The sequence below is a fragment of the Mycobacterium sp. SMC-14 genome (assembly GCF_046250075.1).
Classification (GTDB): Bacteria; Actinomycetota; Actinomycetes; order Mycobacteriales; family Mycobacteriaceae; genus Mycobacterium.
This window is the reverse complement of the sequence record NZ_CP176429.1, coordinates 3,580,616-3,638,109: the sequence shown is the minus strand read 5'-3', so window position 1 is coordinate 3,638,109 and position 57,494 is coordinate 3,580,616. Positions and strand designations below refer to the sequence as shown.

51 protein-coding genes and 2 pseudogenes (2 of these 53 running past the window's edge) are annotated in these 57,494 nt (G+C 67.7%); 33 read left to right on the top strand and 20 right to left on the bottom strand.

The window, feature by feature from the left end; all coding sequences use genetic code 11:
• The 5 genes from gjpA (ACKY0W_RS17255) to gjpA (ACKY0W_RS17235) all read left to right on the top strand — a co-directional run.
• On the top strand, positions 1-988 hold the 3' portion of the coding sequence (gjpA, locus tag ACKY0W_RS17255) for an outer membrane porin GjpA (RefSeq protein ID WP_409435071.1). Its footprint begins 194 nt before the window's first position; only the last 988 of its 1,182 coding nucleotides appear in the window; its start codon lies beyond the left edge, outside the window; the stop codon is at positions 986-988.
• Positions 989-1,072: 84 nt separating this feature from the next.
• Positions 1,073-4,456, top strand: a complete 3,384-nt coding sequence (locus ACKY0W_RS17250) for a PGRS repeat-containing protein (protein ID WP_409435070.1) — start codon at positions 1,073-1,075, stop codon at positions 4,454-4,456.
• 550 nt (positions 4,457-5,006) lie between these two features.
• Complete coding sequence (gjpA, locus tag ACKY0W_RS17245; RefSeq protein WP_409435069.1) at positions 5,007-6,197, top strand: outer membrane porin GjpA; 1,191 nt, start codon at positions 5,007-5,009, stop codon at positions 6,195-6,197.
• A gap of 66 nt (positions 6,198-6,263) precedes the next feature.
• A complete protein-coding gene (locus tag ACKY0W_RS17240) occupies positions 6,264-9,638 on the top strand; it encodes a PGRS repeat-containing protein (RefSeq protein WP_409435068.1) in 3,375 nt (1,124 codons plus the stop codon).
• A gap of 405 nt (positions 9,639-10,043) precedes the next feature.
• A complete protein-coding gene (gene gjpA / locus ACKY0W_RS17235; protein ID WP_409435067.1) occupies positions 10,044-11,141 on the top strand; it encodes an outer membrane porin GjpA in 1,098 nt (365 codons plus the stop codon).
• Between the two features lie 60 nt (positions 11,142-11,201).
• Here gjpA (ACKY0W_RS17235) and ACKY0W_RS17230 read toward each other — a convergent pair whose 3' ends face one another.
• Together ACKY0W_RS17230 and ACKY0W_RS17225 are read right to left on the bottom strand one after the other, a co-directional pair.
• On the bottom strand, positions 11,202-12,041 hold the full coding sequence (locus tag ACKY0W_RS17230; protein WP_409435066.1) for a dienelactone hydrolase family protein: 840 nt from the start codon (positions 12,039-12,041) through the stop codon (positions 11,202-11,204).
• Between the two features lie 39 nt (positions 12,042-12,080).
• Positions 12,081-13,913: a fatty acyl-AMP ligase gene (locus tag ACKY0W_RS17225; RefSeq protein ID WP_409435065.1), complete on the bottom strand. Its 1,833-nt coding sequence runs from the start codon at positions 13,911-13,913 to the stop codon at positions 12,081-12,083.
• 285 nt (positions 13,914-14,198) lie between these two features.
• Here ACKY0W_RS17225 and gjpA (ACKY0W_RS17220) point away from each other — a divergent pair, with 285 nt between their 5' ends.
• The 7 genes from gjpA (ACKY0W_RS17220) (at position 14,199) to ACKY0W_RS17190 (ending at position 20,650) form a co-directional block, all read left to right on the top strand.
• Positions 14,199-15,311: an outer membrane porin GjpA gene (gene gjpA / locus ACKY0W_RS17220; protein ID WP_409435064.1), complete on the top strand. Its 1,113-nt coding sequence runs from the start codon at positions 14,199-14,201 to the stop codon at positions 15,309-15,311.
• A gap of 112 nt (positions 15,312-15,423) precedes the next feature.
• Positions 15,424-17,292 (top strand): glutamine--fructose-6-phosphate transaminase (isomerizing), encoded by a 1,869-nt coding sequence (gene glmS / locus ACKY0W_RS17215; protein ID WP_409435063.1) that lies wholly within the window; start codon positions 15,424-15,426, stop codon positions 17,290-17,292.
• A gap of 12 nt (positions 17,293-17,304) precedes the next feature.
• The gene (locus ACKY0W_RS17210) at positions 17,305-17,862 is read left to right on the top strand and encodes a hypothetical protein (protein WP_409435062.1); all 558 of its coding nucleotides are present in this window, start codon (positions 17,305-17,307) and stop codon (positions 17,860-17,862) included.
• A 214-nt stretch (positions 17,863-18,076) separates the two neighbouring features.
• Complete coding sequence (locus ACKY0W_RS17205; protein WP_409435061.1) at positions 18,077-18,898, top strand: DUF4436 domain-containing protein; 822 nt, start codon at positions 18,077-18,079, stop codon at positions 18,896-18,898.
• Positions 18,899-18,933: 35 nt separating this feature from the next.
• Positions 18,934-19,560 (top strand): glyoxalase, encoded by a 627-nt coding sequence (locus ACKY0W_RS17200; protein ID WP_409435060.1) that lies wholly within the window; start codon positions 18,934-18,936, stop codon positions 19,558-19,560.
• Positions 19,557-20,066 (top strand): ribonuclease HI, encoded by a 510-nt coding sequence (gene rnhA / locus ACKY0W_RS17195; RefSeq protein WP_409435059.1) that lies wholly within the window; start codon positions 19,557-19,559, stop codon positions 20,064-20,066. The genes ACKY0W_RS17200 and rnhA overlap by 4 nt, the downstream gene beginning before the upstream one ends.
• Positions 20,067-20,101: 35 nt before the next feature.
• On the top strand, positions 20,102-20,650 hold the full coding sequence (locus tag ACKY0W_RS17190) for a hypothetical protein (RefSeq protein ID WP_409435058.1): 549 nt from the start codon (positions 20,102-20,104) through the stop codon (positions 20,648-20,650).
• 3 nt (positions 20,651-20,653) lie between these two features.
• On the opposite strand, the gene ACKY0W_RS17185 is transcribed toward ACKY0W_RS17190, so the two are convergent.
• The 5 genes from ACKY0W_RS17185 to ACKY0W_RS17165 form a co-directional block, all read right to left on the bottom strand.
• The gene (locus tag ACKY0W_RS17185) at positions 20,654-21,391 is read right to left on the bottom strand and encodes an SDR family NAD(P)-dependent oxidoreductase (RefSeq protein ID WP_409435057.1); all 738 of its coding nucleotides are present in this window, start codon (positions 21,389-21,391) and stop codon (positions 20,654-20,656) included.
• A 1-nt stretch (position 21,392) separates the two neighbouring features.
• Positions 21,393-23,318 (bottom strand): flavin-containing monooxygenase, encoded by a 1,926-nt coding sequence (locus ACKY0W_RS17180; protein WP_409435056.1) that lies wholly within the window; start codon positions 23,316-23,318, stop codon positions 21,393-21,395.
• A 101-nt stretch (positions 23,319-23,419) separates the two neighbouring features.
• Positions 23,420-24,295, bottom strand: coding sequence for a sensor domain-containing protein (locus ACKY0W_RS17175; protein WP_409435055.1), 876 nt, complete (start codon positions 24,293-24,295; stop codon positions 23,420-23,422).
• 40 nt (positions 24,296-24,335) lie between these two features.
• On the bottom strand, positions 24,336-25,250 hold the full coding sequence (locus ACKY0W_RS17170; RefSeq protein WP_409435054.1) for a sensor domain-containing protein: 915 nt from the start codon (positions 25,248-25,250) through the stop codon (positions 24,336-24,338).
• Positions 25,251-25,405: 155 nt separating this feature from the next.
• Positions 25,406-26,275 carry a sensor domain-containing protein gene (locus tag ACKY0W_RS17165; RefSeq protein ID WP_409435053.1) on the bottom strand — a complete coding sequence of 290 codons (870 nt, stop codon included), beginning with the start codon at positions 26,273-26,275 and terminating at the stop codon, positions 25,406-25,408.
• A gap of 114 nt (positions 26,276-26,389) precedes the next feature.
• On the opposite strand from ACKY0W_RS17165, the gene ACKY0W_RS17160 reads away from it, so the two are divergent.
• From ACKY0W_RS17160 to groL, 11 genes and pseudogenes are all read left to right on the top strand, one after another.
• The gene (locus ACKY0W_RS17160) at positions 26,390-27,037 is read left to right on the top strand and encodes a rhomboid-like protein (RefSeq protein WP_409435052.1); all 648 of its coding nucleotides are present in this window, start codon (positions 26,390-26,392) and stop codon (positions 27,035-27,037) included.
• Positions 27,038-27,069: 32 nt separating this feature from the next.
• Positions 27,070-28,491, top strand: coding sequence for an NAD(P)H-hydrate dehydratase (locus ACKY0W_RS17155; protein WP_409435051.1), 1,422 nt, complete (start codon positions 27,070-27,072; stop codon positions 28,489-28,491).
• Positions 28,492-28,504: 13 nt separating this feature from the next.
• Positions 28,505-29,893 (top strand): glutamate decarboxylase, encoded by a 1,389-nt coding sequence (locus tag ACKY0W_RS17150; RefSeq protein WP_409435050.1) that lies wholly within the window; start codon positions 28,505-28,507, stop codon positions 29,891-29,893.
• A 122-nt stretch (positions 29,894-30,015) separates the two neighbouring features.
• Complete coding sequence (alr, locus tag ACKY0W_RS17145) at positions 30,016-31,170, top strand: alanine racemase (protein WP_409435049.1); 1,155 nt, start codon at positions 30,016-30,018, stop codon at positions 31,168-31,170.
• The gene (locus tag ACKY0W_RS17140; protein WP_409435048.1) at positions 31,160-32,266 is read left to right on the top strand and encodes an alpha/beta fold hydrolase; all 1,107 of its coding nucleotides are present in this window, start codon (positions 31,160-31,162) and stop codon (positions 32,264-32,266) included. The genes alr and ACKY0W_RS17140 overlap by 11 nt, the downstream gene beginning before the upstream one ends.
• Positions 32,259-32,720 (top strand): tRNA (adenosine(37)-N6)-threonylcarbamoyltransferase complex ATPase subunit type 1 TsaE, encoded by a 462-nt coding sequence (gene tsaE / locus ACKY0W_RS17135; RefSeq protein WP_409435047.1) that lies wholly within the window; start codon positions 32,259-32,261, stop codon positions 32,718-32,720. Before ACKY0W_RS17140 ends, tsaE begins: the two co-directional genes overlap by 8 nt.
• A pseudogene (gene tsaB / locus ACKY0W_RS17130) lies at positions 32,705-33,331 on the top strand (tRNA (adenosine(37)-N6)-threonylcarbamoyltransferase complex dimerization subunit type 1 TsaB); the annotation flags it as partial. The gene tsaE and the pseudogene tsaB, both read left to right, overlap by 16 nt.
• A 15-nt stretch (positions 33,332-33,346) precedes the next feature.
• Positions 33,347-33,793: a ribosomal protein S18-alanine N-acetyltransferase gene (rimI, locus tag ACKY0W_RS17125; RefSeq protein ID WP_409437832.1), complete on the top strand. Its 447-nt coding sequence runs from the start codon at positions 33,347-33,349 to the stop codon at positions 33,791-33,793.
• Complete coding sequence (gene tsaD / locus ACKY0W_RS17120; protein ID WP_409435046.1) at positions 33,790-34,824, top strand: tRNA (adenosine(37)-N6)-threonylcarbamoyltransferase complex transferase subunit TsaD; 1,035 nt, start codon at positions 33,790-33,792, stop codon at positions 34,822-34,824. The genes rimI and tsaD overlap by 4 nt, the downstream gene beginning before the upstream one ends.
• A 196-nt stretch (positions 34,825-35,020) precedes the next feature.
• Positions 35,021-35,323 (top strand): co-chaperone GroES, encoded by a 303-nt coding sequence (gene groES / locus ACKY0W_RS17115; protein ID WP_406757670.1) that lies wholly within the window; start codon positions 35,021-35,023, stop codon positions 35,321-35,323.
• Between the two features lie 91 nt (positions 35,324-35,414).
• Complete coding sequence (groL, locus tag ACKY0W_RS17110; RefSeq protein WP_409435045.1) at positions 35,415-37,031, top strand: chaperonin GroEL; 1,617 nt, start codon at positions 35,415-35,417, stop codon at positions 37,029-37,031.
• Between the two features lie 164 nt (positions 37,032-37,195).
• Here groL and ACKY0W_RS17105 read toward each other — a convergent pair whose 3' ends face one another.
• The 5 genes and pseudogenes from ACKY0W_RS17105 to ACKY0W_RS17085 form a co-directional block, all read right to left on the bottom strand.
• Positions 37,196-37,927: a wax ester/triacylglycerol synthase domain-containing protein gene (locus tag ACKY0W_RS17105; protein WP_409435044.1), complete on the bottom strand. Its 732-nt coding sequence runs from the start codon at positions 37,925-37,927 to the stop codon at positions 37,196-37,198.
• On the bottom strand, positions 37,924-38,286 hold the full coding sequence (locus ACKY0W_RS17100) for a hypothetical protein (protein WP_409437925.1): 363 nt from the start codon (positions 38,284-38,286) through the stop codon (positions 37,924-37,926). The genes ACKY0W_RS17105 and ACKY0W_RS17100 overlap by 4 nt, the downstream gene beginning before the upstream one ends.
• 78 nt (positions 38,287-38,364) lie before the next feature.
• A pseudogene (locus ACKY0W_RS17095) lies at positions 38,365-38,466 on the bottom strand (DUF2510 domain-containing protein); the annotation flags it as partial.
• A 255-nt stretch (positions 38,467-38,721) separates the two neighbouring features.
• Positions 38,722-39,123, bottom strand: a complete 402-nt coding sequence (locus ACKY0W_RS17090) for a hydrogenase (protein WP_409435043.1) — start codon at positions 39,121-39,123, stop codon at positions 38,722-38,724.
• A 22-nt stretch (positions 39,124-39,145) separates the two neighbouring features.
• A complete protein-coding gene (locus ACKY0W_RS17085) occupies positions 39,146-39,676 on the bottom strand; it encodes an HXXEE domain-containing protein (RefSeq protein WP_409435042.1) in 531 nt (176 codons plus the stop codon).
• Positions 39,677-39,832: 156 nt separating this feature from the next.
• On the opposite strand from ACKY0W_RS17085, the gene ACKY0W_RS17080 reads away from it, so the two are divergent.
• From ACKY0W_RS17080 to ACKY0W_RS17070, 3 genes are all read left to right on the top strand, one after another.
• Positions 39,833-40,933 (top strand): ferritin-like domain-containing protein, encoded by a 1,101-nt coding sequence (locus tag ACKY0W_RS17080; RefSeq protein WP_406757661.1) that lies wholly within the window; start codon positions 39,833-39,835, stop codon positions 40,931-40,933.
• A gap of 193 nt (positions 40,934-41,126) precedes the next feature.
• Positions 41,127-41,426, top strand: a complete 300-nt coding sequence (locus ACKY0W_RS17075; protein WP_409435041.1) for a GlsB/YeaQ/YmgE family stress response membrane protein — start codon at positions 41,127-41,129, stop codon at positions 41,424-41,426.
• 10 nt (positions 41,427-41,436) lie between these two features.
• A complete protein-coding gene (locus ACKY0W_RS17070) occupies positions 41,437-41,718 on the top strand; it encodes a hypothetical protein (protein ID WP_409437831.1) in 282 nt (93 codons plus the stop codon).
• 39 nt (positions 41,719-41,757) lie between these two features.
• Here the strand turns inward: ACKY0W_RS17070 and ACKY0W_RS17065 are convergent, their stop codons facing one another.
• The 3 genes from ACKY0W_RS17065 to ACKY0W_RS17055 all read right to left on the bottom strand — a co-directional run bounded on the left by ACKY0W_RS17065 (position 41,758) and on the right by ACKY0W_RS17055 (position 44,300).
• The gene (locus tag ACKY0W_RS17065; protein WP_409435040.1) at positions 41,758-42,699 is read right to left on the bottom strand and encodes a PE-PPE domain-containing protein; all 942 of its coding nucleotides are present in this window, start codon (positions 42,697-42,699) and stop codon (positions 41,758-41,760) included.
• A gap of 274 nt (positions 42,700-42,973) precedes the next feature.
• The gene (locus tag ACKY0W_RS17060) at positions 42,974-43,966 is read right to left on the bottom strand and encodes a PE-PPE domain-containing protein (RefSeq protein WP_409435039.1); all 993 of its coding nucleotides are present in this window, start codon (positions 43,964-43,966) and stop codon (positions 42,974-42,976) included.
• Positions 43,967-43,988: 22 nt separating this feature from the next.
• Complete coding sequence (locus ACKY0W_RS17055) at positions 43,989-44,300, bottom strand: DUF732 domain-containing protein (protein WP_409435038.1); 312 nt, start codon at positions 44,298-44,300, stop codon at positions 43,989-43,991.
• A gap of 267 nt (positions 44,301-44,567) precedes the next feature.
• Here ACKY0W_RS17055 and ACKY0W_RS17050 point away from each other — a divergent pair, with 267 nt between their 5' ends.
• Positions 44,568-44,939 carry a hypothetical protein gene (locus ACKY0W_RS17050; protein WP_409435037.1) on the top strand — a complete coding sequence of 124 codons (372 nt, stop codon included), beginning with the start codon at positions 44,568-44,570 and terminating at the stop codon, positions 44,937-44,939.
• A 110-nt stretch (positions 44,940-45,049) separates the two neighbouring features.
• Here the strand turns inward: ACKY0W_RS17050 and ACKY0W_RS17045 are convergent, their stop codons facing one another.
• On the bottom strand, positions 45,050-45,340 hold the full coding sequence (locus tag ACKY0W_RS17045; RefSeq protein ID WP_406757653.1) for a WhiB family transcriptional regulator: 291 nt from the start codon (positions 45,338-45,340) through the stop codon (positions 45,050-45,052).
• 257 nt (positions 45,341-45,597) lie between these two features.
• On the opposite strand from ACKY0W_RS17045, the gene ACKY0W_RS17040 reads away from it, so the two are divergent.
• The gene (locus ACKY0W_RS17040) at positions 45,598-46,380 is read left to right on the top strand and encodes a hypothetical protein (protein ID WP_409435036.1); all 783 of its coding nucleotides are present in this window, start codon (positions 45,598-45,600) and stop codon (positions 46,378-46,380) included.
• Positions 46,381-46,387: 7 nt separating this feature from the next.
• On the opposite strand, the gene ACKY0W_RS17035 is transcribed toward ACKY0W_RS17040, so the two are convergent.
• Entirely contained in the window at positions 46,388-46,792 is a 405-nt protein-coding gene (locus ACKY0W_RS17035; protein ID WP_024440345.1) for a DUF5319 domain-containing protein, read from the bottom strand.
• 186 nt (positions 46,793-46,978) lie between these two features.
• Here ACKY0W_RS17035 and guaB point away from each other — a divergent pair, with 186 nt between their 5' ends.
• The 3 genes from guaB (at position 46,979) to ACKY0W_RS17020 (ending at position 51,514) form a co-directional block, all read left to right on the top strand.
• Positions 46,979-48,523, top strand: coding sequence for an IMP dehydrogenase (guaB, locus tag ACKY0W_RS17030; protein WP_406757918.1), 1,545 nt, complete (start codon positions 46,979-46,981; stop codon positions 48,521-48,523).
• Positions 48,524-48,589: 66 nt separating this feature from the next.
• Positions 48,590-49,729, top strand: coding sequence for a GuaB3 family IMP dehydrogenase-related protein (locus ACKY0W_RS17025; protein WP_409437830.1), 1,140 nt, complete (start codon positions 48,590-48,592; stop codon positions 49,727-49,729).
• 63 nt (positions 49,730-49,792) lie between these two features.
• The gene (locus ACKY0W_RS17020; protein WP_409435035.1) at positions 49,793-51,514 is read left to right on the top strand and encodes a GMC oxidoreductase; all 1,722 of its coding nucleotides are present in this window, start codon (positions 49,793-49,795) and stop codon (positions 51,512-51,514) included.
• 66 nt (positions 51,515-51,580) lie between these two features.
• Here the strand turns inward: ACKY0W_RS17020 and ACKY0W_RS17015 are convergent, their stop codons facing one another.
• Together ACKY0W_RS17015 and ACKY0W_RS17010 are read right to left on the bottom strand one after the other, a co-directional pair.
• Positions 51,581-53,941, bottom strand: a complete 2,361-nt coding sequence (locus ACKY0W_RS17015) for a glycoside hydrolase family 65 protein (RefSeq protein WP_409435034.1) — start codon at positions 53,939-53,941, stop codon at positions 51,581-51,583.
• A 10-nt stretch (positions 53,942-53,951) separates the two neighbouring features.
• Complete coding sequence (locus tag ACKY0W_RS17010) at positions 53,952-54,728, bottom strand: beta-phosphoglucomutase family hydrolase (protein WP_409435033.1); 777 nt, start codon at positions 54,726-54,728, stop codon at positions 53,952-53,954.
• Positions 54,729-54,774: 46 nt separating this feature from the next.
• Between ACKY0W_RS17010 and guaA the strand changes: the two genes are divergently transcribed.
• Together guaA and ACKY0W_RS17000 are read left to right on the top strand one after the other, a co-directional pair.
• Positions 54,775-56,328 (top strand): glutamine-hydrolyzing GMP synthase, encoded by a 1,554-nt coding sequence (gene guaA, locus ACKY0W_RS17005; RefSeq protein WP_409435032.1) that lies wholly within the window; start codon positions 54,775-54,777, stop codon positions 56,326-56,328.
• Between the two features lie 5 nt (positions 56,329-56,333).
• Positions 56,334-57,245 (top strand): phytanoyl-CoA dioxygenase family protein, encoded by a 912-nt coding sequence (locus ACKY0W_RS17000; RefSeq protein WP_409435031.1) that lies wholly within the window; start codon positions 56,334-56,336, stop codon positions 57,243-57,245.
• A 22-nt stretch (positions 57,246-57,267) separates the two neighbouring features.
• Here the strand turns inward: ACKY0W_RS17000 and ACKY0W_RS16995 are convergent, their stop codons facing one another.
• A protein-coding gene (locus ACKY0W_RS16995) for a TetR/AcrR family transcriptional regulator (protein WP_409435030.1) crosses the window boundary here: on the bottom strand, positions 57,268-57,494 show its 3' end. The gene runs 376 nt beyond the window's last position; only the last 227 of its 603 coding nucleotides appear in the window; its start codon lies beyond the right edge, outside the window; the stop codon is at positions 57,268-57,270.

Here is a 57,494-nt window from a genome sequence, read left to right as displayed (position 1 = left end):
CACGGTGCTCGCCAACAACTTCAGCGTCGCACCGTTCGTGGCGCTCCAGCAGTTCATCGCCAACCAGTACGCGGCCTTCCAAGAGGTCCTCAGCGACCCGTCGAAGATCCCCGACGTGGTCAACGAGATGCAGGAACACCTGCGCGCAGTGAGCAATGGCTACACCCTGCTCAATGTTGCCGGGGATGACCCGATCGCAGCTACCACGATTCTGCACACCCTCAGTGGGGGTGCCGACCTCGGCACCTTCACCCTCGGCCACTCCCTGCTCTTCGGTCTCCTGCCTCAACTGTTGCCGGCCTTCTTGCCCCCCGGTACCGACGTCGAACCGATTAACGCGATCATCAACTTCATCTCCTCACCGATGAGCGGCATGATCATGGGCATGCTGGGGCCCGGGCTGAGCCCCCTGGTTGCGCTGATGAACAGCATCTCCGACGGCGACGGCCTGAACGAGATCCTGGCCAATATGACCGGCGCCTTCTTCAATGGCGCCACCCTCGACCTCGGCTTCATCCTGCCGCTGCTTGACGGTGTGGTGCCGCCGGGCACCATCTCGCATCTGGATTTCGCGTTCGGAGGCCTGCTTTCCCCCGGCTCGGTGGCCAACGCCGATTACACCTACTACGACTCCGCCGGAAACATCGTCGACTCAGTGCCCGCGGTCGGCGGATCGATCTTCAACAGTGTCGGCCTAGCCATCGACGCTTCGGGGTTTCTGGGGACACCGCTCACGCTTACCGTTCTAAGCCAGGGGGTAGGCCCGATCGGCGCCATCATGGGTTGGGAGCAGGCCATCGCGGGATTGCTGGGTGGCGATGCCTGGAACTGGGACGGCAAGAACCCTGGCCAACCGCCAGTGGAGCCGCCGCTGTCCGGATTCTCCTTCCCCGTCGTCCCCTCTGACTTCTTCGATGACGGCGGTACCGGCGGGGCGGAAGCGGGCGATTGGACGTCCATCCTCGACGCCTTGGGCCTGGGCCTTTAATCCCGTACAGCCAGCACGTCGCATGACCCGAACTGAGAAGTCACAACCGCTCAACAGGACTGTTCACACGAGAGGTGTTCGAAAATGAATCGTCGTCACACCAGCAGCCAGCGTGGCCCTCAGCCCGGGACCCGACTGCGGTACCGCAACCGAGCGGCCGGCGCCGGCAGCGCGGTCGCCGCGTTCCTGGCGTTCGGCATGGCCCCGTTGGCGTCCGCGCCCGCGGCGCAGGCCGACTTCGAAGATCTGTTCAACTTCGATTGGCTCAACGACATGTTCCAGTCCGACGCCCAGCCGGCGGACTTCAACTTCAACTTCGAACCCATGCCCGCGGCCGACTTCGGTACGGACCTGCTCACCAACCTCCTCTACAACCCGCTCCACATGGTGATGGAATTCTGGATCAACAACCCGTTGGGCGAGTTCGTCAACGGTGCCATCAACGACATGTCCGGGCTGTATCTGATCGGTGACGGTGCAGATGGGACGGCGCTGAATCCCGATGGTGGCGACGGCGGCCTCTGGTTCGGTGACGGCGGTGCCGGCTGGACCAGCGACGCGGCCGGTGTTGCCGGCGGCAACGGCGGCAGCGCGCTCGGCTGGATCGGTAACGGTGGTGACGGCGGCGCCGGTGGAGCCGGTGCGGCTGGCGGTGATGGTGGCTCCGGTGGCTGGTTCATGGGCCTGGGCGGTGACGGCGGTGCCGGCGGCAGTGCCATCACTGCCGGCTTTGCTGGCGGCGCCGGCGGTGACGGCGGTGCCGCGGTGGCCTGGTTCCTCGGCACAGGCGGAAATGGCGGTGCAGGCGGCGACGGCAGCAATGGCGCGGCCGGCACCTGGGCCAACGGCGGCAGCGGCACTGGCGGCACGGGCGGTAGCGCTGGCGTCGGCGGTACCGGCGGCCGCAGCGGGTACACATTCGGCGCCGGCGGCAACGGCGGCGCGGCCGGCACTGCAGGCAACGGCGGCGCGGCCGCTGACGGTGACGCCACCCACCTAAACGGGGGTACCGGTGGCAACGGTGGCGCCGGCGCCGCCGGTGGCGCCGGCGGTGAGAAGTTCAACGGCTCCCTCGGCGGGCCCGGCCAACTCGGCGCCAGTTCGGCTGGTGGTAACGGTGCCGCTGGCGGTGACGCGGCCAAGGACGGCAGCGGTGCCTTCCTCGGCAACGGCGGTAACGGCGGCTCGGGCGGTCAAGGCGGTGGCCCCAACTACGGGGCGACGGCCGGCGCCGGAGCGGACGGCGGTGATGGCGCGGCCGGCGGTGACGGGATCAACGGCGGCGCCGGCGGTAGTGGCGGTAGTGGCGGTATGGGCTTCGGGACTGACACCGGGGGTAACGGCGGTGCCGGCGGTGCCGGTGGTGCCGCGACCGGTTCCGCACTAACTCCCGGCGTCGGCGGGGCCGGCGGTCAGGGCGGCTTCGGCGGTAGCGGCAACGGCACAGGGGCAGCAGGTAACGGCGGTAACGGCGGTGCCGGTGGTGCCGGTGCCACCAACAATGCCAACGTGCAGACCACCGGTGGAGCAGGCGGCGCCGGCGGCACCGGCGGCTTTGGCAGCAAGGGCCTCGGCGGCGCCGGCGGTAACGGTGGTGGCGGTGGTACAGGTACCTTCGCCGGCGGCAATGGCGGTGGCGGCGGCAACGGTCAGTATGCCGGTTCCGCCGGCGGCAACGGTGGCGCCGGCGGCAACGCCACCGGCTGGAACAACGGCACCGGTGTCTACAGCAAGGGTGGCAACGGCGGTGCCGGTGGCTACGGCAGCGGTGGGTCTGGCCTCACTGGCTTTAACGGCGGTAACGGCGGTGCCGGTGGTGCCGGCGGTGCGGGCGCGGCCACCGGCGTCAGCGTGGGTGGCAACGGCGGTGCGGGTGGTTTCGGTGGCGCCGGCGGGGCCGGACTCACCGGCGGTTCCACGAACGGCGGTAACGGCGGTGCAGGCGGTGCCGGCGGCAGCGGCACGGTCATCGGCGGTAACGGCGGTGCCGGCGGGAATGCCGGTGACCCGGGAGGTACTGCAGGTAACGGCGGTAACGGCGGCGCGAGCAGCGGCAGCGCGGCGGCGCCGGTCGGCAACCCCCTCGGCATCGCGGCGGGCGACGGCCACGGTGGTAACGGCGGTGACGGCGGGGCCGGCGGCGGCCAGGGCGGTAACGGCGGCGCCGCTACCGGCACGGCCGACGGCGGTAATGGCGGTAACGGTGGTGCCGGCACGGCCGGAGCGGCCGGCGCCGCTGGCACCGCGCTTGCCGGCGCAGCCGGTGGTAACGGCGGTGACGGCTCGGCCGGCAGTGCCGGAGGCAAGGGTGGTGCCGGCGGTACCGCGACCACCGGTGACGGTGGTAAGGGCGGCAACGGCGGTGTCGGCGGCATCGGTGGTCACGGTGGGGCAGGCGGCGCCGGCGGCACTGATGCCAGTGGCAACGGCCTGGCCGGCGGTAACGGCGGCAAGGGTGGTGCCGGTGGCGACGGCGGCGCCGCGGGCGCGGGCGGCGTGAGCACCAGCGGTACTAGCGGTGCTGCCGGAACCGTTGGGCTCGACGGCGGTGGCGGTGCCGGTGGTGCCGGCGGTAACGGCGGGGCCGGATCTGCCGGCACTGACGGCGCCAGCTCGGCGAGCGCGGCCGGCGGCAACGGGACCAACGGCGGCAACGGCGGCAGCGCTGGCAACGGCGGGGCGGGCGGTACCTCGGGCACCGGGGCCGCCGGCAGCGGCGGAGTCGGTGGCACCGGCGGGGCCGGCGGCGCGGGCGGCAACGGCGGGGCCGGTGGCACCGGCCAGGACGGCGGAAATGCCGGCAATGGCGGCATCGGCGGCAAGGCCGGGGTCGGCGGTGCGGCCGGTACCAGCACTAGCGGACCGGCCGGAACCGTCGGGGGCGACGGCACCGGTGGAGCCGGCGGGGCCGGCGGCAACGGCGGGACGGGCGGTGCCGGTGCGGCCGGCACCAACAACTCGAACGCGGCCGGCGGCAACGGCAGTGCGGCCGGCGATGGCGGCAACGGCGGGAAGGGCGGTGCCGGTGGCACCTCCGTCGACGGTCACGGCGGCGCCGGTGGCGCCGGTGGCCTTGCCGGCGCGGGTGGTGCCGGAGGCAACGGCGGCACCGGCGGTACCAACGCCACCGGCGACGGCTTTGACGGTGGCAACGGCGGGGTCGGCGGCACCGGCGGTCAGGGCGGCGTCGGCGGGGCGGGCGGCAGCGGCGCCACGGCCGGTAGCGACGGTGCTGACCGGGTCGGCGGATCTGGTGGTCACGGCGGGGCCGGCGGTAAGGGCGGTACCGCTCAGGGCGCTGGCAACACCGGCGGCGACGGCGGCGATGGCGCCAACGGGGGCAACGGTGGCACCCCGGGTGGTCCCGGCGGGGCCGGTGGGGCAGCCGGTACCGGCGGCACCGGAACCGGCGGTGCCGGCAATGGCGCCCCCGGTACCCCGGGCACCGACGGGGCGCCCGGCGCCTAGCCGACAGCTGAACGCGACCACGGTCGCCGGGTCCATCACGGGCTCGGCGACCGTGGTCGTTTTGCTGTCGTTTTCGCGTTCCCTCCGCGCGAGCGCGCGTGCCCCCATACGACTCGACCGGCCTTAGAGCCAGGTATGCCCCTCGAGAGTCCACTTGGGAGGCGTTCAGCGCACCTGTCTGAACCAGTAATCCACTGACGGGTTCACGCCGCGAAGCGGACGCAAGTTATCGGCCATGAGGATTTCCGCCGGTCCGGACGCTCGTCGTCCCTCAAACGCCATTCCTCAGTGCGTTCACAGCTTCTTGGATAAGTCCACTTACGTGAACGATCCTTCCGGGGAGCGGGATTCGGATCTGCTGACAACTGCGTGACCGATAACCGCAGGTCAAAGACGGTTAACGGCCGCCGATTCGAGGCGTGGATCACGTTTGGGGCTGTCGTTGAGGCACTTCACGTTTCCAGTTGCTTCTAAGTTAAATATTAGATAGGTTCCCCGTGGTCCTACCTGCGCCTCAGGGTGCGGCGACAAGTTGTGAGGAGAAATTTTGATGCAGCAAGCACTTCGCCCCTACGCCACCGCCGGTGTCGCGATCGTGGGCGCAAGCCTGATCGCTGCCACCCCCGGTGCCACACCGGCGATCCACATGGCCATCGCACGTGACTTGGCCTTGACCGCCGGCTTCAGCCTCTCGGATTTCACCGACCCGTACGTTGCGGCCTACAACACCGCTCAGGACAACATCGCGCAGATGATGGCCTCCTACAACGCGGCGCCCAACATCGGGTTCACGCAGTTCACGAATAACGTCGAGGGCTACATCCAGAGCATGATCGACGACCCGTCGACCATCCCGGCGATGGTCAACGCGATCCAGACGGACCTCAAGAACGCGTGGTCGGCGATCACGTTGATGAATGCCGATCAGGCCACCATCAACGACGTCATCCGCCACACCATGGACAGCAGCTACACAGTGGGCAACCTCAGCGGTGGCCACGAAATCATCTTCAACCAGGTCCCGGGCTTCCTGCCGGAGGACCAGGCCGACACCCTCACCCCGATCATCAACTTCCTGGGCTCGCCGATGAGCGCCCTCATGCTCGCCTCGGTGAGTCCGTGGATCGCGCCCTGGGTCGCGTTGGGCAACAGCTGGGACGACATCAGCGACGCACTGCGTGACGGTGACACGTCAGGAGCGCTGCAGGGCCTGATCAACATCCCGGCGAACATGTTCGACGCCTCGCTCAACGGCGCCACCCTCAACCTGGACGGCCTGCTGCCGGCGATCAACGGCGCCGGTCTGCTCCCGGAGCCCATGGAGATGACCCACCTGGACTTCGCGTTCGGCGGATGGTTCAGCACCGGCGGGCATGTCACGGCCGGGCCCATGCACATCCTGGACGCCGACGGGAACGAGATCGCCACGGCGCCGGCTTCCGGCGGCTCCATCTTCAACAGCATCGGCTTCGACCTCAACACCGGTGTCGCGCTGTCGCCCACAATCCACGCGCCCAGCGACGCGATCGGCCCGTTGGGTGCCCTGCTGGGTCTGTCGCAGGTCATCGGGTCGCAGCTCGGCTGGGGTTCGTGGAGCGGCAAGGACCCGATCTTCAGCATCCCGGCGCCCGAGGGCTTCGTCGTCGACGACGGCGGCATCGACGACGGCGGTGCGGGCAGCGCGATGGCGGACAGCTTCAGCTTCGGCGACCTGCTGCAGGACCTCGGCCTGGTCGGCTGAGTCTTCGCCCGTACCCACAGCAACTTCCACTACTAGCCGAACTTTTCATCAGGAGAGGTATTCCCAATGACTCGTCGTCACACCGGTAGCCAGCCGGGTTCAGAAGGTCAGGCCGCACAGCGGCGCGGTAACCGAGCGGTCGGCACCGGCAGCGCCGTGGCAGCGTTCTTGGCCTTCGGAATGGCCCCGCTGGCCGGCGCGCCGGCGGCCCAGGCCGACGGTTTCGAGGATCTGTTCGACTTCAGTTGGCTCACCCCGACCGACGTCACCTCCGACGTCGACCCGGGACTCGCGGCCTTCGATCCCGCCGCATTCGACATGATCACCATCCTCGACCAGTGGTTCTACACCCCGCTGCACATGGGGATGACCGCCTGGATCGACAGCGACTTCGGTGCGATGGTCAACAACGCCATCAACGAAATGTCCGGGCAATACCTGATCGGTAATGGTGCGGCCGGCACGGAGCTCAACCCTGACGGCGGCGACGGCGGGCTGTGGTTCGGCGACGGCGGTGCCGGCTGGAGCAGCGATGTCGACGGCGTGGCCGGCGGCAACGGTGGCGACGCACTCGGCTGGCTGGGCAACGGCGGCGACGGCGGGGCCGGCGGGCTCGGTGCCGCCGGTGGCGACGGTGGCGCGAGCGCCTGGGGCCTGGGGCACGGCGGCGTCGGCGGTGCCGGCGGTATCGGTGGCGACGGTGGCGACGGTGGCGCCTCTGTGGCCTGGTTCTTCGGTAACGGTGGCGTCGGTGGCGATGGCGGTAACGGCGTGGCCGGCAGCTTCGCCAATGGCGGCAACGGCAACGGCACCGCCGGTGGTAACGGGGGCGCGGGCGGACGCGGCGCCTTCAACCTCGGCAACGGTGGCGACGGCGGCAAGGCCGGCGCCGGTGGCGACGGCGCGGCCGGGACCGCGGACCACCTCAACGGTGGCAACGGCGGCGCTGGCGGTAAGGGCGGCGCGGCCGGCAGCAACTTCTGGGAGCAGGGCCACGCGGGCGTTGGGGCCAATGGTGGCGCAGCCGGTAACGGTGGCGACGGCTTCAAGGACGCCGACGGCAACTACCTCGGCAACGGCGGCAACGGCGGTGCCGGTGGTGCCGGCGGAAGCAGCGGTGACCCCCTGAGCAGCACCAGCGGTGGTGTCGCGGGCAACGGTGCTGCGGGCGGTTTCGGTGGTGACGGTGTCAAGGGCGGCAACGGCGGCGTCGGTGGCGCCGGCGCGAACGCCGGTGACGGCACCGGTGGTACCGGTGGCATCGGTGGCGCCGGCGGTGACGGCGTGAGCAACGGTGGCAATGGTGGCGTCGGTGGTGCCGCTGGTGCCTCGACTGGATTCAACGCGGGCGCTGCCGGTGGTGACGGCGGCCGCGGTGGTGACGCCAGCGGCGCAGTCGGTGTCCAGGGTGTCGCCGGTAACGGTGGTGCCGGTGGTGCCGGCGGTGCAGCGGCCAGCGCGCCTGCTGGCAACGGCGGCAATGGTGGCGCGGGCGGTAACGGCGCCACCGATGACGACACCATCCAGACCTTCGGCGGTAACGGCGGTAACGGTGGCACCGGCGGTGCGCCCGGCAGTGGTGTCGGCGGCACCGGTGGTAACGGTGGCGCCGGTGGTAACGGCACGGTGGGCGCCGGTGGTGGCCTGCTCTCCGGCAATCACGCCCAAGGCGGTAACGGCGGTGCCGGTGGTGGTACCGGCCTGGCCGGCGCGGGAACCGCCGGCAACGGCGGAGATGGCGGTGCCGGCGGTAGTGGCACCGGGTGGCGCGACGTCAACGGCGACCACTTCACCGCGGGCACCGTCTACAGCGTCGGCGGTAATGGCGGTAACGGCGGATCCGGACCGTCCTCCACGGCCGGTACCGGCGCCACCGGCGGCGACGGGGGTGCCGGCGGCAACGGCGCGGCCACCGGGGTGAGCATCGGCGGCAACGGCGGCAACGGCGGCAGCAGTGCGGTCGGTGTCGGCGGCGCCGGTGGTGACGGTGGCAACGGCACCGCCAGCGGCGGTAACGGCGGCAATGGTGCCACCGGTGGCGCTGGGTCGGCCGGCGGAGCGGGCGGTAAGGGCGGCAACAGTGCCGGCACCGTGGTGCCGACCAACAACATCGGGGTCGCACCCAGCCACGCCGGCAATGGCGGTAACGGCGGCACCGGCGGTGCCAACGGGATCGGCGGTGCCGGCGGTGCCGGCGGTAATGGCGCCCTTGCGGTCAACGGCGGCAACGGCGGTAACGGTGGCACCGGCGGTACGGGCGCCGCCGGCGGCGCTGGTGGCAACGGTGGCACGGCGGACGCCGGTAACGGTGGTAACGGTGGCGCTGGTGGCGCCGGCGGCACGGGCAGCACGGGCAGCACCGGAGCAACCGGCGCGACGGCGACGGACACTGTCGCCGGCACGGCGGGTGGCAACGGTGGTAACGGATCCGCCGGCGGAGCCGGCGGCACCGGCGGCAACGGTGGTACCTCGAACACCGGCAACGGTGGCAACGGTGGTGCCGCGGGCAAGGGCGGCAACGGCGGTACCGGTGGTGCCGGTGGGACCGGTGGCGTGGACAGCGACGGCAACGGTCTGGCAGGCGGGCTCGGCGGTGACGGCGGGGCCGGCGGAGCGGCCGGGACGGCCGGCAACGGCGGTGCCAGCACCACCGGAACTGCTGGCAACTCCGGTGCCGGCGCACTGGACGGCAACGGCGGGACGGGCGGCCGGGGTGGCACCGGTGGGGCCGGGGTCGCAGGGACGGCCGGCGATGCCGGCACGACCGCGGCCGGCGGCAACGGGACCACTGGTGGCAACGGCGGCGCGGCCGGCGCCGGCGGTAACGGTGGTACCTCGGGCACCGGTAACGGTGGCGCTGGTGGCGCCGGCGGCACCGGTGGTGCCGGCGGTAAGGGTGGTGTCGGCGGTGTCGGCGGCACGAACAACGGTGCCGGCTTCGACGGCGGTACCGGTGCTGCCGGTGGCAACGGCGGTACTGCCGGGTCCGGCGGGTTGGGCGGTGCGAGCACCTCGGGAACGAATGGTTCGACCGGTGCCAGCGGCGTCGGTGGAGCCGGCGGCGTGGGTGGCACCGGCGGGGCCGGCGGCGCGGCCAGCGGTGCGGGCAACACCGCCGGTAACGGCGGCGCGGCCGGAACCGGCGGCAACGGCGGTACCGGTGGAGCCGGCACCGACGGTGTTGCCGGTGGCAAGGGCGGCGCTGGTGCCGCCGGCGGGGTCGGTGGAGCCGGTGGTGCCGGCACCGATGGGGCCGCTGGCGGTAATGGCGCCAACGGTGGCCAGGGCGGCGACGGTGGCACCGGTGGGGCGAGCACCGGAACGCCTGGCGCTGGTGGAGCGCTCGGCAAGGGTGGCGCCGGCGGCGCGGCCGGTACCGGCACCCCCGACGGGACTGCCGGCACGGTTGGCGCTTCGGGCACCGCGGGTGCAGGCGGATAGACGCCACACCACAACGGCAGCGGCCGTCGAGTCGATGAGGACTCGGCGGCCGTTGCCGTTGCTGCAAAAACCTGGTTGCGTTTGCCTGCTCGAGGCTGTCGATTCCAAACCAGAAATCTCAGTATTCCCTCATTGGAGAATGGCTTTCATCAAGATGGACATTTGGCCGCAAGATGTAATCTTGCGCGCACGTCAATAGGTGTGAGGTCGCTGGAAAGTCGTTGTGATCTGTGGTTATCTGAAAACTATTGGTGTATAGGGAATCGAAGTCTCGGGCTTCCCGCTGGATATTGGTGAATTTTGCCGATCCGAACATCTGCATTATTTCTCAGCCTAATGTCAGTTGTGTTGCATGAATTGATATGGCGCCTAAGGGGCGCGCAACGGAAATTTGAGGAGATGTCGATGCACCAATCACTTCGTCCCTACGTCACCGCGGGTGTAGCGGTGCTGGGCGCCAGCACGATCGCTGTCGCTCCGGTGGTCACCGCGTCGGCCGTCGCGCCTGCGCCAGCGCTGCGACTCACCGCCGGTGAGGGCTTCCTTGACACGTGGCAGAACGTCTTCAACACCGCGTCCGCCAATGCCACGCAGCTCGCCAACAACTACCTGATCGCCCCCGAGGTGGGGCTGCAGCAGTTCATCGTCAACCAGCAAGCCCTCTGGGCGGAGGTCTCCGACGGCACCAAGACCGTCCAGGACGCGCTCACTGAGATCCAGGGCAACTTCCAGATGCTGGGGTCGGCGCTGACGCTGAACGTCGACACCTCCGAGGACGCCGGCAAGGCCATCTGGGATGCGGTGACCCCGCATACCCTCGACGGGTTGCGCGGCCTCATGGTCAGCCTGTTGCCCGGCTTCCTGCCCGAAGACTCCGGGATCGACCCCGATCAGGTGACCGACATTCTGCAGTTCCTGTCGTCGCCGTTGAGCGCCATGCTGGTCGGGTCCCTCGGACCTTCTATCAGCCCGCTGGTGGCGTTGGTCAACAGCGTCACCGACGTTACCAATGCCCTGAACGGTGACACCCCGGACTTCGAGGCGGCGTTCAACGATCTGCTCAATATTCCCGCCAATATGGTCAACGGGTTCCTCAACGGTGCCGATCTCAACCTGGATGCGTTGCTGCCGGCGATCAACGACGCGGGTGTCTTGCCGGAGGGCATGGAGCTCACCGCGCTCGACTTCGCCTTCGGCGGACTGCTCAGCCCCGGCATCGCGGGCGGGGCCGGCGATCAGGGCACCTACACCTTTGCCGACGGCACCACGGTGGACCCGGTGGGCGGGTCGATCTTCAACAGCCTGGGTCTGACGCTCACCGGTGTTCCGATCCTTGACACGCTGACCCTCGACAGCGTGCCCATCGGTCCGATCGCGGCGATGGAGCAGTGGTCGCAGGTCATGGGGGTGCTGCTCGGCGACAACTGGGATGGCAAGGGCGCCGACCAGGTCCCGCCCCTGTTCGGGCTCGACCCGATCGGCGACATGTTGTCCGACGTCTAGACACCACAGCGGTTGCGGCCGTCGGATTCCATCCCGGCGGCCGCGATCGCTTCCCGCGCACTACTTGAACAGTGCGGCGATCTTCTCTTCCGGGCTCACCGGCTCCGGCAGAGTGTCTAATGACTCGGTCTTAGGCAGGGTCGCCCGCGGATTGGCGAATTCTCGGAACGTCTTGTCGCCCACCAGCTGTGCAAGCAGATATCCGGTCAGCAGTGCCCGGACCCGCCGCTGGGTGCGCCGGTCCGAGGTGGGCAAGCCGAAGAAGCCGGTCAGTCGGCGGCCCTGTGGAAGACCGGCCGGCGACACCTTGCCGATCACCCGCAGGGTGGAATGCTGCCACGCATGCGCCAGCTCTATCGCGTTGGAGCGCAGTGCTTTCGGGTCGTCGGGACTGCTGAACACCACGCCCGGGACGTCCAGCGTCAACGCCGCCTGCTCGGCGGGCGGGGTGGTGACGGTCGGGAAAATCGCCGCCACCGCTTTGGGTTTCACCGATAATGTGGCCGCAGCGAACACCGCGGCCGAGCCGCCGAATCCGTGACCGGCCACCGCGAGTCGGTCCCGATCGACACTGATCCGGCCCGGCCCCAATCGGACCTCGGTGGCGATCTCCAGGGCTCGGCCCAGGTCAGCGGCCAGATCCAGCGCCGAGGGTGCCAGCCCCCGTCCGGTGTCGGGGGCCGCTGCCACGATGCCCCACGAGGCCAGGTGTTCCAGCAATCCGGCGTAGCGATCGGCCCCGGTCAGCCAGTCGTGGCCGAAGGCCACCGCGGGAAGTCGATACCCGGACTGTGGGGAGTACACGACCCCGGCCAGGCCCGCATAGGCCAGGTTTCCGCGCAGGACGCGATGCGGTCCGGGACGGGTCAACGCGGCGTAAAGGCGCTTGATGCTGGCCATCTGATGACCGTAACGCACGCCGGTTCGTACGTTGAGCTCTCAGCCCTGCCGTGCCTTCCAGTACTGCAGCGCCACCGCCCGCTGCGCCGCAGCGGCGGTCTGGGCCGCCGCCAGGGGCTGCGCGGGAGCGCTGCCGGATCCCTGCGCGGCTCGCCATTGCGCCAATACGGTGAACCCTCCGTCGAGGAACTTCTGCCGGGCGGCCTGCCGTTGGATTTTGCCGCTGGAGGTGGTCGGGATCGAGCCCGGCTCAACCAGGGCGACGGTGTGGGCCCCGATGCCATGGTGGCGGGTGATCGCCGCTTTGATCGCGTCCAGCAGGCGGGTGAGGGCGGCGGGGTCGCCGGTGGCTCCGACTTCCTGTACCACCACGAGTTGTTCGCCGGAACCCGGTTTCGGCGTCACCGAAAAGGCCGCGCCGCGCCCGGACAACAGCGCTGAATGACTGCCCTGCACCGTCTTTTCGATGTCGTTGGGGTAGTAGTTGTTGCCGCGGAGAATGATCAGGTCCTTGCAGCGCCCGGCGATGAACACCTCGCCGGCTCGCAGGAAGCCCAGATCGCCGGTGCGCAGGAAGGGTCCTTCGCCGGTGTCGGCCAGGTAGGCGCCGAACGTCTGCTCGGTGTCCTCCGGTTTGCCTCGGTAGCCGTGGGCGACGCACGGGCCGGAGACCCAGATCTCGCCAACCTGCTCGGCGCCGCGGCGCCGGCGAGTCTCCGGGTCGGCGATCACGATCTGCTGATCGCCTCGAGGGCGGCCGCACCCGACCAGCTCCACGACGCCGGGATCGTCGTCGGCGGCGTCGGTGATCTCGACGACCCGATCTTCGCCGAGCGCGGTGCGGTCGATGCAGCGGATCACCGGTGCGGTGGCGTCCGATCCGCCCGAGACCAGCAGGGTGGCTTCGGCCAAGCCGTACACCGGTAGGAACGCCTCCGGCCGGAAACCGGCGGGCGCGAAAGCCTCGGCGAAGGCGCGCAGGGTGTCGGCCTGTACCGGTTCGGCACCGTTCATCGCGGTCGACCACTGCGACAGATCCAGCGCCGCGCGTTCCTCGGCGGTGCTGCGCTCGACGCAGAGCTGGTAGGCGAAATTCGGTGCGGTGGCGATGGTGGCGCGGTACCGGGACATGGCCTCCAGCCAGCGCATCGGGCGAGTGATGAAGCCGGCCGGCGACATCAGCACGGTGTTGCCGCCGACGTAGATGCTCTGCAGGATGCCGCCGATCAAGCCCATGTCGTGGTGCTGGGGCAGCCAGCAGACTGCGACTTTCTGGTCGTCGCCGCCCCACGCCTCATGGATCGCGACCAGGTTGGCCAGTAGATTGCCGTGCGTCAGGACGACGCCCTTGGGCGCCCTGGTGGAGCCCGAGGTGTACTGCAGCATCGCTGTGCTGTCGGCGCCGATGTCCGGCGGCGCCCAGCTGTCCGGGTCCGCGCCGGGGTCGTCCGGGGCCAGCCATCGCAGCGGCCGTTTGGTCATACCGTCGACCTTCGCCCTGAGTTTGTCTTGTGTCGCGGAGTCCGCCAGGGCGAAACCGGCCCGCGCATCGGGGGCGATCAGCGTCAATCGCCCAAGCCGATCCTGCACCGGCACGGCAACCGCGCCGGCGTACAGGCAGCCGAAGTAGGCCGCGACGCTGTCGAGGCCCGGCCGGCAGATGACAAGCACGCGGCGTCCCGCCGCTCCCTGTTGTTGCAGGGCGGCCGCGATCGCCCGCGCGCTGCGGTCGAGTTCGGCGTAGGTCAGCCGCCCCTGTTCCTCCAGGCCATCCGGGGCGAACACGAACGCGACCTTGTCCCGATAGCGATCGGCCTGCTGACGTAGCAGTTCCACCAGGGTGCGCGCGGTGGCTGGGTTGTCCTCTGGCATGTCGTCACCTAGACCGTCGTTTGCTGGCCGACCCCGCCTCGGGTCTTCGTGCGGATTCCCAACATAACCGCTGGGGACCGGAGCTGAGCCGGGTTGGCCGCAACGTGCTGGGAGCAGCCCAAGAAAGTGTCGGAGTCGAAAACGCCGCGTCGGTGCCGAAACGCCCGGCAGCGATGCCGGAAATCTGGGAACTGAGCCTTGCGTCACAGCTATTTATTAAATATGATCTTCCTCACACTCAGTTATTTCCGCTGGCAAGACACTGGATCTTGAGGAGTTGCTCAAATGAATCCGACACTGCGCCCCTTCGTCACCGCCGGAATCGCGCTGGTAGGTGCGGGCATGATCACTGTCACGCCGGTGGCCACGCCGTTGCTCGAAGCTCACACGGTTCATGACGTCGCGTTGACCGCCGATATCGATTTCACGGGGGCTTGGGCCGACGCCTTCAATACCGCGGAAGTCAACTTCGAGCACCTGCAGACCGCGATGCAGGACGCCAACAGCGCACTGAGCGAAGCGCTCAGCAACGCCGATCTGAGCAACCTGGACCTCGAACAGCTGGGTGCCGCCCTGACGTTCCTTGGTGGTGACCAGAAGGGCTTCCTCAACCCGCTGGCTGAATTTACGACCAGCCTCCCGTCGGGCGACGGTGGGATTGGGAGTCCAGACTTCTTCCTGGGCAACTTCTTGCTTTACGGCCTGCTCAGCAACCAAGGGGAAGCCTTGGCTCCCGGGCTCATCCCGGCAATTCCCGACCCGATCCCGGAGATCGTCCAGGTCTTGGCCTCGCCGCTGTCCGGGTTGCTGATCGGCGCACTGGGGCCGTCCCTGTCGCCGTTGGTGGCGCTCATCAACAGCATCGAAGCCATCAGCGCCAATCTCGGCGGCGACAACCCGGACACCACGGCGGCGTTGCAGGAGCTGATCAACATTCCGGCCAATATGTTCAACGGCCTACTCAACGGCGCCACGCTCAACCTGGACGCGTTGATCCCGATAGTCGCCGACGCCGGCCTGCTGCCGGAGGGCGTCGCCGTTTCCGGCCTGAGCTTCGCCTTCGGCGGGCTGCTGTCCCCGGGAGAAGTCGGCGGCAATATCGATGCGTTGTCCGCGGAGGAACTCCCTCCGCCCATCTACGGCGGCGGCTCGATCCTCAACGCGCTCGGAATCACCATTTCGGTCACCGACCCACTCACCCTCGACCTGACCTTCGGCCCGGGGCAGGGGGTCGGGTTGGCCGGCGCGTTGGCCGGCTTGGAGCAGGTGATCGCATTACTGCTCACTGGCGACCTGGACTTCGACGGGCCTCCTCCCGAGGTTGAGCCGGATCCTGGCGCGGCTACCGACTTCGACTTCGGCGCCCTGTTGGCAGACCTGTTCGGTGGTGCGCAGTAGCGAGTAGCGGCAAGCCTCGGCCTGAAACGGTAGTTCCACGGCTCGCAGCCGGGAAGCCACTGACCTGCGCGGTTGACGGGACCGGGCTGCCGGTGCACTACCCTGAACAGCTATGTGTGGAATCGTCGGCTACGTCGGGCAACGCCCTGCTCGCGACGTCGTCGTCGAGGCCCTGCGTCGCATGGAATACCGGGGCTATGACTCCGCGGGCATCGCCGTCGTCGACGGAATCGGGCAGCTGACCGTTCGGCGCCGAGCGGGCCGGCTGGCCAACTTAGAAGCCGAACTGGCCGCGACCGATCCCGCGCTGCTGGCCGGGGGCACCGGGCTGGGCCATACCCGCTGGGCAACTCATGGCCGCCCCACCGACCACAACGCCCACCCGCACTGCGACGCGGCCGGCAAGTTCGCCGTGGTGCACAACGGCATCATCGAGAACTTCGCGGTGCTGCGCGACGAGCTGGAACGCGCCGGAGTGGAGTTCACCAGCGAGACCGACAGCGAGGTGACAGTCCACCTGCTGGCCCGCCAATACCGGGACGGTGACACCGCCGGGGACTTCGTCGCCTCGGCGCTGGCGGTGCTCCGCCGGCTGGAGGGCCACTTCACCGTGGTGTTCGCCCACGCCGACGAGCCGGGCACGATCGTGGCGGCCCGTCGGTCCACCCCGCTGGTGGTCGGTATCGGTGACGGCGAGATGTTCCTGGGCTCCGACGTGGCGGCGTTCATCCCCTTCACCCGCGAAGCCGTCGAGCTTGGGCAGGACCAGGCGGTGGTCATCACCGCCGACGACTACCGCATCACCGATTTCGCGGGCAACGACGACGCCGCCAACGCCCGGCGTTTTCACATCGACTGGGACCTGTCTGCCGCCGAGAAGGGCGGCTACGAGTACTTCATGCTCAAGGAGATCGCTGAGCAGCCCACCGCGGTGGCCGAAACCCTGCTGGGGCACTTCGAGGACGGCCGGATCGTGCTCGACGAGCAGCGCCTGAGCGACCAGGAGCTGCGCGAGATCGACAAGGTGTTCGTCGTGGCCTGCGGCACCGCGTACCACTCCGGTCTGTTGGCCAAGTACGCGATCGAGCACTGGACGCGGCTGCCGGTGGAAGTCGAACTGGCCAGTGAGTTCCGTTACCGCGACCCGGTGCTGGACCGCAGCACCCTGGTGGTGGCGATCAGCCAGTCGGGCGAAACCGCCGACACCCTGGAGGCTGTCCGGCACGCCAAGGAGCAGAAGGCCAAGGTGCTCGCGGTCTGCAACACCAACGGCTCGCAGATCCCGCGGGAGTGCGACGCGGTGCTCTATACCCGGGCCGGACCGGAGATCGGTGTCGCGTCCACGAAGACGTTCCTGGCCCAGATCACCGCGAACTACCTGGTCGGTCTGGCGCTGGCGCAGGCCCGGGGTACCAAGTACCCGGACGAAGTCGAGCACGAATACCGGCAACTGGAGGCGATGCCCGAACTGGTGTCGCATGTGCTGGAAGGCATCGACTCGGTCGCCGAGTTGGCGCGGCAGTTCGCGTCATCGAGTGCGGTGCTCTTTCTTGGTCGCCACGTCGGCTACCCGGTGGCACTGGAAGGCGCGCTCAAGCTCAAGGAACTGGCCTACATGCACGCCGAAGGCTTTGCCGCCGGTGAACTCAAGCATGGCCCGATCGCACTGATCGAGGACGACCTTCCGGTGATCGTCGTGATGCCTTCGCCCAAGAACGCGGCGATGTTGCACTCCAAGCTGCTCTCCAACATTCGCGAGATCCAGGCCCGCGGTGCCGTCACCATCGTGATCGCCGAGGAGGGCGACGAGACGGTGCGTCCCTACGCCGACCATCTGATCGAAATCCCTGCGGTGTCAACGCTGTACCAGCCGCTGCTGTCGACCATCCCGCTGCAGGTGTTTGCCGCCGGGGTGGCGCAGGCTCGCGGCTACGACGTGGACAAGCCGCGCAACCTGGCCAAGTCAGTCACCGTCGAGTAGCGGGAGCATTCAGTGCGACAATTGTTGGCGGTGGTGTGCGCCGCGATGGCGGTGCTGGCGCAGGCGCCGAATGCCGGTGCGGCGAACGAGGTTCCCGACCTGGGCCCGCTCTTCGACGACAGCGGACCGCTGCCCGGTTCGGTCGCTGACCTCACCGGAATCCCGGATCTGGCGTTTACCACCCCGTCGGGTCTGGCCTGCCGGAAGAGTCGCGGGAAAGTGACGCACAGTGTGGCCTGTGCCGGGAATCTCGTTGGCGCCCCGGCGGGAACCCGCAGCGTCAGCCTTGGGACCGTCTACGCCGACGGCAACGGCCCGGCACAGTTCATGTCGATGGCGCCCGCCGGGCTCCTCGGCGATCCCGCAAAGGTTCCGTCGATCATGTTGGCGCCCGGCCACAAGATCGTGTTCTGGGATTTCTCGCCCACCGAATCGCTGGTCTGCGGCGCACCGATGGGTACCGAGGTGGCCTGTGTGCTCAAGGCTGCGCGCGAGAACGGCGCCAAGAGCGGCGGCCCGGCGGTGACGCACGGATTCGTCATCTCCGCGCCGAACAGCGAAGTCTTCTAACGCGGCACAGATTCGCGGCAGTGCCGGAATCTGATTGCAGCAGCTCGATTGTGTGGCGCCCGTCCGCCGAAAACTCGGCGGCATTCGCGGCGGCGATGAGACGATGCAGCCGTTGTTGTCGACTGCGAAGCTGACCGAGTGAGGGAGAACAGACTTGTCCAACGTTGAGCCTGCTGTTCACGTCAACCGGCCCAGACTGCTTCTGATTCTCGGCATGACGATCTTCTTCGTCGCGTCCTACCTCGTCACCGTTGCGCTGTATGAGCGCGCGGGGTGTGGATGCCCGCGCCACCTCACCGAAGGTCTGGCGTCGGCCGACGGCACCACCGTGACCATCGACATCGAGGACCTCCAGACGGTCAAGGGCACATTGACCGGCAAGGTCACCATCACCCCGGGGGCCGATCTGCTCGATCCTGTCCGGCATGGGCTCACCGAAGAACTGAGCATCGCGGTGCACTCCGCGGTCACGCCGACGAAGCGCACCTGGACGAAGGGCATGGTGCCCGGTGAGTTCCCGGTGCCCTTGACCATCTCCGGTAACTCGGCGAAGTGGCCGTTCGACCACTATCAGACCGGGCCGATCACCGTCGATGTCGTGCGCGGGGATGCCACGATTCCGGAACGGATGTCGGTGACGTTCGTCGACCATATCGCCGGTTGGAAGAACGAGATTGTCAGCGACCGCGAGGATGGTGGCCCATACCGCATCACGCTGCACCGGTCGCCGAGCACCATGGCGTTCGGTGCCGTGATCGTAGGCGTCTTGATCGCCCTTGCCGCGGTGGCCGTCGTCGTCGCGAACCTGACGTTCCTGGGCTGGCGCAAATTCCAGCCGCCGATGACGACCTGGTATGCGGCAATGCTTTTCGCGGTGGTCCCGCTGCGAAACGCGCTGCCGGACGCTCCGCCGATCGGATCCTGGATTGACGTCACGATCACGCTCTGGGTGATCGTCGCGCTGGTGATGTCGATGCTGCTGTTCATCTACTGCTGGTGGCGCGACCTGAAACCCGAGCCCGTCACACCGGCCTGACAAGATGCGCGGCAAGCCGCAGTACTGTGAGCGGCATGTCGGTCACCGTCGACGAACTCCATCTTGCCGATCCGGCTGACACGTGGCGGTCGGCGGGGTTCAGCGTGGACCCCGACGACGTCTGCCGGGTGGGTGAGGTTCGGCTGCGGCTGACCGGGGGCGGCACCGGCATCCTCGGGTGGGCGCTGCAGGGCTTGCCCTCCGGCGGCCCGCTCGACGGTATCCCCACCTCCCGTTCCATTGCGGTGGCCACCGAGCCGGCCACGCATCCGAACGGCGTGATCTCGATCGATCACGTTGTGCTGTTGTCCCCCAACCTGCCTCGCACCGTCGAGGCATTGGTTGCCGTCGGACTGCAGTCGCGCCGGGTCCGCGACGCCGAACTCGGCGGCCGGCCGATGCGGCAGATCTTCTTCCGGCTGGGTGCGGTGATCCTGGAAGTCGTCGGGTCGCCCGACACGGAGGCGGACGGCCCGTCATCGCTGTGGGGTATCACCTACGTCGTCGCCGATATCGAGGCGACGGCGTCGTTCTTCGGCGAGCGCACGTTGCCGGTGAAGGACGCCGTGCAGCCCGGTCGCCGGATCACCACGCTGCGGCATCGCGATCTGGGTATGTCGGTCCGCACCGCGATGATCTCGCCGCCTATCCTCGGCCGATGACCGAATCCACCGATGACGTGGTCGTCATCCATACCGACGGTGGGTGCCGCCCCAACCCGGGCCCCGGTGGGTGGGGCGCGGTGCTGCGCATGCGCCACCACGTCCGCGAGATGTGCGGTGGTGAGCCCGGCGAGACGAGCAACAACCGGATGGAGCTGACCGCGCCGATCGCGGCGCTGGAAGCCCTCACCCGGCCCGCGGTGGTACATCTGCACACCGACAGCACGTATGTCCGCAATGGCATCACCAAGTGGGTGTCAGGCTGGGAACGCAACGGCTGGCTTACCGCCGCCAAGCAGCCGGTGAAGAACGTCGACCTGTGGCAACGGCTTCAGGCCGCCTGCGCACGTCACCAGGTCGAGTGGTTCTGGGTGAAAGGTCATTCGGGGGTCGCCGACAACGAGCTGGCCGATGAGTTGGCAACGCGGGGCCTACAGGAAGCGATCGCCGCTTCGGCCATGCGCACCGTGGCCGGCGACATTGACCAGCGAGCCCGCCGCTCGTAGTTTTGAAGATCTGACGGCGAACAGGGAGGCTTCGGGTGGTGCGGCGAGCACTGGTAGTGGCGGTCAGCTCGGCTGCACTGCTGATGACGGTGCCGAACGCCGTGGCGGCACCGGGCTTTCCCGACGTGGACTCCCTGATCGATGACAGCGGACCGCTGCCCGGCTCGGTCAGCGACCTGCAGCAGGCTCCCAACGTCGTCTTCGCTACCGAATCGGGGCTGGTCTGCCGGGCGCGGCAGGGCAGGATCACCCACGAGGTCAACTGTGAGGGCGACATTCCGGGGGCGCCGCGCGACGCCGGCTCGGTACAGCTGCCCGGGATCTACGGGAAGGAAAGCATCCCGGCGCGTTTCCTTCCCGCTCCGCCGGACTCGCTGCTCGCCGGAAACCCCCCGGCCGCAAAACTTCCGGTGGGCCACAAGATCGTGTTCTGGGACTTCTCACCCGCCCAGTCGATGGTCTGCGGGGTTCCGCCCTCCACCGACTTGGTCTGTGTGCTCAAGGAGCCCCAGGTGCGCGGTGCGGTGAGTCCGGTGGCCGCCCACGGCTTCGTCATCGCCGCACCGCAGAGTTGGGTCTTCTAAACCTCACGGATGCCGGGCGGTGACTCCGCCGTCGACGACGATCTGGGTTCCGGTGATGAACGACGCCCGGGGCGACATCAGGAACGCCACCGCCTGGGCGACCTCGGCAGGCTGACCGATCCGCCCCAGCGGCGCGGCGGCCACAAAGCCGGCCGCGACTTCTTCGACGTCGAGTGCGATCTGCAGCATCGGTGTTTCGATGAAGCCAGGGCAGACCGCGTTGATACGGATTCCGGCCGGACCCAGCTGGGCGGCCATCGACCTGGTCAGCCCCAGCAGTCCGGCCTTGGAGGCGCAGTAGGCCGGGATGAACGGGTTGGCGGTCAGCCCTTCGATGCTCGAGATACCGACCACCGCCGGGTCGCCGCCGGCTCGGGCGACGGCCTCCAGGTGAGGCAGCATCAACTGCACCAGCATCGCCTGGGCACGCAGGTTGACGCTCATCACAGCGTCCCAGGATTCGCCGGTGTAGGCGCCCACCGGTTCGGGCAGCACCCGGCCCGCGGCATGCACCAGCCCGTCGATTCCGTCCAGCGCCTCAGCCGCTACCGCGACCGCGGCGGGCATCCCGGCGTCGTCGCAGACGTCGATCACCGCACCGGGCATTCCCAAATTCTCGGCCACGTTCAGGACCGTTGGGGCTATGTCCCACAACGCAACCCGGCGGCCGTCGGCGACCAGGGCCTGGGCGCAGGCCCGGCCGATTCCCGATGCTGCCCCGGTGACGACGACTCCGCTCAACTCAGCGCTCCTTTGCGATGACGAACTGCGACCAATCTGGTTCACGCACCGCCGACCAGTACTCGTCGAGCCGCCACGGGCTCACGGTATGGATCTCGCCGTCGGCGTTCTTGAAGTAGGAATGCTTGACCGCCGGATGCGCCCACACCGTCTTGGTGATCGCGGCCTGGGTGGCCTGATGCCACTCGGTGGCCGCCCGCACGGTCGGCTCGATCGAGTGCAGCTGTTCATCGGCGAGCTTGGCCAGGCAGGCGTCGATGTAGCGCATCTCCAACTCGGAGTTGAAGATCAGGCTGCCGCCGTGTGCCAGATGCGCGCCGGGGCCGTAGAGCACAAAGAAGTTCGGGAAGCCGGGCACGGTGATGCCCAGATACGCGTACGGCTTGCTGCCCCACAGCGCGTGCAGATCGGTGCCGTCGCGGCCGGTGATGCGCATCGGCCACAACACATCGGTGTGCCGAAAACCGGTGGCGTACACGATCACATCCACCTCGTGGTGGACGCCGTCGTCGGTCTCCACGCCTTGCGGGGTGATTTGCCGAATGGCGGTGCGGTCCAGTTCGACATTCTCGCGCCGCAGGGTTTTGAGCCAGGTGCCGTTGTCCTGCAGGGTGCGCTTGCCGGTCGCCGGATAGTCCGGCAGCACCTTGGCCAGCAACTCGTCGTCGTCGCCCACCTGATCGGTGATCCAGCCGGTGAACATCTGCCGGGCCAGGGCGTTGATCTCGCTCACCGCGTAGTCCTGGTCGGGATAGTCCGGGTCTACCCGGGCGGCCTCCAGGCCCTTGTCGGCGCCGGGCCACAGCAGCAGGAAGCGGTACCAGCGGCCGTAGAACGGCAGGTGCTCCAACGCCCAGCGCACCCCGCCGTCGACCGCGTCGTGATACATCGGGTTGGGGAACATCCACTGTGCGGTGCGCTGAAACACCGTCAGATGAGCCACTTTCTCCGCAATCGCCGGTGCGATCTGAAATCCACTGGCGCCCGCCCCGATCAGCGCGACCCGCTTACCGGTCAGGTCGACGCTGTGATCCCACGCCGCAGAGTGAAACGACGGCCCGGCGAAACCGTCCGCCCCGTCCAGATCGGGCAGATGCGGCCGATTGAGCTGACCGACCGCGGTGATCACCGCGCGCGCCGACAGCGCGGACACCGCACCGTCGGCGGTGCGGGTGGTCAGCGTCCAGGTTCCGTCGCCCTCGTCCCAGACGGCGTCGGTGACCTCGGTGCCCCACCGAATATGTTCAGTCAGGCCGTGTTTGGTGACCAGATCGCTGAAGTATGCCCGCAGCTCGGGTTGTTCGGCGAAATAGTGGCCCCAGTCGTTGTTGGGTTCGAAGCTGTAGCAGTAGAAATGGTTCGCGACATCCACCCGAGCTCCCGGGTAGTCGTTCTCCCACCACGTTCCGCCCGGGCCCTCGTTCTTCTCGATGATCGTGAAGGGAATACCGGCCTGGGCCAGCCGAATTCCGGCCAACACGCCCGACTCGCCACAGCCGATCACCACCACCGACAATTCCGCCGCGCGTTCCACCGGCGCTGGACTGCGCGGGTCGACCCCGTCGAGGTCGAGTTCTTCGGAGAGCAACCCGAGATAGGCATCGGGCACGGTCTCGCAGGCCGCCCAGTCCATCATCTCCTTGACCAGCTCGGCAGGCAGGGGAGCGGGCTGCGGGCAGCCGCGATCGCGATAGTCGGCGATCACCGGCAGCGCTTCGGCGCGGGCCCGGGCCTTGTCCTCTTCGGACATGAACCCCTGGATCTCGTTGAGGAAGATCCCGTTCTGTCTGAAGTCCCGGATAAAGCGGGGGTCGCCGGTGATGTGCACGCACGACAGCAACAACGTGGGGATGGAGACCTGCTCCAAGGCCGCGGCGATCTCAGCATCGGCGGTGGTGAACGGTTCCCCGGCGTAGCGGTTGCGCAACGGCTCGGCCCTTTCCCTGTATTCGCTACTGTGCGACGCGAAATTGAATCGGACGATACGCGAGGCGCAGGGGCTGATCAAGGGATTGGGTGGCCGGCGGCTCACCCGGCCGCGTCGACCTTCGAGGTGATCGAGTCGAGCAGCGTCTGTACTGCCGCTACCGAATCGCTGTACCCGCACGCGTTGACGCGGACAACGACGTTGTTGCGCACGGTCAGTCTGGATTGACACGTCCAGCCGTTGCCTCGGGCGTTCGACGTAGTGGCAGCGAGCACTCCGTCGGAGTCGCTGACCTTGCCGACGTACCAGAGCACATCGGGTGATTCGGTCGCACTGGCAGCGCGGCTGTTGACAATACGGAGGTTGCACTTCCGCCACGCAGAGCTCTCACTGGTGTAAAACGTCCGGGCTGCGTCGGCTAGCGGGTAGGTGGCTACGCTGAGCGTCACATGCTTCCACAGCTTGGCGGGATCGAGATCGGCCGGACTGTTCCATTGTTGCCAGCGGATAGCGGTCCACCCGGAGCCTGCGTAGTCCCGCGGAGCCACGCCGATGACACCTTGACAATCGGCATCCACCGGCTCCTCGGTGGCAATACCGTCGCCGTGAGCGACGAGGCCGATGTCGGGTGCGCGCACCGCAGTAGACACCACGCCACTGTCCGGCAACAGGCCGTCGATGGCCGAGGCGGAAAACGGTGCCCGGTGGCTCGATGTCGCGGGTGCCGATGTCGTGGTGGGGGATTGGGCAATCTCGTGTCGGTCACGGCCTACGACGGTCACGCTGAGTACTACGACGATCGCCGTCAGCACGCAGATCAGCCCCACCAGCAGCCATATCAGCCGTCGGCCGCCATTCGGTGGTGGATTCGGTGGCCAGAACGGCGGTGCCTGACTGCCTGGTGAGACGGGTCCGTTGATCGGCGCGAATCGCATCGGATCATAGGGGTTGGGAGTCCGACCCTGCGGTTCACTCATTGGTGCACTCCACTTCCCGTCGGGCCTGTCGGAAGTCAGCTCAGCCGGCCGCGTCGACCTTCGGGGCGATCGAGCCGAGGATCTCCTGCGCCGCATTGGCCGGGATGCTGTTACCGCAGACATCGGCCTGCGCAACGACGTTGTTGCGGATGGTCAGGGCGTCCTGGCATGACCAGCCGCCGCCGCCCTCACTGATGGCGGTCGTCTTGACCAGCTCATCGGACTCGGTGACCTCGGTGACGGTCCAGAAAACGCGTGGCTCATTGTCGCCGCTGGTCACGGTCATGTTCAGGGTGCGGCCGGCGCACCTTTTCCACTTGTCGCTCTGCTTCGCGTAGAAGGCCTGCGCGTTCTCCGCCCGCGGAAAGGTCGCCACCGACACCAACAGACCGTGCTTCAGGTCGTGGGTGTCGATGTCGGGCGGGCTGTACCAGCGCTGCCAGCGGATCGCGGTCCAACCGGTACCGGCGTAGACGGGACCCGAGGCGACCGAACTGATGCCCTGGCAGTCCGCGTCCACCACGGTGACCTCATCCATCGCCTCACCACTCATAACGACACCGAGTTCGGGATCGGCCACTGCCGCGGCGAGAGCCTCCTGGCGAGGCAGCAACTCCTCAATCTTGGAGACCGGCACCGGTGACTTGTCAGCGGATGCCGATGCCGTCGCCGAGGTCTCCGTTCTTGCGGCGGGCCTGGCCGTGTCGTGCCGGCTACGCCCGGACAGTGTCACGGTGAGCACGATGCCGATCACCGCGACCACGGCGACCGTGGCCAACAGCGCCCACATCTTGCGGCGGTTGGGCCCCGGTGACCCCGGTGGGGGTCCCCCGAGCCCAGGCGGCAGCGGCGGCACCGGGTATTGCCCGCCCGGGAATGGCTGGATGGGCCGGTTCATCGGCGCAAATTGGGGCTGGGTGTACTGATTGGGTGTCGGACCGTGCGGTTCGCTCATTGATGCCCCCACATCCCAACGGGGCCGGTCGCAGGCGGACAGCCCTCACTCGCGTGTGACGTTATCAGCGGTTGGGCTATCACGGTCTGCACTGACAATGCGAAGCTGCACGCCGTCGCAGCGGTGAGAATCGACGCGAACCGCTTGTGCCCGAGTCAGGCCGCCGCGTCGATCTTCGCGGTGATCGAGGCGAGGACCTTCTGTGCCGCATCGCCAGACGGGGTAAGGGCGCACAAATTCAGCTGCGTGATGATGTTGTTGCGCACCGCGGTCGTGAGCCCGCAGGACCAACCGGCACCGCCCTCACTGATCCCGGTGGTACTGAGTACACCGTCGTTTTCGGTGACCGCTCCTACGGTCCAGAAAGCGTCGGTTGGGTTCTCCAGGTTTGTTACCCGCATGTTGACGGTACGGTCAGAACACGACTGCCAGTCGGTGCGCTGTTTGTGGTAATAGCTGCGGGCGGCTTGGGCAGAGGGGTAACTCACCACCGATGTCAACATCTGATGCTCCAGCTTCTCCGGTTTGGGTTCGGCGGGACTGTTCCAAATCTGCCAGCGGACGCTGGTCCAACCCGAGCCCGCATAGACCGGGCCCGCGGCGACGAAGCTCATCCCCTGGCATGATTTCTCCTCCACGGCCCCGGGGAACATGCTTTCGCCTTTGTCCACAATGCCGATCCCAGGGTCGGCCGTCGCGTCGCGGACGACATCCGCGGCCGGCAGCAAGGTCTCGAGCACCGAGACGGGTACCGGCGCCCTGTCGCCGGAGCCGGACTCTGCGGTGGCATGCGCGTTCTCCTGCCGGTCGCGCCCGACGACGGTCACGCCGAGCACTACAGCGGTCACGGTCAGCACAATGACCAGCCCCAGCAGAGCCCAAATCAATCGGCGGTTGCGTTGCGGCGGTGGACCGGGTGGCCACGACGGCGGGAACTGTCCGCCCAGCGGCGGCATGGGCCGGCTGGTGGGCGCAAATTGTGTTGGGTCGTACGGATTGGGAGTTGGACCGTGCGGTTCGCTCATCGGGGCACCCCCGTCCCGTCGGGGCCGGTCACAGGCGGACGGGCCTCACTGGCATGAGACGTTATCAGCGGTCGGTCTGTCCGTGTCTGCATCAACCATGCGACGCTGTACGCCGTGGCGGACGTCAGAACGCGCCTGGCCGCGGTGTGGCACTTCGTGCACACCGCGCCGCTGACCTACCTGTGGCTGGCGGTGCTGGGAGTCACCACCGTCATCCAGCACCTGGTCGGCCGGCGCCTGCACACCATGCTCGTCGAGCAATCCACCAACCTGCACCATCTGGCCACCGACCCGCTGGAGGTGCTGGTCTCCAGCCTGCTGTGGATCGACGGCAAGGACTGGTCGCCGTACCTGGTGCTGTTCACCCTGTTCCTGGCGCCGGCCGAACATTGGCTGGGCCACCTGCGTTGGCTGATGGTCGGATTGATCTCCCACGTCGGTGCCACCTACGTCAGCGAGGGTGCGCTGTACGCGCTGATCCACCTGCACCGGGAATCGGAGCGCCTCACCTACGCCCGCGACATCGGCGTCAGTTACTTCCTGGTCGGGTTGATGGCGGTGCTCACCTACCGGATACGTCGGCCGTGGCGCTGGGTTTACCTGGCCGGCCTGGTCGTCATCTTCACCGTGCCGCTGCTCATCAATCCCGACTTCACCGCGATCGGCCACGCCGCCGCCCTGGTGATCGGGTTGTGCTGTTACCCGCTGACTCATCCCCACCATCCGCTGCGACATCACCCGAGTACCGCCGGCGGCCACTAGCCTGACAAGCGCGAGCAGCGCGAGGAGGGCAAGTGCGGCATTACTACAGCGTCGAGGTCATTCGCGCCGCCGAAGCACCGCTGTTGGCGAGCCTGCCCGACGGGGTGCTGATGCGCCGGGCCGCGTTCGGGCTGGCGACCGCGATCGCTGGGGAACTGGCCGCGCGCACCGGCGGGATAGCCGGGCGCAACCTGTGCGCGGTGGTGGGTTCCGGCGACAACGGCGGCGACGCGCTGTGGGCGGCCACCCTGCTGCGCCGACGCGGCGTGGCGGCCAGCGCCATCCTGCTTGACCCCGGGCGCGCCCACGCAAAAGGGCTCGCAGCCTTCAGACATGCCGGCGGCCGGATCGTCGACACCGTGCCGCCCGCAACGGATCTGGTGATCGACGGCGTGGTCGGCATCTCCGGGCGCGGCCCGTTGCGGCCGCACGCCGCCGAGATCTTCGCCGACGTCGATGCGCGAGGCATCCCGGTGGTGGCCGTCGACATCCCCAGCGGCCTGGACCCGCACACCGGCGCGGCGGACGGTCCCGCGGTGCACGCCGCGCTCACGGTCACCTTCGGTGGTCTCAAACCGGTGCACGCATTGGGGCAGTGCGGACGGGTCGAGCTCGTCGAGATCGGCCTGGAGCTGCCGGACACCGACATTCACTCTGTGACCGCAGCCGACGTCGAGGCCTGCTGGCCGGCGCCCGGTCCCCGCGACGACAAATACACCCAGGGCGTCACCGGAATCCTGGCCGGCTCGGCGACCTACCCGGGCGCGGCGATCCTGTGTGCCGGGGCAGCGGTGGCCGCCACCTCCGGGATGGTGCGCTACGCCGGAAGCGCTGACGCCCAAGTGGTTTCGCACTGGCCGGAAGTGGTCGCCGCACCCAGTCCGGCGGCCGCCGGGAAGGTGCAGGCCTGGGCGGTCGGTCCGGGTCTGGGCACCGGCGAACAGGCTGCCGCCGCACTGTGGTTCGCGCTTGACACCGATCTGCCGGTGATCGTCGACGCCGATGCGCTCACCATCCTGGCCGCCCACCCAGCCCTGGTGGCCGAGCGCAACGCCCCAACGGTGCTGACCCCGCATGCCGGCGAATACGCCCGGTTGGCCGGGCACCCACCCGGACCCGACCGGGTCGGTGCGGCGCGCGAGCTGGCCGAGAAGATGCGCTGCACTGTGCTGTTGAAAGGCAACGTCACCGTCATCGCCGACCCCGACGGCCCGGTCTATCTCAACCCGTCGGGCGGGTCATGGGCGGCCACCGCGGGCTCCGGCGACGTGCTTTCCGGGATGATCGGCGCGCTGTTGGCGTCGGGCCTGCCCACCGCCCACGCCGCTGCCGCCGCCGCGTTCGTGCACACCCGCGCCGCCGCAGCCTCGGCCGCCGACCCCGGCCCCGGCGACACCCCGACCTCGGCCTCGCGCATCCTGGCCCACATCCGCACCGCCCTGGCCCAGCTATAGAGGAGAGTCGCGCATGACCCATTCCCACCCGTCCGTGCCGGCGCATGCCATCGCTCCGGCCTACACCGGCCGGATGTTCACCTCGCCGGTCCCGGCGCTGCGGTTGCCCGACGACCCGATGGACCCGCAGACCGCCTACCGCTTCATCCACGACGAACTGATGCTCGACGGCAGCTCCCGGCTGAATCTGGCCACCTTCGTGACCACCTGGATGGACCCCGAAGCGTCGGCGCTGATGGCGGAGTCGTTCGACAAGAACATGATCGACAAGGACGAATACCCGGCCACCGCGGCCATTGAGCAGCGCTGCGTGTCCATGGTCGCCGACCTGTTCCACGCCGAGAACCTGCGCGACGACGACCCCGCCAGCGCGATCGGGGTGTCCACCGTCGGGTCCAGCGAGGCGGTGATGCTGGGCGGGCTGGCGATGAAGTGGCGCTGGCGCCAGCAGGTCGGTGACGACTGGAAGGGTCGCACTCCGAACCTGGTGATGGGCTCCAACGTCCAGGTGGTGTGGGAGAAGTTCTGCCGCTACTTCGACGTCGAACCCCGCTACCTGCCGATGGGCCAGGACCGCTACGTGATCACGCCCGAGCAGGTGATCGACGCCGTCGACGAGAACACCATCGGCGTGGTGGGCATCCTGGGCACCACCTACACCGGCGAACTCGAACCGGTCGAGCAGATCTGCGCGGCACTGGACACCCTCGCCGCCGGCGGCGGGCCGGACGTGCCGGTGCACGTGGACGCCGCCAGCGGAGGATTCGTGGTGCCCTTCTTGCACCCGGGCCTCAAGTGGGATTTCCGGCTGCCGCGGGTGGTCTCGATCAACGTCAGCGGCCACAAGTACGGCCTGACCTATCCGGGCATCGGCTTCGTGGTGTGGCGCAGCGCCGACTATCTGCCCGAGGAGCTGGTGTTCCGGGTCAACTACCTGGGCGGCGACATGCCGACGTTCACGCTGAACTTCTCCCGGCCGGGCAACCAGGTCGTCGGCCAGTACTACAACTTCCTGCGGCTGGGCCGCGCCGGCTACACCGAAGTCATGCGGACCCTGTCCGACACCGCCCGCTGGCTGTCGCATCAGCTGGCGGCATCTGAGCACTTCGAGGTGATCAGCGACGGTTCGGCGATCCCGGTGGTGAGCTGCCGGCTGGCCGGCGAGCGCGGCTACACCGAGTTCGACGTGTCCCACGAGTTGCGCACGTTCGGCTGGCAGGTGCCGGCCTACACCATGCCGGAGGGCGCCGAGGACGTCGCAGTGCTGCGCGTCGTGGTCCGCGAGGGGCTGTCGGCGGATCTTGCCCGGGCGCTTTTCGACGACATCATGAAATCGGTGACCGCCCTGGACCGGGTCAAGCCCGCGGGCCATTACGACGATCAGCAGCACTTTTCGCACTGATCAGGCGGGCGCTGCGGCCGAGTGTGTGTTCTCGGTCGCAAAACGGCATTAGTGCCGATCAAACCGCACACTGGGCGATCCGGCGGGCCGTTTTGGGAGGTTCTGGGACAATCGAAGCTGACATGACTGCCGTATCCCGAACGTCCGGCCTGCTTGCGCAGGCGCTGGTGGACCTGGACGCCATTGCCCACAACGTGCGGGTGCTGGACGAACACGCCGGCGCCGCCGGGGTGATGGCTGTGGTCAAGGCCGATGGTTACGGCCACGGGGCGGTCCCGGTGGCCCGCGCCGCGCTGGGTGCCGGCGCGGCCGAACTCGGGGTGGCCACCGTCGACGAGGCGTTGACGTTGCGCGCGGCCGGCATCACCGCACCGGTGCTGGCATGGCTGCACGGGCCGCACACCGACTTCGCTCCCGCCCTGGCCGCCGACGTACAGATTGCGGTCTCTTCGGTCGCGCAGCTGAACGAGTTGCTCGATGCGGTGGGGCGCACCGGGCGCACCGCGACCGTCACGGTCAAGGCCGACACCGGCATGAACCGCAACGGGGTGGGCGCCGCAGAATTCCCGACACTGGTGAGCGCGCTGCAGCGGGCCGTCGCCGACGACGCGATCCGGGTGCGCGGCCTGATGTCGCATCTGGCCTGCGCCGACGAGACCGACAACCCGGTCAACGACGTTCAGGCGCAACGCTTTTCCGACCTGCTGAAGGTTGCTCGCGACCAGGGGCTGGAGTTCCCGGTCGCCCACCTGGCCAACTCGGCAGGGGCGATGACCCGCCCCGATCTGGCCTTCGACATGGTTCGGCCGGGAATAGCCATGTACGGCCTGAGTCCGATCCCCGAACGCGGCGACATGGGCCTGATTCCGGCGATGACGCTGAAATCGCTTGTGGTGTTGGTTCGTCCGATCAAGGCCGGTGAGGCCGTCTCCTACGGGCACACCTGGGTCGCCCCGGTCGACACCACCGTGGCGCTGGTGCCGATGGGTTACGCCGACGGGGTGTTCCGACCGCTGAGCGGACGGTTCGACGTGTTGATCAACGGCCGGCGTCGGCGCAGTGTCGGGCGAGTGTGCATGGACCAGTTCGTCGTCGATCTGGGGCCCGGCCCCGTCGACGTCACCGAGGGTGACGAGGTCATCGTGTTCGGGTCCGGAACAGACGGCGAACCGCTGGCCCAGGACTGGGCCGACGTGCTGGGCACCATCCACTACGAGGTGGTCAACAGCCCGCGTGGGCGGGTCGCCAGGACATATCGGGGCGCCGATGGCGGGTAATCGGCGCGGGTCGCGGCGGGCCGGCGGCTGGCTGGCGGGGGTGGCCGGTCTGGCGGCCGTCGGCACCATCGCCGGAAGCACCATCGCCCGGTCGGTGACACGACGCACCACCGCCGAAGACGCTTACGCCGAAGAGGATTTCGAGATCCTCGACCACGACCACAGTTCGGTGGTGGTCACCGACGACGGCGTCGAACTGGCGGTGCGCGACGTGGGTCCGCGCAACGCACCGCTGACCGTGGTGTTCGCGCACGGATTCTGTCTGCGGATGGGCTCTTTCCATTTTCAGCGGGCGCGGCTGGCGGCGGAGTGGGGCGATCAGGTGCGCATGGTCTTCTACGACCAGCGTGGGCACGGGGATTCCAGCGTTGCCCCACCGGGCACCTACACCGTGCCGCGACTCGGCCAGGACCTGGAGGCGGTGCTGCGGGCGGCCGTGCCGCGCGGACCAATCGTGCTGGTAGGCCATTCGATGGGCGGCATGACGGTGTTGGCGCACGCACGGCAGTTTCCCCAGCGCTACGGCAACCGGATTGTCGGTGCGGCGTTGATATCGTCGGCCGCCAAAGGTGTTTCGCGGTCCCCGCTGGGTCAGATCCTGCGCAACCCGGCGCTGGAAGCCGTGCAGTTCAGTGTGCGGTACGCGCCGAAGTTGGTGCACCGCGGCCGCGGCGCGGCGCGCGGGGTGATCGCACCGATTCTGCGGGCCGCCTCCTACGGCACAGACCTGATCAGCCCGAGTGTGGTGGCGTACTCCGAGGAGATGATGCACTCCACCCCGGTCGCCACCATGGTGGGTTTCCTGCACGCCCTGGAAGTGCATGACGAGAGTGCCGCGCTGCCGACGCTGGCCAAGATCCCTACCCTGGTCGCCTGTGGCGACCAGGACCTGCTCACCCCGCCGGGGTACTCGCGGGCGATGGCGGCCACGTTGTGGGATTGTGAGCTGGTGATCGTGCCCGGGGCCGGGCATCTGGTGCAGTTGGAGGAACCCGATGTCATCGACGAGGCGCTGGTGCGACTGGTTGAGCGAGCCACCCCGCGCCGTGGCATGCTGACGCACCGGTTGCGCCGAAAGGCCGGGCGCAGTGGCTGATCCGCAGGAGGCGACCCTGTCCACCACCGAGGACACCGTCGCGCTGGGCGCCCGGCTGGGCGAACAGCTACGAGCCGGCGACGTGGTGGTGCTGTCCGGTCCGCTGGGTGCTGGAAAAACCGTGTTGGCCAAGGGGATCGCCGCGGCACTCGATGTCGATGGTCCGGTGACCTCGCCGACGTACGTGCTGGCCCGCGAACATCGGGCTCGCCGGCCGGACAGTCCGGCGATGATTCACGTCGACCTTTACCGGCTGCTCGATGAGTCAGGCCTGGACCTGCTGGCCGAGCTGGACTCTTTGGACCTCGACACCGAACTCGACGACGCCGTCGTCGTGGTGGAGTGGGGTGAAGGCCTGGCCGAGCGGCTCTCCGACCGGCACCTGGATATTCGCCTGGACCGCGCGGCGGACTCCGAGACACGCACCGCAACCTGGCGGTGGCACGCGCCGTGACCGGAGCGATTCTGACCATCGACACCGCCACCCCCGCCGTCACCGCGGGCGTGGTGGCCGCCGACCGCCGCACCGTGTTGGCCGAGCGGGTCACCCCCGACGCTCGCGCGCACGCCGAACGGCTGACCCCCAACGTGCTGGGCGCACTGGCCGATGCCGGCCTGGCCATGGCCGATCTGGCTGCGGTCGTAGTGGGTTGCGGGCCGGGACCGTTCACCGGCCTGCGGGTGGGGATGGCCAGCGCCGCCGCCTATGGCCACGCCCTGGGCATCCCGGTGTACGGCGTGTGCAGCCTGGACGCGATCGGCGTGCGCACTTCCGGACCGACCCTGGTGGTCACCGATGCCCGCCGTCGAGAGGTCTACTGGGCGCGCTATCGCGACGGCGCCCGGGTGGCGGGCCCGGCGGTGTGTGCCCCGGCCGCCGTCGACCCCGCCGATGCCGTCGCGGTGGCCGGCTCGCCTGCGCACACCGAGCTGTTCGGCCTGCCGGTCCTTGACATCACATATCCGACCCCTGCGGGACTGGTTGCCGCAGTGCGGGATTGGAATGAGGATCCGGAATCGCTGGTGCCGCTGTACCTGCGTCGCCCCGACGCCAAACCCCCGGCGACGACCGCTGCGCCGGTGACACTGGGCGCGCTGGTTCACAGCGACGCGCTGCGCTGCGCCGAACTGGAAGCCCAACTGTTCGGCGGCGACGACCCGTGGCCGGCCGAGGCGTTCAGCCGGGCGATCGATGCGCGTGACAACCACTACGTCGCCGCCCGGATCGGCGACGCCGTGGTGGGCTACGGCGGAATCGCGCGGCTCGGGCGCACCGCGCCGTTCGAGTACGAGGTGCACACGATCGGAGTGGACAAGGCACATCAGGGGCGCGGCATCGGGCGGCGGCTACTCACCGACCTGCTGGAGTACGCCGACGGGGGCGTCGTGTACCTGGAAGTCCGCACCGACAACGCCGCGGCGATCGCGCTGTACCGTGACGTCGGTTTCGTCGAGACCGGACTTCGTAAGCGTTATTACCGCAACGGCGCCGACGCCTACACGATGCGGCGGGAGGCTGTCTCGTGACGATAGTCCTGGCCATCGAATCTTCCTGCGACGAAACAGGTGTCGGCATCACCCGCCTGGAAGCCGACGGCACCCTGACGCTGCTGGCCGACGAGGTGGCCTCCAGCGTGGAGGAGCACACCCGGTTCGGCGGGGTGGTGCCCGAGATCGCTTCCCGGGCACACCTGGAGGCGCTGGGCCCCACCATGCGCCGGGCGTTGGCGACGGCGGGGTTGGGAGAGGACCGCCGTCCGGACGCAGTCGCGGCCACCATCGGGCCGGGCCTGGCCGGGGCGCTGCTGGTGGGTGCGGCGGCGGCCAAGGCCTATGCGGCGGCCTGGGGAGTTCCGTTCTACGCCGTCAATCACCTGGGCGGGCACCTGGCCGCCGACGTCTACGCCCATGGCCCACTGCCGGAGTGCGTGGGACTGCTGGTCTCCGGCGGCCACACCCACCTGCTGCACGTGCGGTCGCTGGGGGAGCCGATCGTCGAACTGGGCAGCACCGTCGACGACGCCGCGGGGGAGGCCTACGACAAGGTGGCCCGGCTACTCGGGCTGGGCTATCCCGGCGGGCGGGTGCTCGACGAGCTGGCCCGCACCGGCGACCGCAGTGCTGTGGTGTTCCCGCGCGGGATGACCGGTCCGCGCGATGACCCGTACGTGTTCAGCTTCTCCGGCCTGAAGACCGCGGTGGCCCGCTATGTGGAGCGCAATCCCGATTTCGTCCCCGCCGATGTGGCGGCCGGGTTCCAGGAGTCGGTCGCCGACGTGCTGACCGCCAAGGCGGTGCGCGCGGCCACCGACCTGGGGGTCGGGACCCTGCTGATCGCGGGGGGAGTGGCCGCCAACTCCCGGCTGCGTGAACTTGCCGAACAACGCTGTGCGGCAGCAGGCTTGAGGCTGCGCATCCCGCCGCTGCGGTTGTGCACCGACAACGGGGCGATGATCGCGTCGTTCGCGGCACACTTGATCGCCGCCGGAGCGGGGCCGTCGCCGCTGGACGTGGCCACCAATCCGGGCCTGCCGGTGGTGCAGGGCCAGATCTCCTGACCGATTCGCAGCGGGGTCACCTTGAGTGCTAGCACTCTCATGTATAGAGTGCTAGGTGGCAGTCGGTCGGATTCTCGCTCGGCACCCGCGACGACGACGCGAGGGCTCGTACGAATGCCGAACACCTTAAGTAAGTACGTTCCGATGGGCTCGGCATCGGCCGGGTCGCATCCAGACAATGTGGAGGGCTCCAATCGTGGCGAGCGTGAACATCAAGCCACTCGAGGACAAGATCCTCGTTCAGGCCAACGAGGCCGAGACCACGACCGCTTCTGGTCTGGTCATTCCGGACACTGCCAAGGAGAAGCCGCAGGAAGGCACTGTCGTCGCCATCGGCCCCGGCCGGTGGGACGAGAGCGGCAGCAAGCGGATCCCGCTGGACGTCGCTGAGGGTGACGTCGTCGTGTACAGCAAGTACGGCGGCACCGAGATCAAGTACGGCGGCCAGGAGTACCTGATCCTGTCCGCGCGCGACGTGCTGGCCATCGTCGGCAAGTAGCCACAAAGCAACCACCGTGCCCGCCCCGGAGATCCCCGTAATACGGGTGATGTCCGGGGCGGCACGCGTAGAGAAAAGGGCTTAAACAGCTATGAGCAAGCAGATTGAGTTCAACGAGGCCGCGCGCCGGGCGTTGGAAGCCGGCGTGAACAAGCTCGCCGACGCGGTCCGGGTGACACTGGGCCCGCGCGGCCGCACGGTGGTGCTGGCCAAGTCCTTCGGCGGCCCGACGGTGACCATGGACGGCGTCACCGTGGCCCGCGACGTGGACCTGGAAGACCCATTCGAGAACCTCGGCGCCCAGCTGGTGAAGTCGGTGGCCACCAAGACCAACGACGTGGCCGGCGACGGCACCACCACCGCCACCGTGCTGGCCCAGGCCATCATCTCCGGCGGGCTGCGCAACGTTGCGGCCGGCGCCAACCCGATCGCGCTGGGCGCCGGCATCGCCAAGGCCGCCGACGCGGTGTCCGAAGCGCTGCTGGCCGCGGCCACCCCGGTCTCCGGCAAGGAATCGATCGCGCAGGTGGCCAACGTGTCCTCGCGTGACGAGGAGATCGGTGAGCTCGTCGGCGAGGCGATGACCAAGGTCGGGACCGACGGCGTGGTCAGCGTGGAGGAGTCCTCGACCCTGTCCACCGAGCTGGAGATCACCGACGGTGTGGGCTTCGACAAGGGTTTCCTGTCGGCGTACTTCGTCACCGACTTCGACTCGCAGGAAGCCGTCCTCGAAGACGCCCTGATTTTGCTGCACCGCGACAAGATCAGCTCGCTGCCGGACCTGCTGCCGCTGCTGGAGAAGGTCGTTGAGGCAAACAAGCCGCTGCTGATCATCGCCGAGGACGTCGAGGGCGAGCCGCTGTCGACCCTAGTGGTCAACGCAATCCGCAAGACGCTCAAGGCCGTTGCCGTCAAGGCGCCCTACTTCGGTGACCGCCGCAAGGCGTTTCTGGAGGACCTCGCGATCGTCACCGGCGCTCAGGTGGTCAACCCCGATGTGGGCCTGACGCTGCGGGAGGCCGGTCTGGACGTGCTGGGCACGGCTCGCCGGGTGGTGGTCAGCAAGGACGACACCGTGATCGTCGACGGTGCCGGCACCGCCGAGGCCATCGCGGGGCGGGTCAAGCAGCTGCGCGCCGAGATCGAGGCGACCGATTCGGACTGGGACCGCGAAAAGCTCGAGGAGCGGCTGGCCAAGCTGGCCGGCGGCGTGGCCGTGATCAAGGTCGGCGCAGCCACCGAGACCGCACTCAAGGAGCGCAAGCACCGGGTCGAAGACGCGGTGGCGGCGGCCAAGGCTGCGGTGGAGGAGGGCATCGTCACCGGCGGCGGTGTGGCGCTGGTACAGGCCCGCGCGGCGTTGGCGGGGCTGGCGCTGACCGGCGACGAGGCCACCGGTGCGGAGGTGTTCGCCGCCGCGCTGAGCGCGCCGCTGTACTGGATCGCCACCAACGCCGGCGTCGACGGTGCCGTGGTGACCAGCAAGGTCGCCGAGTTGGCGGCCGGACAGGGCTTCAACGCCGCGACACTGTCCTACGGCGACCTGGCCGCCGATGGTGTCATCGACCCGGTGAAGGTGACCCGCTCAGCGGTGCTCAACGCCGCGTCGGTGGCGCGGATGGTGTTGACCACCGAAACCGCTGTGGTTGACAAGCCCGTCGAGGTCGACGCGCACGCCGGCCACGGCCATCACGGGCACGCCCACTAGATAGTTCGCACGAAGCGCCCCCGGTCCCGCCATGGGCCGGGGGCGTTTTCGTCTTGTGCGCGGACCTTGACCGGTGCCTCGCCCGCCGGAAGCTGACGGTGGGCTCCTCGATCGTCGCAATTACTACCCGACAGCCTGACGGAATAGCACTCCCTGCAGCTTGGTTAGGTCTCTCTAGGGGAGTGAGGCTCTCTAGCGGAGTGAGAAGTGGCCCAGACGTCGAGAAAGGCGTCCTGTTGGTGGTTAGAAGTAGCACGATAATAGTAGAACTGTTCCAATATTTTCGCGGCTAAGCATTTCTCACCGGTTTCAGGATCCGTCTTGACATCAATAATCTCTTCAATACCGCCTACCGTGTCGACGAGTGCAGGATCCGTCTTCAACACGACAGCTGCTCTTCCGTCGACTAACCCCCGAATAGCGTATAGATCCCACAACGGGCGGGTTCTGTCGAGGGGGGTTTCCGCGATCCGACCGATGAGATCCTCCAGTTCATGCGAACTGCCGGGCGGTGGCAACGCCATGACGTGAATGTGAAGTCCGACATCGAAGTCCGGGTCTTCTTCCCAGGACGAGGCCGGAATAAACGGCACCTCTAGGCGTCTTCGGCGCAGTGCTGGTGTCACTCGCGAGAGCGAGCGGATGTGTCCGACTAGATCCGCTACCGTACCTGCGGGATCTGCCGACCCATCAACTACCATCACCAGGCAGCCATCGGGGGTGACGCTTCCGTCTTTGCTCGGCACGCCAGCCGCGACGGGCGGCGGCCAGCCGCCGGGTGGCTGCCCTGGTGCAAGTCGGGCTCGTGGGTTGCGACGACTCCACGACAGCGCACCAACAGCGAGAGCGGCAAGGCTTACTAGCGTGCCGACTATTGCAGGGATCCAGATATTCATCTGCGTCCCTCCTCTGGGTCCACTAACAGAATACCGACCACGGTTGCCAGCGCCCATACGAGCGGGCCTATGCAGAGGTAGCCAACCACCGCCGGATGGGTCGGCAAGTGTCCATGCTTTACAAAAGCCCAGAGGTAGCCGTCGACGAGCAACAGGACTCCAGCGAAGCCGACGATCAACAGCTGAGCGGTTGTAAGACCGTTCTTTTTCTTCATCACAAAGTCTCCGACCGAGGCCCACGTCAGAGCCGCTGCAATGAAGTTGAGCTCGCCCGATGAGAAAATATCCCAGACGCTGTCAAGTTCGCCTTGGTCTAAAAGGTCAAGGGTGTGAATTCCGATTGGAACGAGCGAAAACACTAGACTGAATCCCACGAACCAGGCAAGGTCGCGGCTAAGGTGATTTCTCGCCTCCAGCTTACGAGGGTTAACTGGCCGCCTGGGTTCCGTACGATCCGTCCACTGGTGTCCATTCCAATAACGCAGCCTTGCAGGATCTATCGGGTCGGGATACCAGTCGCGCGATGCCAGACTCGCCACCCCCTTATAGTCACTAGTGGCGCACTCACGCGCATGACGATAATCATGTCTCCCCCCGACCTGGGTCCATTGGTAAAACTTGGCTCCGAAACCCCTACAGGATGGCTGGGCCGCATGCCCGCCCGGTCAAACAAGACGACGCCTGGGTCGGATCCTTAACCGCGGAAAACGACTCGGCTTGCGGAAGCCACATCGCCATCGGGGTTGGGCAAGGACGCGGGAGGTGTAACCAGCCCGTGGTCGGCAGGCGGCGCCTCAGAGTCCGACGATGACAATGATCACGCCGACCACGATCGACACTGCGAGGGACACCAATAGGAAGCCGACGATGCCTTCTTTGCCCGCTGATGTCGCATGCTCCCCAGCCGCGATCGGGGCGAATTTCCGGCCGGCGCCCCATACCGCCGCGAGCAGTGTCGCCAGCCAGTTCGCGTAGGCGGCGTAGACGATCAATGAGACTGCCGTAACTCCCCACGCGTTGGGCAAATGGATGTGTGGCCACAGCAGGCCCAACAGCGCCAGGAACATTCCGTTGAGCGTTGCCTCCAGATGGCTCGACAGCGCCATGCGCGGGTTCTTGCACGCGGGAATGGCGAGCCCGGTGAGTAGGCCGAGCAGAAACAGGAGCAATCCGAGCTTGAACAGGACTGTCTGCATGTCAGAAGCGTAGAAGTCCGCGTCAGATGGCGAAGTGGAACAGCCCGTACCAGACGACGAAGGCGAACAGCGCCAGACCACCCAGTAGGGCCAGGGCGAACTGGCCCCTGGTGAGGACCCCCTCCTTGATGGTGACGGTGCCGATCACGAGGCAGATCGGGTAGTAGAACAGCATGGCGGTGACGAGGCCGGGCGAATACCGATCGAGAGCCGGCGTCATCGCCAGATGAAAGAGTGCGTCCCAGAAAAGGTTTGCGCTGGCGAAGGCAACCAGCGCAGCGCTGCGAGGCAGGGTCTGCCGTCGGTAGTTCGCGTAGACGAGTGTCACCAGGATCGCCATAAAGGCGACGTTGTTGGCGGCGAAGGCGGCGTTGTCGAAGCGACCGTGGACGTCATGGGTGACCCACGCGGGAAATCCGCCGAGGTATTCCTCGACGATGTGCAGGAGGTAGGCGGCCGGCATCAGCCAGATGACGTTCCGGAAGCGCGGCAGCGTCAGGCCAGTCCGGGGTTCTGCCGCCGCACGCCGCGCTCCTGCGTCGTTGCCGTCCATGCCGACGATCTTCGCTCACTGCGGGGCCTTCGGTCGGCGATTCGAGGGGGCCGCGACGAAGGCTTCGGCCCCGCCATCCTTGACGCGCCGCCGCCCGCGGCGCAGTGTGATACACGTCATGAGACCACTGGTCACACCCGGTAAAGGCGGCAGCGCATGACCACAAGGGACAAGTACACCGACGTTCCCACGCCGTACTCGTGGGAGGTCCCCAGCGCCGGCGACGCGCGCTTCACGTGGGAGTACGACGACGGGCGATCCCGGCTGCTGTCGCTGTATCAGAAGGGCAAGGACAAGCAGTGGGATGCCCAGTCACGCATTGACTGGTCCCAGGACGTCGATCCGATGAACCCGGTGGGTCTGCCCGACGAGTTCCATCCACTGTTCGGCAGCCCGATGTGGGAGGCCGCGGACGACGCGCGTCGCGCCGAGATGCGCCAGCACTCCCAGGCCTGGCAGTTCTCCCAGTTCCTGCACGGCGAGCAGGGCGCGATGGTGTGTGCGGCCAAGATCGTCGAGGTCGTCCCCGATCTGGACGCGAAGTTCTACGCGGCCACCCAGACCATGGACGAGGCCCGGCACGTCGAGACATTCTCGCGGTTCCTGCAAGAGAAGATCGGCCTCGTCTACCCGATCAACAAGAACCTGACCGCGCTGCTGGACGACACCCTGCGTGACTCGCGCTGGGACATGCCCTATCTGGGCATGCAGGTCCTCATCGAGGGGCTGGCGCTGGCGGCGTTCGGGGTGCAGCGTGACCTGGCGGCACCGGACTCACTGGCCAAGAAGGTGCTGGCCTACGTCATGCAGGACGAGGCCCGCCATGTCGCCTTCGGTCGAATCTCTTTGAAGGACTACTATTCCGAGCTCACTGACGCTGAACGGGACGACCGCGAAGAGTTCGTCGTGGATGCCTGCTACCTGATGCGCGACCGATTCCGCGGCGAGGAGGTCTTCGAGACTCTCGGCATGAATGTCAAAGAGTGCGCGGAATGGGTCGACTCATCGCCGCTGATGATCCAGTTCCGGTCGCACCTGTTCAGTCGCATCGTGCCGATCGTCAAGGACATCGGGTTGTGGGGCCCCAAGGTGCAGAAGGCGTTTCGGGACATGGGGGTGCTCGACATGGCCGGTTTTGACATCGAGGCCCTGATGAAGGCCGACGAGGATCAAGCCGAATCCCTGGACCGGGCGCACGCCGAGATGGCCGCGCGCGCCGTCGAGGTCAACGAGGTGATCACGGCGGGCGCGAGCTAGCCCGACGGGCTGGGCGCCAGCAGTCCGGCCGAGGCGAACCTCGGGCCGGCGAATCCATTGCATCGTTTATCAATTCATTTTTCGGTTCAATGGTGAACAGCGGCGATGGGTGATTAGCCGCCGCGCAGAATGGGTATGAATCTCCCGCGGCGCTGACTGGGGCGGCGCTAAAGGTGTCGAAAAGGAGATCACCATGAACGCAGTGGCGGCCACCGAATTCCTGGCCCGTTCCACAACGTTGACCAGCGTGGGGTGGATCGGCTACATCGTGATCGGCGCTATTGCCGGCTGGATCGCGGGTATGGCCATGAAGACCAAATACGGTCTGCTCGCCGACGTACTCGTGGGTGTCGTCGGAGCGTTGATCGGTGGGTTCCTGCTCAGCTTCGTGGTCGACACGGCGAGCGGCGGCTGGTGGTTCACCCTGTTCACCGCAATTTTGGGCGCGATCATCCTGCTCTGGCTGCTGCGCCTATTCGGGCGCGAGGCGTAGGGGAGTGGCGATGATGAAAAACGTTGCGTTTGCTGCCTTTGCGCTGGGCGTGCTGATTTCCAGCGGTTGCTCGGCCTCGCAGGTGATCAACACCGGCGGCGACACGAAGTGCAAGGACTTCGTCGACCAGGACGAGAAGAAGCAGGACGACGAAATCACCAAGATGCTGCAAGACAAAAGCGGTGCAGCCCCATCGAATCTGGAGATCTCGGCAACCCGTCTATCGGTGTCGACCTACTGCAAGACGTTGGGAAAGCCGGAGAGCAAGATATCCGAAGCGCCGCACGGCTGAGGGCACAGCGCAGTTCGAGCCGGATAAGACAGGCTGAGCTCAGTACGAGTTGGTGAACAGCAGCACCAGCGAGTCCCACACGCTCTGGAGTGGATCGCTGGTGGCGACCCCGTTGAACAACAGCGCGTTGAGCCAGGCGTCGAAGCCGTTGATGTCGTCGTCGTTGATGTTGACGTAGGTCAGCAGGCCGTCGGTCATGGTGGTGGCGTCGGCGATCTGCTCCGGGGTCAGACCCAAGTACTCCACGTGTGGGCCGAAGATGTTCAGCAGCGCACCCCACAGGCCGTTTTCGGCGTAGGAGTCCACGAAGTTGGCCACCGGGTCGGTGGGCAGGCTGTAAATGGTGGTGGGGTACAGGTCATTCGGCGTAGAGCTGCCGATGCTGTCATCCATACCGGTAAAGCTGAGGAAGGCGTCGGTGAACTTGGTGCCCAGCGTCGCGTCCATGGCAGCTTCCAGGTGTTGCCAGACGCCGTCCGGGTTGGAAGGGTTGCCGATGAATACGAAATGCAGAGCTTCACTGGGGATTCCGTATGCCGCGAGTTGGGCCATGGCCATCGACCCAGCGGTGGCGCTCTGCGAGTAGCCGAAGATGGTCAGCGGGTGGTCGGCGTCGAATGCGCCTGGGTTTGCGTCGAATTCCTTCTCCACGGCCAGGACGAGAGCTGTTGCGTCGGCAAGGCTGCTCTGCTGGAACAGCTCGGGTGTCGTCAGCACCTGCAGCGGGGCGCTGCACGGGTCGGTGCCGTCCATGTGGCAGACCATCGAGCCGGTCGAACCGCCGTTGAAGCCCAGCGCGTTGAGGTACAGCTCTTCTGCGGAGCGTGCGTACTCTGGCGACGGCGTCGGCTGGCCGGTTCCGCCGAGGATCAGTGCGGTCTGGCTGCCCGCCAGCGGACCGGTGGTGGCCAGCAGGGCCGCCTCGGCGAGCAGGGACCCGGCGGGTGCGATGATCGCTGCGCCGGACGCAGCGAGAACCATGCTGACAGTGGCCAGGCGGCCGACAGTGTCAGCACCTTTGCCCCTGCGCAATGTCACCTGAGCCATGAGAACCCCCCGCCGTGTATGGCATATGAATACCACATTCTCATTTTTGAAGTCTAGGGTTCTCGTGGCCGCTGACGGCCCTCAAAACGGTGCTGCCGTGCACCTTCGACTACCGGTTCGTCACCGGCCTCATGGTCAAGGACGTCCGGCTCTACGTCCTGAATCGTCAAAGGTGTTGGCGAAAGCCGCCGGCGTCGCCGTGCGGCGCTCAGAAGAAGTCATTGAAGAACAGCTGCAGAGAATCCCACAGGCTGTCGAAGATGCCGCTGTTGGCGGCCCCGCCGAAGAAAACCGCGTTGATCCAGGCGTCCAAGCCGTTGATGTCGGTGTCGGAGATGTCGACGTAGGTCAGGCTGCCGTCGACCGTGATGGTGGCGTCGGCGACCTGCTCCGGGGTCAATCCGAGATACCACACGTGCGGGCCCACGACATCCAGCAGCGCGCCCCACAAGCCTTCGGAGGCGTAGACGCCGGCGAAGTTGGAGACCGGGTCGCCAGGCAGTCCGTAAATGGTGGCCGAATACAGATCATTGGGTGTCTCGACGCCCAGCACATCGGTCATGCCGAAAAGGTTGAGCAGATAGACCGTCAGGTCAGGGCCGAGCAGCGCTTCCACGGCCGCTTCCAGGTGTTGCCAGATGCCGGTCGGGGTGGAGGGGTCGCCGATGAACACGAAGTGCAGAGCGTCGCTGGGAATGCCGGCCTCGGCCAGTCGGGTCATGGCGATCGACTCGGCGGTGGCGCTTTGTGAGTAGCCGAAGATCGTCAGAGGGTGCCCGGCGTCGAAAGCGCCTGGGTTGGCGTTGAATTGGTTCTCCACGGCCAGAACGATTGCCGAGGCTGCCGTGAGACTGCTGGGGCCCTGCTGGATCAGTTCGGGTGTCGTCAGCACCTGCAGTGGGGCGCTGCAAGGGTCGGTGCCGTCCATGTAGCAGACCATCGAGCCGGTTGAACCACCGTTGAAACCCAGCGGGTTCAGAAACAGGTTCTCGGCGGAGCGCGCGAACTCGGGCGACGGCGTGGGTTGGGTGGTTCCGCCAAGGATGAGCGCCGTCTGGCTGCCCGCCAGCGGACCGGTGGCAGACAGCAGCGTGGCCGCGGCGTAGACGACCGGTTGGCCGGTTGCGACACCGGCCGCTACCAGACCAACGGCGACGACGTGAGCAACTGCGCTTGTGCCCGCTCTGCCTTGCGATGTCATCGCATGTACGACTTCGGATGCCTCAGAGCGTATCGGGGCACAGGTGATGCTGCGCGGCGTTGATCAGCATGCGCCCCTTGTCGACGTCGTTCGGGTTCACCTGGGCCAGCGTCTGTTCGGGCTTCTCACCCAGATGCAGCCTGTTGCACGCCATCCAGCCGTTGGCCACGACCACGCCGTCGGGCATCTGGGCGTCTCCGATGCTCAACCCCGGGAACCCATTGGCCCGCAGTTCGTTGAGGAAACCTTGCTCATCGGCGCTCGCCGTGGGTGCGCCGATGAAACCGATGGCGAACCCGGCCGCGATGGTCCCGAGCAGAAGCTGCTTCTTCACGTTGCTCCCCCTTGTACTCCGCGTAACGGTTGTGTTGGGAAGCGTATGGCGTCGGCGCCAGGCGAGTCGGGTAATGACCGAAACCGCGGCGGTAGGTTCGCAAGGTGAAGTCCGAGTGGATCGCCGCGAACCGCGCCAACTGGAACGACCGGGCGACGATCCACGCGGCGCGGGACGGAACGGGATATCAGGTACAGCAAGCTGCCGCGCATTGCCGCTTGGGCTGACGCGGTCTCGGCACTACTTGCACCGGGCGGGTCCCTCGTCATGCGCGAAGCACATCCCATCCTGCTATCGACGGACGAATCCCTGGGTGACGATCTGCACTTGAGATATCCGTACTTCGAACACGACGAGCCGGTGCAGTGGGACGACGACCAAAGCTACGTTCCGACGAGTCGGGCTGTTGCGGCGACGAGAACCTACGAGTGGAACCACTCCCTGGGCGAGATCGTGACCGCGTTGATCGCCAGCGGATTGCGCATCGACCTTCTCGTCGAGCACGACACCGCGCCGTGGGAAGCGCTTCCCGGTCAGATGACGCGCCGAGAAGGTAGCGAATGGGCGCTGGCCGCGCGACCTGGCGTGATGCCGCTGAGCTTCACGATCCGGGCCACCAAACCTGCCGACCAGGCGTAACGGTCGGCGGGTTCGACACTGGGTAGGGCGAACAGCCCCCGGGAAACCGGGGGCTGCTCAGGTACCCACTGGGCCGCGGATGTGACGCCGCCGGCCCGGTCGGGAAGCAATTAGCCGCTGGGGCGCAGGTTGCAGCGCAGGGCGGCGTGCCGCTCGGCTTCGGACATACCGCCCCAGATGCCATAGGGCTCGCCTACCGCGAGCGCGTGCGTCCGGCACTGTTCCAGCACCGGGCAACTGCGGCACCACTGCTTGGCGTTCTGTTCACGCTGTGCTCGGGCGCGACCGCGCTCGCCGTCGGGCGGGAAGAACACCGATGAGTCGACACCTCGACATGCTCCCCGGAGCTGCCAATCCCATACGTCCGCGTTGCGCCCGGGCAATTGCTCAACCTGTGGCATGGGAACCCCTCTCAAAACGCTGTTCGGGCCGGACCTTTGGGATGCGGCTTGTCGAGCGGTGTCTCAGGTGGTGCGCGTAAAACAGCGCCGGCTGTCTTCCGGCGCCGAGGGGACGGTAACTAAACGATCTGAAGTAAAACCAACGCGATGGTTAAGAAAGGCTGGCCTAAAAGGGTGGAGTTTCCGTGAGAGTGGATGTTATTCCGCATTCTGTGGAGTGGTTATGCGTAGGCCGTACCGCGTAACGTCGCGCAGCGATGATTGAGGACCCAAATGCGGTCTTGGCGGCCGCCGCGTTCGGCGATGAGCCCGGTCGCTGGCCCCTGCCGAAGGCGACCAATCCCCGGCAGCGGTGGCTGCGCGCCGTCGCGGCCGGGGGGCAGGGTCGCTACGCCAGCGCCGCCGCCGATCTGGCGGTGTTGCTGCGCGAGGCGCCGGCCGGCCCGCTGGTGTCCCTGGCCTACAGCACCCGGGGCTCGTTTCTGCGCCAGCTCGGCGGGCACGTACTGGCCCGCGGTGTGGACGGCCGGGCGCTGGCGCTGGCCGGTGACGATTATGTGGCCCGCGCCGACGCGTTGGTCGGGTTGGCCGCTGACGCCCTGGGAATTGGGCGTTTCGCGGCGTCGGCGGCACTGCTGGGCCGAGTCGAGCCGGAGCCGTCCACCGCGCAGGCGCGCCTGGCGGTCCGCCGGCATTGGGTGACCGCCGAACTGGCGATGGTCACCGGCGACGGAGCCACCGCGGTGCGCCATGCCGAGCAGGCGTGCGAGCTCGCGAGCGACGTCATGGTGCGGCACCGGGTGAAAAGTCAGGTGGTGCTGGCCGGCGCGCTGTGCTGCGCGGGAAATCTCGACCGGGCGCGCGTGGTGGCCGAGGCGGCGCTGCAGGACACCGACCGGCTGGGGTTGATTCCGTTGCGATGGGCGCTGGCGTGCATGTTGGCCGATATCGGCAGCAATACTCGGACGGCTGAAGAGTTACGCGGCCTGCGTGAGGATGCCGCAGAGCTGGTGCGCCACCGCGGTGGCTACTGGAATTAGGACCCGATCAGCGGTAACCGTCGGCTTCCGAGGTCGCCCCGTTGAGCGACGCATCGGCATAGCCGCGGCAGTAATCCCACGTCACGTAGCTGTCCGGCTCTGGGTCGTAGGCCGGCTCGTGCGGGCGGACGGTGCCGTCGATGAGCAGCTGCAGCAGGTTGGCGCGCAGCATGTCCCAGTCGTGGTAGTGGTCCTGCTGGCAGTCGTCACAGCACACCACCAGGCCGCGAATTCCCCTGTGCGCCAGTAACGCTTCGTAGACCGCCAGATCCGCGAGGTCAGCCTCGACAGCGGTCCGTTCCTGCGGGTCCAGTGGCTGGCCCGGTTCGACGGCGTCCAGTGCGGCGGACGGGTCATGCGGATCGTCGGCGAACGGGTCGGGTGGCAAACCGGGTGGCAGGTGGTCACGCACGCCCATCAGGGTACGCAGTCGCCATGACAGAACGCCAGCGGTGGGCCGTGGGACGCCGCCGGGGGTCAAGGGTGGTGGCGGGCGAAAGCGCTCGCGGGACGCTATTAGGATGGACTTTTCACCCCGGCTTTGTAGTGGAGGCTCCCAGATGGCCGTTGGTTGTCCAAAACAGAGGTCAGCGCTCCGATGACCGGTGCCATGGGCCCGCAAGATGATGTGGTGTACGCCGATGGTGCGGTCGGTGGGCAGTCCCCCAAGATCGCCATGCTGGGGCTGACCTTCGACGATGTCCTGCTGCTTCCGGCCGCGTCCGACGTGGTGCCGGCTACCGCCGACACCGCCAGTCGGCTCACGCGCAACATCACGCTCAAGGTGCCGCTGGTCAGTTCCGCGATGGACACCGTCACCGAGGCGCGGATGGCGATCGCGATGGCCCGCGCCGGTGGCATGGGCGTCCTGCACCGCAACCTGCCCGTCACCGAGCAGGCCGGCCAGGTCGAGACCGTCAAGCGGTCCGAGGCCGGCATGGTCACCGACCCGGTCACCTGTACACCGGAGAACACCCTGGCCGAGGTGGATGCCATGTGCGCCCGCTTCCGGATCTCCGGGCTGCCGGTCGTCGACAAGAACGGCTCCCTTGTCGGCATCATCACCAACCGCGACATGCGGTTCGAGGTCGACGAGAACAAGCCGGTCGCCGAGGTGATGACCAAGACGCCGCTGATCACCGCGCAAGAGGGCGTCTCCGCCGACGCCGCGCTGGGTCTGCTGCGCCGGCACAAGATCGAGAAACTGCCGATCGTCGACGGCCACGGCAAGCTGACCGGGCTGATCACCGTCAAGGACTTCGTCAAGACCGAGCAGCACCCGCTGGCCACCAAGGACAGCGACGGCCGGCTGCTGGTCGGGGCCGCGGTAGGCGTCGGCGACGACGCCTGGGTACGGGCGATGACGCTGGTAGACGCCGGGGTGGACGTGCTGATCGTGGACACAGCGCACGCACACAACCGCGGGGTGCTGGACATGGTCGGCAAGCTCAAAGCCGAGGTGGGGGAGCGCGTCGAGGTGGTCGGCGGCAACGTCGCCACCCGAAGCGGAGCCGCTGCGCTGGTCGAGGCCGGAGCCGACGCGGTGAAGGTCGGGGTGGGCCCCGGCTCGATCTGCACCACCCGGGTGGTCGCCGGGGTGGGCGCGCCGCAGATCACCGCCATCATGGAGGCCGTTGCCGTCTGCGCACCGGCCGGTGTGCCGGTGATCGCCGACGGCGGCCTGCAGTACTCCGGTGACATCGCCAAGGCGCTGGCCGCCGGCGCGTCCACGACGATGCTCGGCTCGCTGTTGGCCGGCACCGCCGAGTCGCCCGGCGAGCTGATCTTCGTCAACGGCAAGCAGTTCAAGAGCTACCGCGGGATGGGTTCGCTGGGCGCCATGCAGGGCCGCGGTGGAGCCAAGTCCTATTCCAAGGACCGCTACTTCCAGGACGACGCGCTCTCCGAGGACAAGCTGGTGCCCGAGGGCATCGAGGGCCGAGTGCCGTTCCGGGGCCCGTTGAGCACGGTCATCCACCAGCTCACCGGCGGGCTGCGGGCGGCGATGGGCTACACCGGTTCGGCCACCATCGAGGCGCTGCAGCAGGCACAATTCGTACGGATCACCGCCGCGGGCTTGAAGGAAAGCCACCCGCACGACATCACCATGACTGTCGAAGCGCCTAACTACTACGTGCGTTAAGCAGGCGTTAGTCCGGCATATTCTCGCGCAGCGAAACAGAAACGAGGCTGACCCGTCATGCGTGACATGGTTGAGATCGGCATGGGCCGCACCGCCCGTCGCACCTATGAGCTCGACGACATCAACATCGTGCCGTCCCGGCGTACTCGCTCATCCCAGGACGTGTCGACGGCCTGGCAGCTGGATGCCTACCGGTTCGAGATGCCGGTACTGTCTCATCCCACCGACGCGCTGGTCTCCCCGGAGTTCGCGATCGAGTTGGGCCGGCTCGGCGGGCTGGGGGTGCTCAACGGTGAGGGGCTGATCGGCCGGCATGCCGACGTCGAAGCCAAGGTCGCTCAGGTCACCGAGGCCGCCGCCAAAGAGCCGGAGCCGTCGGCGGCAATCCGGCTGCTGCAGCAGTTGCATGCCGCGCCGTTGAACCCCGAGCTGCTGGGTGCTGCGGTGGCGCGCATCAGTGACGCCGGGGTGACCACCGCGGTGCGGGTCAGCCCGCAGAACGCCGCGGCGCTGACCCCAGCGCTGGTGGCCGCCGGTGTCGACCTGCTGGTCATCCAGGGCACCATCATCTCCGCCGAGCGGGTTGCCGTGGACCGTGACGGGGCCGGGGAACCGCTCAACTTGAAGACTTTCATCTCCGAGCTCGACATCCCGGTGGTGGCCGGTGGGGTGATCGACCACCGCACCGCGCTGCACCTGATGCGGACCGGCGCGGCCGGGGTGATCGTGGGCTACGGCTCCACCTCCGGGGTGACCACCTCCGATGAGGTGCTGGGCATCTCGGTGCCGATGGCGACCGCGATCGCCGATGCGGCCGCCGCGCGCCGCGAGTACCTCGACGAGACCGGCGGGCGCTACGTGCACGTGCTGGCCGACGGTGACATCCACACGTCCGGGGACCTGGCCAAGGCGATCGCGTGCGGTGCCGACGCGGTGGTGCTGGGCACGCCGCTGGCGGCCGCGGCCGAGGCGCAGGGCGACGGCTGGTACTGGCCGTCGGCTGCCGCCCACCCGTCCCTGCCGCGCGGCGCGCTGATGCAGGTCGCCTACGGGGAGCGCCCCAGTCTGGCGCAGGTGCTCGAAGGCCCCTCCGACGACCCGTTCGGCGCGCTGAACCTGGTCGGCGGGCTGCGCCGGTCGATGGCCAAGGCCGGCTACTGCGATCTCAAGGAATTCCAGAAGGTCGGCCTGACCGTCGGTTCCTGAGCCTGGCAGGTAAGGGCAGCCTATCTAGCAAGTTACCGGTGAGTACGGTCATACTTGCTGGCTATGGAGCCTGACTACGACGTCCTGATCATCGGCTCGGGTTTCGGTGGCAGCGTGAGTGCGTTGCGGCTGACCGAGAAGGGCTATCGGGTCGGTGTGCTGGAAGCGGGTCGCCGATACGCCGACAAGGATTTCGCCAAGAACTCCTGGCATCTGCGCGAATTTCTGTGGGCGCCGAAGCTGGGTTGCTACGGCATCCAGCGCATCCACCTGCTCAACAACGTCATGGTGCTGGCCGGCGCCGGGGTCGGCGGCGGGTCGTTGAACTACGCCAACACCCTCTATGTACCGCCGGAGCCGTTCTTCGCCGACAAACAGTGGGCGCACATCACCGACTGGCACGCCGAGTTGATGCCGCACTACGACCAGGCAAAGCGGATGCTCGGCGTGGTCAAGAACCCGACGTTCACCGACGCGGACCGCATCGTCAAGCAGGTCGCCGACGACATGGGGGTCGGCGACACGTTCGTGGCCACCCCGGTAGGGGTGTTCTTCGGTGAGGACGGGGCTCAGGCCCCGGGCAAGACGGTGGCCGACCCGTTCTTCGGCGGCGTGGGCCCGAAGCGCACCGGGTGCATCGAGTGCGGCGAATGCATGACGGGCTGCCGCTGGGGCGCCAAGAACACCTTGGTGAAGAACTACCTGTATCTGGCGGAATCGAATGGCGCACAGGTACATCCGATGACGACCGTGACGGCCTTCGAGCAGGGTGCCGACGGGTTGTGGCAGGTGACGACGGTGCGAACCGGCCTGCGTGCGCGCCGGCACCGCAAAACCTTCACCGCCCGGCACCTGATCCTGGCGGCCGGCACCTACAACACCCAGCGGCTGCTGTTCAAGATGCGCGACAAGGGCAAGCTGCCCAAGCTGTCCGACAACCTGGGCGTGCTCACCCGGACCAACTCCGAATCGATCGTGGGTGCGGCGACATTGACCGTCAACCCGGACCTGGACCTGACCCACGGCGTGGCGATCACCTCCTCGATTCACCCCACCGCCGACACCCACGTCGAACCGGTGCGCTACGGCAAGGGCTCCAACGCCATGGGGCTGTTGCAGACCCTGATGACCGACGGACCAAGCCCGGGGGGTGGAAAAGGCACCGATGTGCCGCGCTGGAAGCAACTGCTGAACCAGGGCCGTGAAGACCCCCGCAACATTCTGCGGCTGCTGAACCCCAAGGACTGGAGTGAGCGCACCGTGATCGCCCTGGTCATGCAGCACCTGGACAACTCGATCACCACCTTCACCAAACGCGGCAAGCTGGGCTTGCGCCGCTACACCAGCAAGCAGGGCCACGGCGAGCCGAACCCGAGCTGGATCCCGGTCGGCAACGAGGTCACCCGCCGCATCGCCGCCAAGATCGACGGCGTCGCCGGTGGCACCTGGGGTGAGTTGTTCAACATCCCGCTCACCGCGCACTTCTTGGGCGGGGCGGCGATCGGGGACAGCCCCGAGCACGGCGTCATCGATCCCTACCAACGGGTGTACGGCTACCCGACCCTGGCGGTGATGGACGGCGCGGCGGTCTCGGCCAACCTCGGCGTCAACCCGTCGCTGTCGATCACCGCGCAGGCCGAGCGGGCCGCGTCGCTGTGGCCCAACAAAGGCGAGGACGATCTGCGGCCGGTCCAGGGCGAGGTCTACCGGCGGCTCGACCCGATCGCGCCGAAGAACCCCGCGGTGCCCGACAGTGCCTTCGGCGCGCTGCGCTGGAAGCAGTGATCTCGGCGCGGTAATTCCGGCTGAGCGGGCGCAACCGCGCCGAAATCGCGGGGTTATCGCACGGGTTTACCGCGCGACCTCCCGCCGGTGCTGTGGCTCGCGCCCCGGCGGCTGGGTCGGGGTGGGCAGCAACGGTTCACGCCGACGGGCAGGCAGCGTCGTCGGGGACTGCGTGCTCAGTTCGATGTCCTCCCCGGCATGGTTGATCGTCAGCCGACCGTCGGGGCCATCGCGCAGCGTGTAGGTGACCTTGCTGTGGTTGGCGTCGACCGTCACCCGAAATCCCCGCCAGCGCAACCCGAACCGTAGCCGTGAGATCCCGTCCGGCAGTGCGGGATCCAGCGATAGCACGCCGGCGTCGTCACGCAGGCCGCCGAACCCGGCGACCAGGGCGAGCCAGGTCCCGGCCAGCGACGCCATATGCAGGCCGTCGCGGGTGTTGTCGTGCAGATCGCGCAGGTCGACGAACGCCGTCTCGTAGGTGTAATCGTGGGCCAACTCCAGGTGCCCCACCTCGGCGCACATCACCGCCTGGGTGCACGCCGACAGCGACGAGTCGCGCACCGTGCGCCGCTCGTAGTAGTCGACGTTGCGGGCCTTCTGCTCGTCGGTGAACGCGTGGCTGCGCCACTGCATGGCCAGCAGCAGATCGGCCTGCTTGACCACCTGAGCCGGATACAGCCGCACATAGGGTTCGTTGAGCAGCAGCGGGTAGGTGTTGCGGGTGTCGAAGTCCCATTCCGCGGCCGTGGTGAAGCCGTCGCACTGCGGATGCACCCCGAGTTCCTCGTCATAGGGGATGTGCGCCGCGTCGGCCGCGTCCCGCCAGCCGGCCATCTCTTCGGTGGTGACCCCCAGCTCGTGGGCGGCGTCGGGGTGGCGGGCGCACGCCTCGGCGGCGGTGCGCAGATTGTGGGCGGCCATCAGGTTGGTGAACACGTTGTCCCGGACGATCGCGGTGTATTCGTCGGGGCCGGTCACCCCGTACAGGTGCCACACCCCGTGCCGGTCGTGGTGCCCGAGCGAGCGCCAGAGCCGCGCGGTCTCGATCAGCACCGCCAGCCCGCATTCCTGCTCCACCGTGGGGTCGCCGGTGACCACCCGGTACTGCTCGAACGCCGCCGCGATGTCGGCGTTGATGTGCCAGGCGGCGGTGCCCGCCGGCCAGTATCCGGAGCACTCCTGGCCACGGATCGTCCGCCACGGGAAGGCCGCGCCGGACAGCCCCAGCTCGGTGGCGCGACCGCGCGCGAGATCGAGGGTGGTCGCCCGCCAGCGCAGCGCGTCCGCCGCGGCGTGCGGAGCGGTGTAGATCAGCACCGGCAGAATGAAACTCTCGCTGTCCCAAAAGGTATGGCCGTCATACCCGGTGCCGGTCAGGCCCTTGCTGGGGATGGCGCGGCGTTCGGCGCGGGCGCTGGCCTGCAGCAGGTGGAACAGTGCGAAGCGGATCGCCTGCTGGCAGTCCGGGTCGCCGTGGACCTCGACGTCCGCACCGTCCCAGAACTCGTCGAGGTAGGCCCGCTGGGCGTCGACCAGCCCCTGCCAGCCGCTGTAGCGGGCACCGGTCAGCGCCGCGATGGCCTGATCGCGCAACGCGGGCCGAGACCGCTCACTGGACCAGCCGTAGGCCAGGTATTTGACGATGCGCAGTTTCTGCCCCGGGCGCAGACCGCACACCACGGTGGTCGCCGCCACGTCGGGAATCGTCATCGTGGAGACCTGGACCCGCCCCGGTACCTCGACTTCGTGATCCATGGCCGCGGCCATCATCAGTTCGCTGGCGCGGGTGCGATGCACCAGCACCGCGCCGGTGTTGGTGTTCTCGCATTCGACGGCCTCCAGCGGGTTCTCCAGGATCGCCGCCACTCGCGGGTCGGTGGAGGTCGGGGGTTGGTCCTCATTGGCGACCAGCTCGGATTGCACTGTCACACGGACGAACTCGTCGATCGCCTCGACGACGTATTCGATGGCCGCGACGCTGCGGTGGGCCAGCGACACCAGTCGGGTGGAATGCACCTTGACTTGTTTTTTCGCTGGTGAGCGCCAGTGGATGTGGCGGGACAGGGTGCCGGCCCGCAGGTCGAGGATGCGCTCGTGGCCGATCAGCTCGCCGTAGCGGACATCCAGCGGTTCGTCGTCGACCATCAGCCGGATGATCTTGCCGTTGGTGACGTCGACGACGGTCTGTCCGGCCTGCGGGTAACCGAATCCGGACTCGGCGTGTGGCAGCGGCCGCACCTCGTAGAACGAGTTCAGGTAGGTGCCGGGCAGGCCGTGCGGTTCGCCCTCGTCGAGATTGCCGCGCAGGCCGATGTGTCCGTTGGACAGGGCGAACAGGGACTCGGTCTGCCCGAGCAGATCCAGGTCGAGGTGGGTTTCGCGGATCTGCCACGGTTCTATCGGAAAGTAATCCTCGGAGATCATCGGCCCGCTTTCACATCAGTTCCGCCAGATCGGTCACGACGACGTCGGCGCCGTGGCTCAGTAGGTCGTCGCGCTGGCCCACCCGGTCGACGCCCACCACGAAGCCGAACCCACCGGCTCGGCCGGCCGCCACCCCCGACAGCGCGTCCTCGAACACCGCGGAAGCGGCGGGGGCGACACCGAGCAGCTGCGCCGCCCGCAGGAACGAGTCCGGCGCGGGCTTTCCCGCGATGTGTTCAGTGCGCAGCGTCACGCCGTCGACCCGTTCGCCGATGAAGCGCTCCAGACCGGTGAGCGCCAGCACTGCACCGGCGTTGGCGCTGGCCGACACCACCGCAGTGGCCAGGCCGGCATCGGTGACCGCCGTCAGGTAGCGCCGGGACCCTTCGAACACCTCCACCCCGTCGGCCTGCAACGTCACCCGGAACGCCTCGTTCTTGCGGTTGCCCAGGCCGTGCACGGTTTCGGCGTCGGGCGGGTCGTCATCGGTGCCGTCGGGCAGGGTGATGCCGCGGCTGGCCAGAAACGCGCGCACTCCATCGTCGCGTTTGCGGCCGTCGACGAAGCGCCGGTAATCACCTTCGGGGTCGAACGGCACGAACGGCTCGTCGGTGCGTTCGGCACGCGCCGACAGGTAGGCGTCGAACATGGATTTCCAGGCGCGGGTGTGCACGCTTGCGGTGTCGGTAAGCACTCCATCGAGGTCGAACAGGCAGGCACGCACCGTTTCGGGCAGACCCAGCACGTGTTCTCCCTCCGGCGATCCGGTGTGCCTCCACTTCACCATGCCCGCCGTCGGCTCGGCTGACTTTTGCCGCCACTACACTCTTTGCGTGTCATCACCATCTTCTCGCCCCGTGTTGGTCATCGACTTCGGCGCGCAGTACGCCCAATTGATCGCCCGCCGGGTTCGGGAGGCGCGGGTGTTCTCCGAGGTCCTCCCGCACACCGCGACCGTCGAAGAGATCGCCGCGCGCGATCCGCTGGCGGTCGTGCTGTCCGGTGGACCGGCCAGCGTCTACGCCGAGGGCGCCCCCCAGCTCGATCCAGCGCTGTTTGATCTCGACATTCCGGTGTTCGGCATCTGTTATGGCTTTCAAGCCATGGCGGCCGCGCTGGGCGGCACCGTCGAGCACACCGGGACCAGTGAGTACGGCCGCACCGAACTGACGGTGACCGGCGGGGAACTGCACTCGGGTCTGCCGGGCACTCAGCCGGTGTGGATGAGCCACGGCGACGCGGTGACCGCCGCGCCGGACGGGTTCACCGTGGTGGCCGGTACCGCGGGTGCTCCGGTGGCCGCGTTCGAGAACCGTGCCCGCCGACTGGCCGGGGTGCAGTACCACCCCGAGGTGCTGCACACCCCGTACGGGCAGCGGGTGCTCAGCCGGTTCCTGCATGAGTTCGCCGGCATCGACGCGACCTGGACGCCCGCCAACATCGCCGATGCGCTGATCGAGCAGGTGCGCGAACAGATCGGCGACGGCCACGCCATCTGCGGACTGTCCGGCGGGGTGGACTCCGCGGTGGCCGCGGCGCTGGTCCAGCGTGCCATCGGTGACCGGCTGACGTGTGTCTTCGTCGACCATGGGTTGTTGCGCGCCGGGGAACGCGAGCAGGTGCAGAACGACTTCGTCTCCGCCACCGGGGCCAAGCTGGTCACCGTGGATGCCGAAGCGGTGTTCCTGGACGCGCTGTCGGGGGTGTCCGATCCCGAAGGCAAGCGAAAGATCATCGGGCGCCAGTTCATCCGGGCCTTCGAGGGTGCGGTGCGAGACACCTTGGGAGACCACGATGTCGAGTTCCTGGTCCAGGGCACGCTGTATCCGGACGTGGTGGAATCCGGCGGGGGTACCGGCACCGCGAACATCAAGAGTCACCACAACGTCGGCGGGCTGCCCGACGACCTGAAGTTCAGCCTCGTCGAGCCGCTGCGGCTGCTGTTCAAAGACGAGGTGCGCGCGGTCGGACGCGAGTTGGGACTGCCGGAGGAGATCGTTGCCCGCCAACCGTTCCCGGGCCCCGGGCTGGGCATCCGGATCGTCGGCGAGGTCACCGGACCGCGGCTGGCGACATTGCGGGCGGCCGATGCGATCGCCCGCGAGGAGTTGACCGCCGCCGGACTGGACCACCAGATCTGGCAGTGCCCGGTGGTGCTGCTGGCCGATGTCCGTTCGGTAGGGGTGCAGGGCGACGGCCGCACCTACGGCCATCCGATCGTGCTGCGGCCGGTGTCCAGCGAGGACGCCATGACCGCCGACTGGACTCGGGTGCCATACGAGGTGCTGGAGCGGATCTCAACCCGGATAACCAATGAGGTTCCCGAGGTCAACCGCGTAGTGTTGGACGTCACCAGCAAACCCCCCGGCACTATTGAGTGGGAGTAGCCACGATGATTGCTGCGTTTTCGGCTGCCGACGTCCAGCGTCGCGAATTCTGGGCGCAGCTGTGCCCGGGAATGTCGATAGAAGCCGGGGGCGCCCGCCCGTCCGCTGCAGTCGGTGAGCTTGATACCCAGCTGGCCAACCTGAAGCGCGAGGGCTACGTCCAGGTCCCCGACGCCCTGCCGGAAGCGGCCATCGCGCCCATTCGCGCGGGGGTGTCGACGCTGTTCCAGCAAGGAATCCCACTGGCTTTCGCCTTCGTCTATGACGAGCTGTGGCTGGCTTTCCAGGGGCTTTCGGAGTTCCTCACCAGCGTGATGGGCGAGGGGTATCAGGCGTTGCCCGACTTTTGGGTCTGGCACGTCAATCCCAGCGATAACGCCGTGGGCTGGGGCCCGCACCGCGACCGGGTGATCGGGACGCTTGACGACGACAACTCGCCGCGGACGTTGACTGTGTGGCTTCCGTTCAGTGATGCCACCCCGCTGAACGGATGCATGTACGTGCTGCCCGCCCATCTCGACGATCGTTTCGTCCAGCGTCGATGGGACGGGCCGGACAACACCGTGGTCCGCAATGTGCAGGACGTTCGGGCGTTGCCCGCCACGGCCGGCACCATGTTCGCCTGGAATCAGGCAGTGCTGCACTGGGGCGGGCGCGGCAGCCGTCTCGGGGCCGCGCCGCGGATCAGCGCGGCTTTTGAGTTTCAGCGCTCCGACTGCGCGCCGTTCAACACGCCGTTGCTGGATCCGGGCCGCATGCCGACGTTCACCGAGCGGCTTGGGCTGATCGGCAAACAGGTTCTGCAGTATCGCCACATGTATCCGCTGGCCAGCGATGTCGAGGCCATCGCGACCTTGCTGGCGGAGCGCTACATGCCCGAGGTAGCCGCCTCGATGGGGGTCGGTGCGGCTCTCTGACCGAGTGGGGTTTTGAAGTGCCCTACACCGGCATTGCGCGCAGCGCCGCGGGAAGGCTGGGCAGAAAATGCACGGTCGCGAACGTTCGGATGTCCTCGGCGGAATCCAACGGTTCGCGCGACGGCAATAACAGTGCCAGCGCCGCGTATCGCAGGATGGTGTCGGCCAGTTCGGTGACCACCTGCGGGCCGATGCGTTCGGCGAACCCGGCCGGGAAGATCACCCGCAGCGCTTCGGACATCCGGTCCA

Coding starts and splice junctions, on each gene's coding strand:
- ACKY0W_RS17250 (WP_409435070.1), top strand. CDS start 1,073: ATGAATCGTCGTCACACCAGCAGCCAGCGTGGCCCTCAGCCCGGGACC.
- gjpA (WP_409435069.1), top strand. CDS start 5,007: ATGCAGCAAGCACTTCGCCCCTACGCCACCGCCGGTGTCGCGATCGTG.
- ACKY0W_RS17240 (WP_409435068.1), top strand. CDS start 6,264: ATGACTCGTCGTCACACCGGTAGCCAGCCGGGTTCAGAAGGTCAGGCC.
- gjpA (WP_409435067.1), top strand. CDS start 10,044: ATGCACCAATCACTTCGTCCCTACGTCACCGCGGGTGTAGCGGTGCTG.
- ACKY0W_RS17230 (WP_409435066.1), bottom strand. CDS start 12,041: ATGGCCAGCATCAAGCGCCTTTACGCCGCGTTGACCCGTCCCGGACCG.
- ACKY0W_RS17225 (WP_409435065.1), bottom strand. CDS start 13,913: ATGCCAGAGGACAACCCAGCCACCGCGCGCACCCTGGTGGAACTGCTA.
- gjpA (WP_409435064.1), top strand. CDS start 14,199: ATGAATCCGACACTGCGCCCCTTCGTCACCGCCGGAATCGCGCTGGTA.
- glmS (WP_409435063.1), top strand. CDS start 15,424: ATGTGTGGAATCGTCGGCTACGTCGGGCAACGCCCTGCTCGCGACGTC.
- ACKY0W_RS17205 (WP_409435061.1), top strand. CDS start 18,077: ATGACGATCTTCTTCGTCGCGTCCTACCTCGTCACCGTTGCGCTGTAT.
- ACKY0W_RS17200 (WP_409435060.1), top strand. CDS start 18,934: ATGTCGGTCACCGTCGACGAACTCCATCTTGCCGATCCGGCTGACACG.
- rnhA (WP_409435059.1), top strand. CDS start 19,557: ATGACCGAATCCACCGATGACGTGGTCGTCATCCATACCGACGGTGGG.
- ACKY0W_RS17175 (WP_409435055.1), bottom strand. CDS start 24,295: ATGAGTGAACCGCAGGGTCGGACTCCCAACCCCTATGATCCGATGCGA.
- ACKY0W_RS17170 (WP_409435054.1), bottom strand. CDS start 25,250: ATGAGCGAACCGCACGGTCCGACACCCAATCAGTACACCCAGCCCCAA.
- ACKY0W_RS17165 (WP_409435053.1), bottom strand. CDS start 26,275: ATGAGCGAACCGCACGGTCCAACTCCCAATCCGTACGACCCAACACAA.
- ACKY0W_RS17150 (WP_409435050.1), top strand. CDS start 28,505: ATGACCCATTCCCACCCGTCCGTGCCGGCGCATGCCATCGCTCCGGCC.
- alr (WP_409435049.1), top strand. CDS start 30,016: ATGACTGCCGTATCCCGAACGTCCGGCCTGCTTGCGCAGGCGCTGGTG.
- ACKY0W_RS17140 (WP_409435048.1), top strand. CDS start 31,160: ATGGCGGGTAATCGGCGCGGGTCGCGGCGGGCCGGCGGCTGGCTGGCG.
- groL (WP_409435045.1), top strand. CDS start 35,415: ATGAGCAAGCAGATTGAGTTCAACGAGGCCGCGCGCCGGGCGTTGGAA.
- ACKY0W_RS17105 (WP_409435044.1), bottom strand. CDS start 37,927: ATGAATATCTGGATCCCTGCAATAGTCGGCACGCTAGTAAGCCTTGCC.
- ACKY0W_RS17090 (WP_409435043.1), bottom strand. CDS start 39,123: ATGCAGACAGTCCTGTTCAAGCTCGGATTGCTCCTGTTTCTGCTCGGC.
- ACKY0W_RS17085 (WP_409435042.1), bottom strand. CDS start 39,676: ATGGACGGCAACGACGCAGGAGCGCGGCGTGCGGCGGCAGAACCCCGG.
- ACKY0W_RS17080 (WP_406757661.1), top strand. CDS start 39,833: ATGACCACAAGGGACAAGTACACCGACGTTCCCACGCCGTACTCGTGG.
- ACKY0W_RS17075 (WP_409435041.1), top strand. CDS start 41,127: ATGAACGCAGTGGCGGCCACCGAATTCCTGGCCCGTTCCACAACGTTG.
- ACKY0W_RS17070 (WP_409437831.1), top strand. CDS start 41,437: ATGATGAAAAACGTTGCGTTTGCTGCCTTTGCGCTGGGCGTGCTGATT.
- ACKY0W_RS17065 (WP_409435040.1), bottom strand. CDS start 42,699: ATGGTTCTCGCTGCGTCCGGCGCAGCGATCATCGCACCCGCCGGGTCC.
- ACKY0W_RS17060 (WP_409435039.1), bottom strand. CDS start 43,966: ATGACATCGCAAGGCAGAGCGGGCACAAGCGCAGTTGCTCACGTCGTC.
- ACKY0W_RS17050 (WP_409435037.1), top strand. CDS start 44,568: ATGCGCGAAGCACATCCCATCCTGCTATCGACGGACGAATCCCTGGGT.
- ACKY0W_RS17045 (WP_406757653.1), bottom strand. CDS start 45,340: ATGCCACAGGTTGAGCAATTGCCCGGGCGCAACGCGGACGTATGGGAT.
- ACKY0W_RS17040 (WP_409435036.1), top strand. CDS start 45,598: ATGATTGAGGACCCAAATGCGGTCTTGGCGGCCGCCGCGTTCGGCGAT.
- guaB (WP_406757918.1), top strand. CDS start 46,979: ATGACCGGTGCCATGGGCCCGCAAGATGATGTGGTGTACGCCGATGGT.
- ACKY0W_RS17025 (WP_409437830.1), top strand. CDS start 48,590: ATGGTTGAGATCGGCATGGGCCGCACCGCCCGTCGCACCTATGAGCTC.
- ACKY0W_RS17020 (WP_409435035.1), top strand. CDS start 49,793: ATGGAGCCTGACTACGACGTCCTGATCATCGGCTCGGGTTTCGGTGGC.
- ACKY0W_RS17015 (WP_409435034.1), bottom strand. CDS start 53,941: ATGATCTCCGAGGATTACTTTCCGATAGAACCGTGGCAGATCCGCGAA.
- ACKY0W_RS17010 (WP_409435033.1), bottom strand. CDS start 54,728: ATGGTGAAGTGGAGGCACACCGGATCGCCGGAGGGAGAACACGTGCTG.
- ACKY0W_RS17000 (WP_409435031.1), top strand. CDS start 56,334: ATGATTGCTGCGTTTTCGGCTGCCGACGTCCAGCGTCGCGAATTCTGG.